This is a genomic window from Bradyrhizobium sp. USDA 4502, assembly GCF_054063355.1.
Genome location: NZ_JBSSGF010000001.1, coordinates 6,683,238 through 6,739,331, shown reverse-complemented (window position 1 = coordinate 6,739,331; position 56,094 = coordinate 6,683,238). Strand labels below are relative to the sequence as shown.

Here is a 56,094-nt window from a genome sequence, read left to right as displayed (position 1 = left end):
CGGCTGGGTCGCCGCCGGCAAGACGCCGCGCCGCGCCAGTTTCGACGGCCTGATGCCGGTGCCCGGCGACGGCCGTTACGAGTGGCAGGGCTTTCTGTCGCTCGACGAGCTGCCGAAGCTGTACCAGCCGAAGCAGGGCTTTATCGCCACCGCCAACCAGATGAACCTGCCGGCGGATTATCCGGTGGGTGAGCGCAGGGTCGGTTTCGAATGGGCCGACAGCGCGCGCTGGCAGCGCATCACCGAGGTGCTGCAGGCCAACAGCAAGGTGACGCTGGCGGACGCGATGGCGCTGCAGAACGACGACACCGGCATGCTCGCGCGGCGCCTCGTCGCGCTGCTGAAGCCGCTCACGTCGGATGATGCGAACGTCAGGAAGGGCCTCGATCTGCTCAAGGCGTGGGATGCACGCGACGCGGCCGATAGCGCGGCCGCCGCGGTTTATGAGGTGTGGATCGCAAACCATCTCGGCCCGGTGCTGCTCAAGACCACCGCGCCGAAGGCAGCCGAACTGATTGCGCCGGAGGCCTCCAGCATCTCCGCCATTGTCGGCTATCTCGAAAAGCCGGACGCGGCGCTCGGTAGCGATCCCTCAGCCGAGCGCGACCGCGTGCTGCGCGACAGCCTCGGCGAGGCGGTCGCCGATGTTGCCGACAAGCTCGGCCCCGATGCGTCGACCTGGCGCTGGGGCCGGCTGCATGTCGCGCAATTCAATCACGCGCTAATGCCGCTCGCCGACAAGGCGACCGCGGCGCAGATGCAGGTCGGCCCGCTCGCCTTCGGCGGCGCCGCCAACGTGCCGCGCGCCGCCACCTATCGCCGCTCCGACTATCATCTGATCTCCGGCGCTTCATTCCGCATGGTGCTCGATGTCGGCAATTGGGATGCGAGCCGCGCCGTCAACACGCCGGGCCAATCCGGCGATCCCTTCAGCGGCCACTACCGCGACCTCGCGCCGCTATGGGCGACGGGCCAGTATGTGCCGCTGCTCTACAGCCGCGGCGCCGTGGAAGCTGCAACCGCTGACGCGATCACGCTGACGCCGAGGTGAGGGGCGAGTACGTCTCACCGGCTGCGCCACAAACTCCAACGTCGTCCCGGCGAAAGCCGGGACCCATAACCACCAATGCCGATTGCTTTGCGGTGCTGGGGCCACAGCGTGCCTTAACAACCCAACTCTGTGGTAATGGGTCCCGGCCTTCGCCGGGACGACACCGAGTGTTCGGCACACTGTAGCCGCAACCGCGGACGCGATCACGCTGACGCCGAGGTGAGGGAGCGAGTGCGTCTCATCGGCTGCGCCACAAACTCCGCCGTCGTCCCGGCGAAGGCCGGGACCCATAACCACGAATGCCAATTGTCCTGCGATGTTGGGGCCGCAGCGTCGTTCAACAACGTAGTCCTGTGGTAATGGGTCCCGGCCTTCGCCGGGACGACGTCAAACGTGTGGCGAGCACCGCGCTCACTTTTCCTGCTTCTCCTGAAAGCGGAAGCGCGACCCGGGACTCATCGGTGCGAATGCCGACGCGGACTGCGGCGGTCAGCCACTATTCACTTTGTGCCATCAACGCGGCGGCGCATCTGGATCACTACAAGTTGACGTTTGCGATTTGCGCACGGACTTCCCGCGACGCTGTGCGCGGGGGTCCAAGAAGCGTCGGCTTCTGCCTGCTAGTCTGACCGATCGTGATCGCCGCCGGCCTGTGACGGTTCTCACATCCGGCGCGAGCACGCATTTTCTGGAAGCGATTGAAAGCTCAGCTGGTTACTTCACAGGAGCTGACCATGACGAAAATCATTCTTGTTTCGCTCGCAGTTGTTTCTCTGTCCACGGCGGCATTCGCGGATGCACGCACGGCACAACACCGGACCCACCAGCGTCTCGTGATGGGTACAGCACTAAGTCCTGCCGTGCTCAATGCCAACGCCAGTCTCAATGGCGATGTCAGCGACCGCGCGATGCGCATGCGGAGTCTTCGCGAGTCCGGCTACAACCCGAAGAACGATTTCGACGCCAACGGCAACGTGTGGGTCGGCAACTAACCGAGTACGGGAGGGCCTGGGGAGCCCTCCCTCAAAGCGCGCTCAAACTGGTTTATCCCGCTCGTTGGACCTGGCCGCTCGAATGAGCAGCGGCGGCTGCGGAGGATTACCTCGTCTGCTTCTCCTGACCAGGCATTGCCCGCAGCGTTGCATTGCATCCGCGGCGACGTGCGGTTATGTCCCGCCGACAGCCTGCAAACAGAGGTCGCGATGCTGCTGCCCGACGGTTACTCCGACATCCCCCACGGCAAGATCGCTGCCGTCGTCACCCATCTGGAAATGACCGCGCGTCCGCCGCTGCGCGACGACCCGCCCGGCGCGTGGCGCCTGCGCAAGGTCGATCCGCCAGCGCTCGACTGGTATCGCGATATCTATCGCCGGGTCGGCGAGGAGTGGCTGTGGTTCACCCGCACCGGGCTCGAAGACGCCGATCTCGCTTCGAGGATTCACGACCCCGGCAACGAGCTCTACGGGCTGGCCGTCGACGGCCAGGATGAAGGCCTGCTCGAACTCGATTTCAGCGTGCCCGGCGAATGCCAGCTGCTCTATTTCGGCGTCACCGCAAAATTCATCGGCACCGGCGCCGCGCGCTTCCTGATGAACCGCGCGCTCGAGATCGCCTGGTCACGCGACGTCAGCCGCGTCTGGGTGCACACCTGCACCTTCGACCATCCCTCGGCCGTCGCGTTCTACCAGCGCTCCGGCTTCCGTCCGTTCCTGCGGCAGATCGAGGTGGCCGATGATCCGAGGCTCGATGGCAAATTGCCGCGCGATGCGGCGCGGCACGTGCCGGTGATTGCATAGCTCGCCTAACGGACCGGATCAGGATCCGGTTGCAATGTGGCGCGGCCCATCTACGATGGTGCAAAGCGCAACCTTTGACCCGGCGTGGCCGCACACTTCGAAAGCTCTGCTTTCGAGGCACGGCCTCCTGCGGCATGATCGACGAGATGACAGATGTTTTTGATCGGCCAGTACGACTCGCCCTTCGTCCGCCGCACCGCGATCGCGCTGCGGCTCTATGGATTGCCGTTCGAGCACAAGCCGTGGTCGACCTTCGGCGATGCGGAGAAGGTTGCGGCCTACAATCCGGTGCGGCGGGTGCCGACGCTGGTGCTCGATGACGGCGAGGCGCTGATCGAGAGTAGTGCGATCCTGGATTATCTCGACGAGCTGGTCGGGCCGGGCAAGGCGATGATCGCGCGCTCGGGGCCGGAGCGGCGCAAGCATCTGCGCATCACGGCGCTGGCGACCGGGCTTGCCGACAAGGCGGTGAGCCTTGTCTATGAGCGCGTGCTGCGCAAGGAGCAGTTGAAGCTCTGGGTCGAGCGCTGCGAGGCGCAGATCGCGGGCGTGCTCGCGGTGCTGGAGCAGGAGCGCGCGGCGGTGCCGACGCCGTACTGGCTGGGCGATCGCATTGGTCATGCCGACGTCGCGGTGGCCTGCGCGCTGCGCTTCACCGGCGAGGCGCATCCGCATCTGTTCGACGCGCGCTATCCGGCGCTCAAGGCCCACGCCGCGCGCTGCGAGGCGCTGCCGCCGTTCCAGGAGATCGTGCAGCCGCTGGCGCCGCCGAGCGGCTAGTGGATGGCGCGACCCAGGCTGATTGGCGTGTACCCCTCGCGCGCGGATGTCGCGAGACCGTGTGATTATGACTCACAAGCGGCACCACACATTTGCTGTCGTCCCTGCGAAAGACGCGGGGACGACACCGGTAGATGCGGGCGATCCAGTACGCCGCGGCCCATCGGCTCAAGCAACGACAGCCCCTGGAATACTGGATCACCCGCATGCGCGAGGGCTTTGCAGAAGTCGCCCGGGATGATTCTCTTTTGGTGAAGGATTCGCCGGAGGGTCGGATGGCGGAGCGCCAGATTGGTCAATTGAGCTTTACAGATGGGCTGATGAATGACGCGGCCAGGGCCAATGCGCCATTGCAGCGAGTGTCGGAACTGGTCGACTGGAACGCGATTGAAGCGCTGCTGAGCGGCTTGCGCAGCGGGTCGATGGGGGCGCCAGCTTACCCGTCGCTGGCGCTGTTTAAGGCGCTGTTGCTGCAGCAATGGTATGGTCTGTCGGATCCGGGACTTGAGGAAGCACTGGTGGACCGCCTGTCGTTCCGGCGCTTTCTGGGCCTGTCGCTGAGTGAGCCGGTGCCGGATCATTCCACGCTGTGGCGTTTCCGCGAACAACTGGCCAAGAGCGGGCTGGCGGAGCGCGCTTTCGCCCTGATTACGGCGCAGATCGAGAAGTCCGGCTTCGTCTTGAAGCGCGGCACATTGATCGACGCTTCGCTGATCCGCTCGGCGGTAAATCCACCCGAACCACCGGATCCCGATTTGCCCCCGGATGCGGACGGGCGGCCGGCCAGCAAACTGGTCAAAAGCGCGCACGATCCTGACGCTGCCTGGACCAAGAAGGACGGCAAATATGCCTTCGGCTACAAGATGCACGTGGCGATGGACCAAGGCAGTCGCATCATCCGGCGCCTCGCCTTTACGCCAGCCAATGTCAACGACACCGTGCCCGCCGACGGGCTGATCTGCGGCGACGAGGCAACGGTCTACGCTGACAAAGCCTACGATACCATCGCGCGACGCGTGCGGTTGAAGGAGATGGATATTCGCGACGGCATCATGCGCAGACACAACCGCTGGCTTCGCTTGGGACCTTGGGCGGTGCGTCGTAATGCGGTCATCTCGCATCGACGCGCGCCGATCGAGCCGTTGTTCGCATTGCTCAAGCGCGTCTACGGTCTGGCGCGTGCCCGCTATCGGGGCCTGATGCGCAATGCCGCAGCTTTCCAGCTCGCCGCGACTGCGATCAATCTCCAGCGATGGGCCAGGACGCCACCCCAGATCGCCTAACCAAACCAGCCATCCAGCCATCATGGCTGACCCATCCAAGCCACTAACAGGCCCAAACAACCAGCGCCCGCCCCTGTCGATTGCTCGACTTTCGCAAAGCCCTCGCATGCGCGCATGATGACACCGCGGTGTTTGACGTCTTGAATCACGAACCATCCTCATCGTCGTCCTGGCGAAAGCCAGGACCCATTACCCCAAATGAGAACTGTTGTGCGATGCTGGGGCCACGATCCCGTTCATCATCAAGTGCGGTGGCTATGGGTCCTGGCTTTCGTCAGGACGACATTGGTGAATGCGGCGCAGCTGGCGGTCGGTCGCGAGCGATACCCCTTGTCACTCGCCCCGCGACCCCGAGGCGCGCGCTTCGGGCTACCCATTGCCGGGCCGATCTTCTATGGTGAACCGTTCGGGTCGCATGGAGCGAACTCGATAATTCCATGATATCAAAGGCTTAAGGCTCGGATCGAAGCCTTTGGAGGGCGGTTTGACGCGGTATATTTCGACCAGGGGTGAGGCCCCGGTGCTTGGCTTCTGCGATGTGATGCTGACCGGGCTTGCCCGTGACGGCGGGCTCTACGTGCCCGAGACCTGGCCGCAACTGTCGCCCGAGACCATCGCTACCTTCTTCGGCCGTCCCTATTGGGAGGTCGCGGTCGAGATCATCCGTCCGTTTGTCGCCGGCGAGATTTCCGACGCCGAGCTCGGCCGCATGGCCAACGAGGCCTATGCCACCTTCCGCCATCCCGCGGTGGTGCCGCTCGACCAGGCCGGGCCGAACCAGTTCCTGCTCGAGCTGTTCCACGGGCCGACGCTGGCGTTCAAGGACGTCGCGATGCAGCTGATCTCGCGGCTGATGGATCACGTGCTGGCCAAGCGCGCGCAGCGCACCACCATCGTGGTCGCGACCTCGGGCGATACCGGTGGCGCCGCGGTCGAGGCTTTTGCCAATCTCGACAATGTCGACCTCGTCGTGCTGTTCCCGAACGGCCGCATCTCCGAGGTGCAGCGCCGCATGATGACGACGACCGGCGCCGCCAACGTCCACGCGCTCGCGATCGAAGGCACCTTCGACGATTGCCAGGCGCTGGTGAAGGCGATGTTCAACAACCATCGCTTCCGCGACCAGGTGGCGCTGTCGGGCGTCAACTCGATCAACTGGGCGCGCATCGTCGCGCAGGTGGTCTATTACTTCACCTCGGCGGTCGCGCTCGGCTCGCCGCAGCGCACCGTCGACTTCACGGTGCCGACCGGCAATTTCGGCGACATCTTCGCGGGCTATGTCGCCAAGCGGATGGGGCTGCCGATCCGGAACTTGCGCATCGCCGCCAACGTCAACGACATCCTGGCGCGCACGCTGAAGACCGGCATCTACGAGGTGCGCGAGGTACACGCCACGACGTCGCCGTCGATGGACATCCAGGTGTCGTCGAACTTCGAGCGGCTGCTGTTCGAGGCGAGCGGCCGCGACGCCGATCAGGTCCGCCGCCTGATGGCCTCGCTGAAGCAGTCCGGCCGTTTCGTGCTGCCGGATGCGACGCTGGCCGCCGTGCGCCGTGAGTTCGACGCCGGCCGCGCCGACGAGACCGAGACGGCGGCCGCGATCCGCGCCGCCTGGCGCGAGGCGGGCGATCTGGTCGATCCCCACACCGCGGTGGCGCTCGCGGTCGCCGACCGCGACACCTCGGATTCCAGGATCCCGAACATCGTGCTGTCGACCGCGCACGCGGCCAAATTCCCCGACGCGGTGGAAGCCGCCTGCGGGGTGCGTCCGCAGCTGCCGGTCTGGCTCGGAGGCCTGATGAGCAAATCCGAACACATCACGGTCATGAAGAATGATTCCGCCGAGGTCGAGCGCTTCGTGCTGTCGGTCAGCCGTGCTGCCAAGCAGGGAGTTGCCTGATGGGCGTTGAAATCACCAAGCTGCCGAGCGGACTGACAATCGTCACCGACACCATGCCGCATCTGGAAACCGCGGCGCTCGGGGTCTGGGCCGGCGTCGGCGGGCGCGACGAGAAGCCGAACGAGCACGGCATCTCGCATCTGCTCGAACACATGGCGTTCAAGGGCACGGCGCGGCGCTCCTCGCGCGAGATCGTCGAGGAGATCGAGGCGGTCGGCGGCGACCTCAATGCCGGGACCTCGACCGAGACCACGGCCTATTATGCGCGGGTGATGAAGGCCGACGTGCCGCTGGCGCTCGACGTGCTGTCCGACATCCTCGCCAACCCGTCCTTCGTGCCGGACGAGCTGGAGCGCGAGAAGAGCGTCATCGTGCAGGAGATCGGCGCGGCGCAGGATACGCCCGACGACGTCGTGTTCGAGCATCTCAACGAGCTCTGCTATCCGGAGCAGCCGATGGGGCGCTCGCTGCTCGGCACCGCCAAGACGCTGAAGGTCTTCGATCGCGACATGCTGCGCGGCTATCTCTCGACGCATTACCGCGCCCCCGACATGGTGGTCGCGGCCGCCGGCGCGGTCGATCACGTGCGGATCGTCGAGGACGTCACGCAGAAGTTTGCGAGCTTCGACGCCACCCCGGCGCCGAAGCCGCAGGTCGCGATGTTCGGCAAAGGCGGCTCGCGGGTGGTGCATCGCGACCTCGAGCAGGCGCATCTGACGCTAGCGCTCGAAGGCGTGCCGCAGACCGACCCGTCGCTGTTCTCGCTGCAGGTCTTCACCAACACGCTCGGCGGCGGGATGTCGTCGCGGCTGTTCCAGGAGGTGCGCGAGAAGCGCGGGCTGTGCTACTCGATCTACACCTTCCACGCGCCCTACACCGACACCGGCTTCTTCGGCCTCTACACCGGGACCGATCCGGCGGATGCGCCGGAAATGATGGAAGTCATCGTCGACGTCATCAACGACGCGGTGGAAACCCTGACCGAGGCCGAGGTCGCCCGCGCCAAGGCGCAGATGAAGGCCGGCCTGTTGATGGCGCTGGAAAGCTGTTCATCGCGGGCCGAACAATTGGCACGCCATGTGCTAGCCTATGGCCGGCCGCAGACGGTGGAAGAACTGGTGGCCCGGATCGACGCGGTCAGCGTCGAATCGAGCCGCAACGCCGCCCGTGCCCTGCTGGCGCGCAGCCGGCCCGCCGTTGTCGCGCTCGGCAGCGGCAGGGGTCTGGACACGGCGGTGGCTTTTGCGGAAGGATTGACGACGTCGAAGGCAAAGACGCTGCTGCATTAAGAATTTTGCTTACCTCGCCCCGCGCTTGCGGGGAGAGCATAGGCCGCCTACCGGCGGCCGTTGAAGGACATACGCCGAGGCGGAGCCTCGGCTATGGCCGAAGGCTTCGGGTGAGGGTAGAGCCGCAAGACCGAATCTGCGGTAAGACCCCTCACCCCGACCCTCTTCCCGCAAGGGCGGGGCGAGGGAGAAGTGGCGGGGAGTGTTGGGCCATGGCCCTGTTTCGTTTGCCGTCCAATGGACCCGCTGCACTGATGCCGCGCGGTCACGGGCTGTTGCTGCGCGCGCCGCAGATGTCGGATTTCCCGCAATGGGCGCAATTGCGCGAATTCAGCCGCGCCTATCTCACGCCGTGGGAACCGATCTGGCCCTCCGACGACCTGACCCGCGCCGGCTTCCGCCGCAGGCTTCGCCGCTACACCGAGGATATCGCCGCCGACCGCTCCTATCCGTTCATCATCTTCCGCGAATCGGACGGGGTGATGATCGGCGGCATCACGCTCGCCAATGTCCGCCGCGGCATCGTGCAGGCCGGCACGATCGGCTACTGGGTCGGGCTGCCGCATGCCCATCGCGGCTACATGACGACGGCGCTGCGGGTGCTGCTGCCCTCGCTGTTCGGCGAGCTCAATCTGCACCGCATCGAGGCGGCCTGCATTCCCTCCAATGCCTCGTCGATCCGCGTGCTGGAGAAGTGCGGCTTCACCCGCGAGGGCCTGGCGCGGCGCTATCTCTGCATCAACGGGATCTGGCAAGACCATCTGCTGTTCGGCCTGCTGCACGAGGATTTCCGCGGCTGATCCGTAAGCCTTTTTGTGGATGGCGGTGCCACCCTCGATGCCTTGGGTTCGCCGCCATTGCCTTGCTATAACGGCCGCAAAACAGGGAACCCCGGTTGGGAAATTTGAGGATATTGATGGGTGAAAGGGTGATCAGGTTCGCGCTCGCAGCGGCGGTATCGATCGGTCTCGGTGCCACTTTGTTGCCTTCGGCAGCTCCTGCGCAGTCGCTGAGCGACCGCTTCAAGAGCCTGTTCGGCGGAGGCTCGTCCGACCAGGACAAGCCGGCGACGCCCGCTGCGCCGCAGCAGCTCAACGATGCCGACGCCGAACTGACCTGCCCGCCGGTGCAGATCCGCTCCGGAGCCTCGACCTATTCGGTGGCCGCGAACGGCAAGGAAGCGGTCGGCAACGACGTCAAGTTCCTCGCCTCGATCACGCGCACGGCGCGGCAATGCAATCTGAACAGCGGCCAGATCACGGCCAAGATCGGTATTCAGGGGCGGATCATTGTCGGTCCCCAGGGCGCGCCACCGAGCATTCAGGTGCCGCTGCGCGTTGCCGTGGTGCAGGGCGGCGTCGGCGAGAAGACGATCATGACCAAGGCCTACACCACCACGGTGCAGATGGACGAAAGCGGCAGCGTGCCGTTCAGCCTGGTCGCCGAGGACGTCGTCTATCCGGCGCCGTCGCCGGCCGACAACGACAATTACATCTTCTATATCGGCTTCGACCCGCAGGCGCTGAAGCCGGAGCCCAAGGCCCGCGCGCCGCACAAGAAGAAGTAACAGAGCGTTTTCGAGCGAAGTGGACGCCGGTTCGCGTGACGAAAACGCGTCAAACGGACGAATTTGGCCAAAACAAAAGGCCGGCGCGATGAGCTCGCGCCGGCCTTTTTTAAGGAGTTCAGATCGCGTCAGTTCAGCTTGGAGCGGACTTCGGCGATGCCCTTGCCGACGAGGTTGTCGGCAACCGAGCCCTTGACCGACTGCGACAGGATGGTCGAGGCGGCGGTCACGGCGGCGTTGGCCGCGGCGGCGCGGACATCGGCCACGGCCTGGGCCTCGGCCTGGGCGATCTTGCTCTCGGCGGTCTTGGTCCGCCGCGCGACAAAATCTTCCATCTTGGTCTTGGCTTCGGCCGCGATCCGCTCGGCTTCGGCCTTGGCGTTGGAGATGATCTCCTCGGCCTCGCGCTCCGCGCTGGCGCGGCGCGCCTTGTACTCGCCGAGCAGCTTATTGGCCTCGTCCTTCAGACGGCGGGCGTCTTCCAGCTCGGCCTTGATGCGCTCGGCGCGGTGGTCGAGCGCCGTCAGCAGGGTGCGATGAACGCCGAGATAGCCGAACACGACCAGCAGAAGGACGAAGGCGATCGCAACCCAGGTTTCCGGTTCGTAAAACATCGTCTATCCCTTCAGCGACGCGTCGACGGCGCTGTTGACCGCATTGGCGTCCGGCGTGACGCCGGCAAGTTGCTGGACGATGGCGCCGGCCGCATCGGCCGCGATGCCGCGGACGTTGCTCATGGCGTTGGTCCTCGTCGTTGCGATCTGCTTCTCGGCGTCGGCGAGCTTTGCCGCCAGCTTCTCTTCCAGCGCCTTGCGCTCGGCTTCCGACGCCGCGTTCAGCTTCTCGCGGGTCTCGTTGCCGATCGCCTGCGCGTTGGCGCGCGCATTCGCCAGCTCGGTCTCGTAGGCCTTCAGCGCCGCGTCGGACTCGTCCTTCAGCTTCTGCGCCTCGGCCAGATCGCCCTCGATCTTGTTTTGACGTGCATCGATCGTCCCGCCGACGCGCGGCAGGGCGATACGCGACACGATCAGGTAGAGCGCGACAAATGCAATCGCCAGCGACACCAGCTGCGAGGCGAAGTTGGACGAATCGAACGGCGGAAAGGCTCCGCCGTGATGTCCGCCGTCGGTCTCGGTGTGGGCGCCGGCTTTCTGGCCTTTTGCCTCGCCATGACTCTCAGCCATGGTGTTCTCCTGTTGCTGTCATGCGCGCCGCCCTTGGAACGAACCTTGGGCGGCGCGAAGGGGTTACCGCAAAGCGGAACCGGGTTACCGCAGAGCGGAACCGGGGTGCCGCTCAGAGCGGAACGAACAGCAGGAGCAGCGCGATCAGCAGCGAGAAGATGCCGAGCGCTTCGGTCACGGCGAAGCCGAAGATCAGGTTGCCGAACTGGCCCTGAGCGGCCGACGGGTTACGCACCGCAGCGGCGAGGTAGTTGCCGAAGATGATGCCCACGCCGACGCCCGCGCCGCCCATGCCGATGCACGCGATGCCCGCGCCGATAAGTTTTGCTGCTGCCGGTTCCATATGTAGCTCCTTGAGAAAGATAGACAGATTGGTGGGTGGAGATTCCCCGGACCGCTTAGTGTCCCGGATGAATGGCGTCGTTGAGGTAGATGCAGGTCAGGATCGCGAACACGTAGGCCTGCAGGAACGCGACCAGCAGTTCGAGGGCATACAGCGCAATCGTGAGCGCCAGCGGCAGCACGCCGCCGACCCAGCCGAGCGCGCCCAGCGAGAAGCCGAGCATCGCGACGAAGCCCGCGAACACCTTCAATGCGATGTGGCCGGCCAGCATGTTGGCGAACAGACGAACGCTGTGCGAGACCGGCCGCAGGAAGAACGACAGGATCTCGATGAACATGACCAGCGGCAGGATGTAGATCGGAACGCCGTGGGGGACGAAGATGCTGAAGAATTTCAGGCCGTTCTTGTAGACGCCGTAGATCAGGACGGTGAAGAACACCAAAAGCGCGAGCGCCGCGGTGACGATCAGGTGGCTCGCGATCGTGAAGGTGTAGGGGATGACGCCGACCAGGTTCGAGACGCAGAGGAACATGAACAGCGAGAAGATCAGCGGGAAGAACTTCATGCCTTCCGCGCCGGCCGTGCTGCGAATCGTGGTGGCGACGAACTCGTAGGAGATCTCGGCGACCGACTGCAGCCGTCCCGGAACCAGTTCCCGGCCGCTCGCCAGCATCAGCAGCGCAATCAGCAGCACCGCGATGAGCATGAAGAGCGAGGAATTGGTGAAGGCGATCGTGTGATTGCCGATGTGGCCGAGCGTGAAGAGGGGCTCGATATTGAACTGGTGGATCGGGTCGATTTTCATCCGCGCGGCTCTTGGTCCACCGGCTATCGTGCCGGTAATCGAATTTCAAATGTCGTGACTTCCCGCCAGCGCTCAGCGCTTGCCCGAGGCCACGCCCGCGGACCTCACCACGTTGACCACCCCGGCGACGAAGCCGAGCAGCGTTAACACGATGAAGCCGAATGGCGACGTCGACAGCAAACGGTCGAACCCCCAGCCAATCGCCGCTCCGACGGCAACGCCCGCGATCAGCTCCGAGGAAAGACGAAAACCGAGCGCCATAGCCGAAGCTCTGGCCGCACTGTCCCCGCTTTCATTACCGGATTGATCAGTCTTGCTCCTGCGGCTGTCGCGAATTTCTGACAACCGATGATCGAGACTTCCGAGCCTTGCGGAAAGCGCAGCTTCGTCAGGAGGCGATTGATCGCGACTTCCATTTGCGCCGTCGTTGGTGTTCTCAGCCATGCTGCAAACACTAACCGATGCCGCGGATGATGGAAATTGCGCCCGTCCCCGTCAAAAGCCGCGCGGACCATACTTACCGCGTCTAATCAAGTCAAGATTGCGTCGTAACCAGTTATTGCTTTGATTCTGCTGGTTTTATTTGGAGATATTCAAGGTCAGAGTGACGCAGTGATCGCAGTGCAACAGCTTGCGTGGCATTGAGCGATATTGCGTGGCTATTCCCGCTCTGCTGGGATCGCCGAAAGTCCCGTCCTCTCACGCAGTCAGGTTCCGCATGTCGCGCCAGATCGATTACTACTTCTCGCTGCAATCCCCCTGGGCCTATATCGGCCACAAGCCCTTCGTTCGACTCGTAAGCACTTACGATCTCAAGGTAAATTACCGGCCTGTGCTGCTGGTCGATCTGTTCTCCGAGACCGGCGGACTGCCGCTCGCCAAGCGCCATCCGGTGCGGCAGCGCTATCGGATGATCGAGTTGCAGCGCTGGCGCGACAAGCGCGGGCTGAATTTTCATCTGCAGCCGGCCAACTGGCCGTTCAACGGGCGCCTTGCCGATGGCGTGGTGATCGCGATGCTCGAGTCCGGCCTCGACCCCGAGCCGTTCCTGCAACGGGCCTATCCCGCGGTGTGGGAGCAGCAGCTTAATCTTGCTGATCCTGAGACGCTGGTGAAGCTCGCCGACGATGCCGGTTTGCCCGGCCGGCAGCTGGTCGAGCGCTCCGGCACTGAAGCGATCAGCGCGGCCTATGAGCAGAATCGCCAGAATGCACTGGACGCCGACGTGTTCGGCTCGCCCGGATACGTGCTCGATGGCGAGGTGTTCTGGGGCCAGGACCGGATCGAATTGCTTGAAGACGCGTTGAAGTCGGGCCGCAAGCCCTATAGCTCTGTGGTCTAGGGCAGGAATCAGGTTGAGGCGGAGCAAGCCATGCCCATCGCGATGTCGCCGTCGAAATTGTCCATCGCAATTGCTGCCATCCTGATCGCAAGCGGCGGCGCGGCGATCGCGCAAACCGCGCCGGACACCGAAAATGGCCGCTACGCATTGTCTCCGGCCGGCGACGGTTTCCTGCGGCTCGACACGCACACCGGCGCCGTGTCGACCTGCACCAATTCCAGCGCCGGCTGGGCCTGTTACATGGTGCCGGATGAGCGGGCGGCGCTGGATGCCGAGATCGGTCGCCTGCAAGCCGACAACGACAAGCTCAAGGGCGAGCTCGCTGCGCGCGCACCGTCGGCCAAGACCGACGAGGCGTTGCCGAAATCGGATCAGCTGAAGAAGGCGGAGCCCAAGACCGAGCCGAAGGTCGCCGAGGGCGAGCGCAAGATCGAGATCCCGCTGCCGAGCGACCGCGACATGGATCGCATGATGTCGTTCCTGGAACGGGCCTGGCGGCGGCTGATCGAGATGGCCAACCGCGTGCAGCGCGACGTCAATGGCGGCAAGATTTGATGTTGTGCTGGCGCCGTCTATCCAGCGTCGTCCCGGCCTAGTGCGCAATTGCGCACGGGAGCCGGGACCCATAACCACCGCTGGGAGTTGGGTGGCTAAGCTGGCAACTCCAAATCTTCGTAACTGAGGGGCCGCGGAGTATGGGTCCCGGCCTTCGCCGGGACGACATAGTGAGAGTTACAGATGAACTCATCGAGGACCATCACGCACTCGGCGCCATCCTCCGTCGCGGCAACCAGCATCGTGTCGTCGCGCCTGGCGGTCGAAACGTCGGGCGCCGGCTTTACCGACATCACGCGCGAGGTCGCCAAATTCCTGCGCGAGGCGCGTGCCGGCGAGGGTGCGGTCACGCTGTTCATCCGCCACACCTCGGCCTCGCTGACAATCCAGGAGAATGCCGATCCGACCGTGCTGGTCGATCTGAAGAATGCGCTCGACCGCGCAGCGCCCGAAGACGGCGGCTGGCGTCACGACACCGAAGGCCCTGACGACATGCCGGCGCACATCAAGACCATGCTGACGGCGACCTCGCTGCAGGTCCCCGTGCTCGACGGTCAGATGGCGCTCGGCACCTGGCAGGGCATCTATCTGATCGAGCATCGCGCCCGTCCGCACCGGCGCGAGATCGTGCTGCAATTCGTCGGCGCCACGCGCTGACACGCGCGACCTATCTTTCAAGACCTCGCCTCCAAATGACATCGGCCGCGGATCGCTCCGCGGCCGATGCATTTTGATCGCGATGTCGACGGTCAGGTCTTGGTGATGTCGACGTCCTTGGTTTCCGGAATGAACAGCGCGCCGACCACGACGGTGATTGCGGCGAAGATGACCGGATACCAGAGACCGGAGTAGATGTCGCCGGTCGAGGCGGTGATCGCGAACGCGGTCGCCGGGAGCAGGCCGCCGAACCAGCCGTTGCCGATATGATAGGGCAGCGACATCGAGGTGTAGCGGATGCGGGTCGGGAACAGTTCGACCAGCATGGCGGCGATCGGGCCGTAGACCATGGTGACGTAGAGCACCAGGATGAACAGCAGGCCGATGACCGCGGCCACCTGCGGACGGAAGACATCGAACGGGTGCGACATCTTCACGATGCCGGCGTCACCCGGCTTCGGATAGCCCGCCGCCTGCACCGCCGCGAGGATTGCGGGGTTCGACGTCTTGGCGTCCGTATACGGCACTTCCTTGTCGTTGATCAGGATCTTCACCGGCGAGCCGGCCGGGCCCGGCACCGTCGAATATTTCACCGACGATTGGGCAAGGAAGGCGCGGGCGGTGTCGCAAGGCGCGCTGAAGACGCGGGTGCCGACCGGGTTGAACAGATCGCCGCAGCCGGCCGGATCCGCAACCACCTGCACCTTGACCGTCTCATAGGCCTTCTCCAGCGCCGGATTGGCGTTGGTCGTGATCATCTTGAAGATCGGGAACAGCGTGAGTGCGCCGATCAGGCAGCCGGCCAGGATGATCGGCTTGCGGCCGATCTTGTCCGACAGCGCGCCGAACACCAGGAAGAAGCCGGTGCCGAGCAACAGAGACCAGGCGATCAAGAGGTTGGCGGTGTAGCCGTCGACCTTCAGGATCGATTGCAGGAAGAACAGCGCGTAGAACTGGCCCGTGTACCAGATCACCGCCTGGCCCATGGTCAGGCCGAGCAGCGCGAGGATCACGATCTTGGCGTTGCTCCAGGTCGCGAAGGCCTCGGTCAGCGGCGCTTTGGAGGTCTTGCCCTCCTCCTTCATCCGCTGGAACACCGGCGATTCGTTCAGCCGCAGCCGGATCCAGACCGAGATGCCGAGCAGCAGCACCGACACCAGGAATGGAATGCGCCAGCCCCAGTCGGCGAAGTCCTTTTCGCCGGTGAGGGTTCGCGTGAACAGGATCACCAGCAGCGACAGGAACAGTCCAAGCGTTGCCGTGGTCTGGATGAACGAGGTGTAGTAGCCGCGCTTGCCGGGCGGGGCATGCTCAGCGACATAGGTCGCGGCACCGCCATATTCGCCGCCGAGCGCGAGGCCCTGCAGCAGGCGCAGCGAGATCAGGATGATCGGCGCCGCGATGCCGATGGTCTTGGCGTTGGGCAACAGGCCGACGATGAAGGTCGACAGACCCATGATCAGGATGGTGACGAGGAAGGTGTATTTGCGGCCGACGATGTCGCCGACCCGGCCGAACACGATCGCGCCGAACGGGCGCACCAGGAAGCCCGCGGCGAAGGCCAGCAACGCGAAGATGTCGCGGGTCGCCGGCGGATAGTCCGAGAAGAACTGCGCGCCGATGATGCCGGCCAGCGAACCGTAGAGATAGAAGTCGTACCACTCGAACACGGTACCGAGCGACGACGCGAGGATGACGAAACGCTCATCCTTTGTCATGCCGGCGGGCCGCGCCGAAGTTGCAGTCATAGTGGACATCTGGATTGCTCCCCCCGAAATATTGCTGCCATGCTCGCCCCCGGCTGGCGGGTGAGGCCCGAATAGGCCCTCGGCTTGAGATGAAGGTAACATCGCAGTGAAACCCGCCCCAATAAGACTTTTGGCCTTTTCAGGATCGAACCTATCTTCTGAAGGAAGAGCAGGATGGAGCGCCTCCGCAGGCGTCTATTGCGGCGCACAAGCTGCGCGGGTTAACCGCGTTGGCATCTGGTATTATCAAGCGCTTGCGTGATACTGCCGCGCGGGCGAAAACCGAGCGACGCGGGTTTGCCTAAGGCCCGCTTGTGGGACTGAGATGACTGCTGCTGCCAATACTCATCTTGTCATCGCCGACGACCATCCGCTGTTCCGCGATGCGTTGCGTCAGGCGGTGTCGAGCGTCGTGAGTTCGGCCACGATCAGCGAGGCCGGATCGTTCGAGGATCTGACCGCGCTGCTGGAACGGGACTCCGAGGTCGACCTGATCCTGCTGGACCTGAGCATGCCGGGGATCAGCGGTTTCTCCGGCCTGATCTATCTGCGGGCGCAGTATCCGGCGATCCCGGTGGTGATCGTATCCGCCAGTGACGATGCCGGGACCATCCGCCGCTCGCTCGACTTTGGCGCTTCCGGTTTCATCCCCAAGCGCTTCGGCGTCGAGACGCTGCGGGATGCCATCATGAAGGTGATGGAGGGCGACGTCTGGGTGCCGCCGGACACCGATCTGTCGGCGGCCGGCGATCCCGACATGACGCGGCTGCGCGACCGGCTGGTGACGCTGACCCCGCAGCAGGTGCGGGTGCTGATGATGCTGTCCGAGGGGCTGCTCAACAAGCAGATCGCCTATGAGCTCGGCGTCTCCGAAGCCACCATCAAGGCCCATGTCTCGGCGATCCTGCAGAAGCTCGGCGTCGAAAGCCGCACCCAAGCCGTGATCGCCGCCGCCAAGATCGCCGGCGGCCAGTGGCGCCAGGGCACGCCGCCGACGTAGTCCCGAGCAACTCCAGCTGTGATCGCCGGCCTCGGGCCACGGCATTGAAAAAAGGGGCGCGAAAGCGCCCGATGGCACGCTTTCGCGAAGCCATCCAGATTCCATTCAAACTGCGCATCGGTCGAAAACCGAGTATCCTGTCCGGCATCGGCCCGTGAGAGGCCGCGTGCTTTTGGGGAGAACGCCATGATTTCCGTCACTCGCGTCGCCGGACTATCTCTGGCTGCGGCAATCCTTCTCGGTACCAGCTCTTTCAATTGCGCTCAGGCCAAGCCCTTGATGATCGTCGGCCTGGACGAGAAGCTGTTGTGGGACGACGACGGCAAGCCGGTGCTGTCAGCGCCCGGCAAGGATCAAGTGCTGATCATCGATCTCGCCGATCCCGAGAACCCGAAGATTGCGGCTTCTCTCCCATTGAAGAACTCGGTAGTCGGCCCCCCGGTCAACGTCGCTATCGATCCGACCGGAACGGTGGCGCTGGTCGCGGATTCGGTCGACGTGGTGAAGGAAGGCGACGCTCTGAAGCAGGTGCCGGATAACAAGATCTATGTGATCGATCTCAAGGCGACCCCGCCCAAGCTGGCAGCGACCATTGCCGGCGGAAAGCAGCCATCAGGGTTGAGCTTCAGTCCCGATGGCAAGACGGCGTTGGTTGCCAACCGCGGGGACAATTCGATCAGCGTGCTTTCGGTCAACGGCACTGACGTCAAGATCACCGACACGATATCGATGCCAGACAGTGTCGCACATGTCGCGTTCGCGCCAGACGGCAAGCACGCGCTGGTCGCGCGTTTTCCCGGGCACAAGATATCGGTGCTCGATATCGCCGGCGACAAAGTCACCTACGCCAAGATAGACCTGCCGGCCGGCCAATGGCCTTACAACGTCGCAGTGACCCCGAACAGCAAGATCGCGTTGACGTCGGACAATGGCAACTCAGGCGCGTCGGACGGCAGCGTCGACACGGCCAGCGTCATCGATCTCGAAGCGAAGCCGCCGCGCATCATCGATCGCGTGGTGGTCGGCGATGGACCGGAGGGGCTTGGCGTCAGTCCGAAGGGGGATCTCGCAGTCTCGGTGATCCTGCGCGGCTCGAACATGAAGAATGCGTTCTTCCATGAGAAGAACGGCAGCGTCTCGGTCCTGAAGATCGACGGCAAGAAAGTGACCAAGACCGGAGATATCGAAGTCGGCGGACTGCCTGAGGCCGCGGTCTTCACGCCTGACGGAAAATACATCCTGGTCGGGAACTACCTCAGCCAGGATTTCTCGATCCTCAAGGTCGACGGAACCAACGTCACCGACACAGGCAAGCGCTTTCAGGTGCCAGGGCACCCGGCGTCGGCCGGAATGGGGCCGAACTGAACCGACGCTTGGCGATCTTGCTGGAGCATGTGATTTTCGGTTGAGCCGGCCACTGCGCAGGCTCGCTTCACCTCTCGCGCTTGCGGGAGGGAGCGCCGTGTCTTTGCCGTGCCTTCATGATGCGATTCGATCCAGTCGCATCATGATCCAATGCGAGATGCGCGCCCGGATTGCGCCGCCGCGCGCTACTCCGCCGCCACCATCTGCTGGGTGCGCCATTGTCCGAGTAGGGCGCGGAGCGAGGCGGGTTTCACCGGCTTGTTCAGCACCGCGATGTTTTCCTCGCGCGCGGCGGCGCGCACCGCAGGGCTGCGGTCGGCGGTGATCAGGATCGCCGGAATGCCGTCGCCGAAGCGGCGGCGGATCTCGCGGATCGCGGCGACGCCGTTGCCGCGGTCGAGATGGTAGTCGACCAGGACGCCGGTGACGCGGCCACCGGCGGCCTCGATCGCGCTGATCGCGCCGTCGGCGTCGAGCACCGCGATCACCTCGGCGTCCCACGCCGTCAGCAGCGTCTTCATGCCGTCGAGGATGGCGGGATCGTTCTCGATGCAGACAATCAGCGAGCCGCTCATCGGCGTCTTCGACAGGGGCGTGGCGGTGGTGACGGCCGCAGTATGGTTGACCGCGGTCGCGACCGGCACGGTGACCGAGAACGCCGAGCCGCCGCTGACATTGGCCGAGATCGCGATGCGGTGGTTGAGCACCCGCGCCAGCCGCTCGACGATCGACAGGCCGAGGCCGAGGCCGCGGGCGATCCGGGCGCCCTGCTCGAGGCGGTGGAACTCCTTGAAGATCTCGCCGCGCTTCTGCACGGGAATGCCGACGCCGGTGTCGAAGATGCTGATCTGGAGCGTGGTGCCGCGGCGGCGGCAGCCGATCAAGACGCGGCCGCGCGGGGTATATTTGATCGCGTTGGAGATGAAGTTCTGCAGCAGCCGGCGCAGCAGCGAGCGGTCGGATTCGACCGGCAGCGAGCACGGCACGAAGCGCAGGTCGAGGCCCTTGTCGCGGGCGATCGGCATGAACTCGATCTCCAGCGAGCGCATCAGGTCGGCCATCCGGAAGCTCGTGATCGCCGGCGTCATGGCGCCGGCATCGAGCCTGGAAATGTCGAGCAGCGCGCCCAGGATGTCCTCGATCGCCTCGAGCGAGTCGTCGATGTTCTCGACGAGGCGCGAATCCTCGCCGCCGTTCTGGCGCTCGACCAGGCTCGTGACGTAGAGGCGCGCCGCATTGAGCGGCTGCAGGATGTCGTGGCTGGCGGCCGCAAGGAAGCGTGTCTTCGAGGCGTTGGCGTCTTCCGCGATGCCCTTGGCGAGCGCGAGCTCCGAATTCAGCCGCGTCAGCTCCTCGGTGCGGTCGCGCACCCGCTTTTCCAGCGTCGCGTTGGCGCGCTCCAGCGCCTCCGCCGCCTCGAAGCTCGGCGTGACGTCGGAGAAGGTGATGACGAGCCCGCCGCCCGGCATGCGGTTGGCACGCACCTCGATCACCAGATGGCGGTCGGTGAAGCGTTCCAGATAAGGCTCGCCCTCAGTGGTGTAGGCGCGCAGGCGGGCCTGCAGCAGGCTGTCGCCGTCGCCGGACGCAGGCGGACTGATCGCGCCCATGAATTCGAGGATTTCGGACAGCGGGATGCCGAGCTGCACCAGATGCTGCGGCAGCCCCAGCAATTCGGAGAACTGGCGGTTGGAACAGATCAGCTGCAGATCGGCGTCGAACACCGCGATGCCCTGGCGCACGTGATTGAGCGCGGTCTGCAGGATCTCGCGGTTGAAGTGCAGGGCGGCGTGGGAGTCGTCGAGCAGTTTCAGCGCGGCCTTGGCCGACACCGTGCGCCGTTGCAGCAGCAGCGACATCACAAGGCGCGAGGACGCGGCCCCGATCGAGGAGGCGATCAACCGCTCGGCATGCTGCAGCAACTCGAAATCGGCCGGAGCCGACGCCAGCAGCACGATGTTGCGGTCGACGGCGAAGGAGGCGAAGGCCTCGCGGGTGCGGTCGGGGCCGAGATATTGCGTCACCGTGCTCTGGATATCCTCCACCGTCACCGTGGTGCGCCAGCGCCGGAAGCTGGGCGCGATCGGGGCCAGCGCGTTGGGCACGAACACGTCGGCCTGCAACAACTCGATCGAGGACGGCGCGCGCGCCAGCGAGAACAGCACATAGGTGAGGATGTTGAGCGCGAGGCTCCACAGCACGCCGTGCAGCAGCGGCGGCAGGTCGGCGCCGAACAGCGCCTGCGGCCGCAGCGCCTCGATCCCGAACGGCCCGTGCTGCAGCAGCATCAGGCCGGCGGTCGAGGTTTCCAGGAAGCTCGGGATGAACAGCGTGTAGAGCCACGTCGCGAAGCCGACCAGCATGCCCGCCATGGCGCCGCGTGCGGTGGCTCTGCGCCAGAACAGGCCGCCGAAGAACGCCGGCGCCAGCTGGGTGATCGCGGCAAACGACAACAGGCCGATCGCGACCAGCTGGGTGTTGCCGAGCGCGCGATAGTAGAAATACGCCAGCACCATGATGGCGAAGATCGAGAAGCGGCGCGCCTTCAGCAGGAAATCGCCAAAGTCCTTCTGGCCGGCGCTGGCGTCGTCGCTGCGCGGCAAGACCAGCGGCAGCACGATGTCGTTGGAGACCATGATCGACAGCGCGACGCATTCGACGATCACCATCGCGGTCGCCGCCGACAGCCCGCCGACGAACACGGCGAGGCTGAGCAATTGCGAATTGCCCTCGATCGGCAGCGCCAGCACGAACATGTCGGCATCGACCGCGCCGAACGGGAAGATGACGAGGCCTGCGATCGCGATCGGAATCACGAACAGGTTGATGGCGATGAGGTAGAGCGGGAACAGCCAGCGCGCCCGGGTGACTTCGGCGGGCGTCGAATTCTCCACCACGCTGACATGGAACTGGCGCGGCAGCAGCATGACCGCGCAGAACGACAGCAGCGTCATGATCAGGAAATTGCCGATCGACGGGACATATTCGATCGCGCGCACCGCCTCCGGCGTCTTCAGGGCGCGCTCGTAGAGCTCGACCGGCGAGAACATCCAGAAGGTGACGAAAGCGCCGGCGGCGATGAAGGCGACCAGCTTGACGATGGACTCAGCCGCGATCGCGAGGATCAGGCCGTGCTGGTGCTCGGTCGCGTCGGTGTGGCGGGTGCCGAACAGCACCGCGAACACCGCCATCGCCAGCGTCACCATCAGCGCGATGTCGCCGATCACAGGGATTTTCGAGAACGCCTGGTCCTCGCTCAGGATGGTCTCAAGTGACGAGGCTACTGCTTTCAGCTGCAGCGCGATGTAGGGCACCGAGCCGATGATCGCGATCAGTGCCACGGTCGCCGCCACCGCCTGGCTCTTGCCGTAGCGCGCGGCGATGAAATCGGCGATCGAGGTGATGTTCTGCGACTTGGCGAGCGCGATCACCCGGCGCAGCAGCGGCGTGCACAGTCCGACCATCACGATCGGGCCGACATAGATCGCCAGGAAGTCGATGCTGGTGCGGGTGGCAAAGCCGACCGAGCCGAAGAAGGTCCAGGAGGTGCAGTAGATCGCCAGCGACAGCGGGTAGATCCACTGGCTGGCGCGGCCGCGCTCGCCCGGCGAGCTGCGGTCGCCGCGGCTGGCAATGAAGAACAACAATCCGATGTAGGCGAACGCCGTGGCGATTACGCCCCAGTCGTGCAGCATCGCTGCTCATCTCCTGTCCCGGCCGCTGGGGAAGGGCCGGTTGTCAGGATTATAACGCAAAGGACCGGCCGCGCGATGCACGGCCGGCCCAAATTCGGGGTCGGAAACGGATAGGGTTACTCGGCGGCCAGCGACTTCTGGTGCAGGGGCAGGCCGAGCCGGTCCCAGACCTGGAGCAGCGCCTCGGCCAGCGCGTCGATCAGGCCGTCGTCATGGTAGGGCGAGGGCGTGATGCGCAGCCGCTCGGTGCCCTTGGCGACCGTCGGATAGTTGATCGGCTGGATGTAGATGCCGTGGTCCTCGAGCAGCAGGTCGGAGGCCCGCTTGCACTTCTCGGGATCGCCGACGAACAGCGGCACGATATGGGTGTCGCTCGACATGACAGGCAGGCCGGCGGCGGTCAGGATCGCCTTGGTGCGGGCGGCCCGGTCCTGGTGGCGCTCGCGCTCCCAGTTCGAGGTCTTCAGGTGCCGGATCGCAGCCGTCGCGGCCGAGCAGATTGCCGGCGGCAGCGCGGTCGTGAAGATGAAGCCCGGCGCATAGGAGCGCACCGCGTCGATGACCTCGGCGCGGCCTGCGATGTAGCCGCCGAGGCAGCCGAAGGCTTTTGCCAGCGTGCCCTCGACGATATCGATCCGGTGCATCACGCCGTCGCGCTCGGCGATGCCGCCGCCACGCGGGCCGTACATGCCGACCGCATGCACTTCGTCGAGATAGGTCATGGCGCCGTATTGCTCGGCGAGATCGCAGATCTTGCCGAGCGGTGCGACGTCGCCGTCCATCGAATAAAGGCTCTCACAGACGATCAGCTTCGGCCGGTCGGGACCGGCGGCGATCAAGAGCTCCTCGAGATGCGCGACGTCGTTGTGGCGGAATATCTGGCGTTCGCAGCCGGCCTGGCGCACGCCTTCGATCATCGAATTGTGGTTCAGCGCGTCCGACAGGATCAGGCAGTTCGGGATCAGCTTGGCGAGCGTCGAGATGCCGGTCTGGTTCGAGACATAGCCCGAGGTAAACAGCAGCGAGGCTTCCTTGCCGTGGAGGTCGGCGAGTTCCGCCTCGAGCTGCACCAGCGGATGATGGGTGCCCGCGATGTTGCGGGTGCCGCCGGCGCCGGTGCCGACCCGGGTCGCGGTCTCGACCATGGCACCGACCACCTTGGGGTGCTGGCCCATGCCGAGATAGTCGTTGGAGCACCAGATCACGACGTTGCGGCTGCCCTTCGGCGAATGCCAGGTGGCGTGCGGGAAGCGTCCCGCGATTCGTTCGAGGTCGGCGAACACCCGGTATCGCCGCTCGTCGTGCAGGCGGTTGAGGGCGGCATTGAAGAACTGGCTGTAATCCATCGGCAAACCCAGAAAGCGGAACCTGACCGGAATGACTGCTTCTTCTTAGAGCTTTTCCAGCTCTAATGTCCATGCATTGACCCACATCTGGGCATGCGCCGCAGTTGGGCAAATTGCCCTAGCTCGGGACCGTTCGGCTCGATTTCGGTCAAATCGCCGGGCGACGCTTGCCGCCCGGCGGGGCTCAGGTGGTCCTGAAGCGCAGCATGCCGTCGGCGTGCATCTCGGCCGTCAGGCGGCCCTCGACCAGCATGTAGTTGACATGGGCGACCAGCTCGCCCGCGGCAAAGCCCATCTGGTGCTCGTCGAGCACGTGCTTGTGGAACACCACCGGCACCAGCTCCTTGGAGGTCTGCGGCACCTCGCGGCAAGCCTCGGCGATCAGCCGGCAGCGCTCCTCATGGTGATCGGCGAGCTGCTTGATCCGGGTCTTCAGCCCATAGAACGGCACGCCATGGCCGGGCAGCACCATCACGTCGTAGGGCAGGGTGGTGGTCAGGCTTGCCAGCGACGCCAGATATTCGCCGAGCGAGTTCTGCTCGGGCTCGACCGCCCAGACGCTGACATTGGGCGAGATCTTGCTGAGCACCTGGTCGGCGGACAGGAACAGCTTGTCGGCCGCGCAATACAGCATCACCTGGTCGAGCGCGTGGCCGCCGCCGGTGATCACCTTGAAGCGCCGCATGCCGATCACGACCTCGTCGCCATGGGTGAGGCGGTGATAGGACGGCGGCAGCACCGACACGCGCTTCAGATAGTCCTGGCCGCGGCCGAGCAGCTTCTCCGTGAGGTCCTCGTCCATGCCGTGGCGGCGGAAGAACAGCCGCTGCGCGTTGCGCCGCTCCTCGGTGCCGCGGTTCTGGTGATAGACCGACTGCAGATATTCCACCTGCGACATGAACAGCGGACAGCCGAAGCGCTCGGTGATCCAGCCGGCGAGACCGACATGGTCGGGATGCGAATGCGTCACGATCAGGCGGGTGACCTTGACGTGCTTCAGCGGCCCCTCGAACAGCGTGGTCCAGGCCGCGATCGATTCCTCGTTGCCGAAGCCGGCGTCCACCATGGTCCAGCCGTCGCCGTCGGCGAGCAGATAGATGTTCACATGGTTAAGGCGGAACGGCAGCTTCAGCCGCGCCCACAGCACGCCGGGAGCTACCTCCACGACCTGGTCGTGGCCGGGATGGTTCTCCCAGGGGTATCGCAGTGCCTCCGCCGAGGAGTGCACGGGGTCGGTCTTCGTATGCATGCTACCGGCTTAGCGGCACACGGGCCGCCGCGCCAGCCGAAAAATCAGATAGTCGTCCGGAGAATGGGACGGGTAGTCCGAGAATTCCGTAACCCGGATGATATGAACGGGCGCGCGAACAAACTTCCGTCATTCCGGGGCGCCTCGAAGAGGCGAACCCGGAATCTCGAGATTCCGGGTTCGGTCCTGCGGACCGCCCCGGAATGACGATGGCACCTCAGGCCGCGCGGATGTTCGACAGGAAGCCGTCGATCTCCGAGCGCAGCACGTCGGCCTCGCGGCGCAGCGCGTCGGAGGCGCTCAGCACCTCGCCGGCGGCGGTGCCCGCCTCGGCCGAGGCGGTCGAGACGCCGACGATGTTGCTCGACACCTCGCTGGTGCCGCCCGCCGCATGCTGGATGTTGCGGGCGATCTCGCGGGTCGCCGCGCCCTGCTGCTCGACCGCGGCGGCGATCGCGGTGGTGACGTCGTTGATCTCGCCGATCGTGCTCGAGATGTTGCGGATCGCGGAGACGGCCGTCGTCGTCACCTCCTGCATGCTGACGATCTGCTGGCGGATTTCCTCGGTCGCCTTCGCGGTCTGGCTCGCGAGGTTCTTCACCTCGGAGGCGACCACGGCAAAGCCGCGGCCGGCCTCGCCGGCGCGCGCCGCCTCGATGGTGGCGTTGAGCGCGAGCAGATTGGTTTGCGAGGCGATGGTCTGGATCAGGTCGACCACGACGCTGATGCGTGCGGCATTGTCGGCGAGCCCCTGCATCGTGCTGTCGGTGGCGCTGGCTTCCTCCACCGCCTTGCGGGCGATCTCCGCCGAGGTGACGACCTGGCGGCCGATCTCCTGGATCGAGGACGAGAGCTCCTCGGTGCCGGCCGATACCGTCTGCACGTTGACCGAGGTTTCCTCGGCGGCCGACGCGACGGCGTTGACCAATGCGCTCGACTGGTCCGCGGTCGCCGACATGCTCTGCGCGGTCGACTGCATCGAGTTCGCCGCGGTCTGCAGGCTGCCGAGCGCGCTGCGGACGTTGGATTCGAACGTGACGATCTGCGCTTCCATGCGCGAGGCGCGCTCCGCCTTGGCGCTGCGGTCCTTGTTCTGGTTTTCGGTGAGCTCGCGGCTCTCGACCATGCTCTCGCGGAACACCTGCAGCGCATCGGCCATGACGGCGATCTCGTCGCGCTGGCGGCTCTGCGGGATCTCGGTGTCGAGGTCGCCGTCGGACAGCAGCTGCATCGAGCGCTGCAGGCCGCGGATGCGGCGCAGGATGTTGCGTCCGACATAGAGCCAGACGAACAGGAACGAGCCGACCAGCGTCAGGGCGCCGAGGCCGATCATCACCATGGTCGCGAGCGAGATCTGCTGCCGTGCCTGGAAGGTCGAGCTGTCGGTCTCCTTCTGCACCGCGTCGACCAGCTGCTGCACGCTGATGCCGAGCCCGACATTGAGCTTGCGCGTCTCTTCCAGGATGGTCTGGCCGTAGTCGATCGCGTCGAGCTCCTTCTGGCGGATCTTGAACACGCCGGTCTTGCCTTCGCCGAGCACGAGCAGCCTGGAAGCGGTGTCGCGCACTGCCACGATCGCGGGATTGTTCGGCAGGTCCTCGAGGTTGGACTTGACGCGTTCGCGCCCGGCCTTGAACTCGGCCTCGATCGCATCGAGGGTTTCGCTGGAATTGGCCGACAGCGCCGCGGTCATGTCGGCGGCCATCAGATTGCCGGCGGCGAGCACGTTGCTGATCTGGCCGACGGTGCGGGCCGCTTCAGTGGCGTCGTCCGCGGAGACTTCGGCCGCGGCGAGGATGGCGTTGAGCCGGGTCTGCGCGTCGAGCATCGCGGGACTTGCGGCGGAGACGAACGCCGCCTGCGCCTTGCGCAGTGCGTTGTACTGCTTGTCGCGCAGCGCGCCGACCTCGAGCCGCTCGCGCGCCGCCGAGATCAGGCTCTTGGTCGCCTCGTCGGTGTTCTTGACGTTCTCCTGCAGCGCGCTGACCACGGATTTGTCGGCGCCGAGCTCGATGATCTCGCCAAGCTTGGCGTTGGTGAGCCGCGCGACGTCCTGCACCTTCTTGGTGCGATCGTTCAGCGCGTCGTCGCTCTGCACGGCGAGCAGGCCGGGGCCTTGCGCCGCCAGCGAAGCGCTTTGCGCGGCAAGTTGCAGGCTCGCGGCAAGCCGCGGAATGTCGCGGCCGCTGAGGTCGGTCATGGTGCCGCCGAGCTGATGCAGCACGATGCCGGCGCCTGCGCTGATCACCAGCGCCATGCCTGCGATCACCGCGAATGCCGCGAACAGGCTGCCCCTGACGCCCATCTGCGGCAGATGGATACGCTTGAGATTTGGTTTGCCGAGCTTGAACCGAAACGCCATTGCCCCTGTGCCCCCTGGCCCACTACGCTTGGCCACTATCCTTGGCCACTACTCTTGGATGTTTCCCCGGCGCGGGAGTATCGGTGCGGCCGGTTAACAAAATCGGGAAAATTGCGACGATCTGCAGGATTTTTCAGGGCTGCCGCGCAGTGGCGACGTCTCGGTTCGCCGTGCGGAATCGATGCACGCGATCGGATGCAAAAAGGCCGGCTTGCGCCGGCCTTTTCTACTTCTGATTGTAAGGGCGATCTCAGTAGCGGCCGTAAGCGGGGCCGCCAAGGTTGCCGAGATTGAAGCGATAGTTGAGGCCCGCCTTCACCGTGTGCTCGTCATTGTGGAAGCTGCCGACCGGCACCAGCGCGCCCGGCGCGGTGAAGCGGCTGTCGCCGAAGTCGTAGTACTGGTACTCGACCTTGGCCGACCAGTTCGGCGCGAACATGTATTCGGCGCCGCCGCCGATGGTCCAGCCGTTGCTGTGGTTGTCGCTGAGCCTGAAGCCAACCGGCGCGCCGCCGAGCGTCACCGTTTCGTTGTTGTCGGAATAGGCATAACCGCCCTTCACATAGATCAGGCCCGGGCCCCAGGTGTAGCCGACGCGGCCGGTGATCGAGCCGATGCCGCGCTGGTTGTTGTTGTAGACGTAGCCGCCCGGGAAGATCGCGTTGAGCTGATGGCCGCCGACCCAGGAATACTGGCCTTCGAGGCCGATCACCCACATCGGCGACAGCTGCCAGTCGTAACCGGCCTGCACGCCGCCCATGAAGCGGGCGTCGGAGTCGGACAGCGCGAGGCCGTTGAAATTGTTGTTCTGGGAGAAAACGCCGCCGAGATGGCCGCCGAGATAGAAGCCGGTCCAGTTGTAGAGCGGAGCGGCGTAAACAGGCGCGGGCGCCTTCTGATAGTAGCCACGGTTGAAATCGGCGGCGTTGGCGGTCGCGCCAAAGGCAGCGACGGCCGCCGCGACGGCGGCGGTTGCGAGCAGGAACTTCTTCATGGGGGCAGTCTCCGGACAAGTCATGAGGCGCAGCGTGAATGGCGCCATCCACGGCGATGGGTTAGACCGCATTTGAATAAAATGCAGTCACCGGAACGCTGCGCGGAGCGTTAAGTCGCAGCCTTTGCGGCGAAACGTTTTGTTGTGCCTAACGAACGCTTAAGCCGGAATGAAGCAAGGCTTAATGCGGTGCGCATGAGCCGCGTTTCCTATTAACCAAGCCGTCCGCTAGAGCATGATCCAGAAAAGTGGAAACCGGTTTTCCCTCGCGACAAACGCGGAACGCGTTTGCGCGGAGATCATGCTCAAACAAAGAGATTGGATCGTGATGCGATTCTGTGGAATCGCATCACGATCCAGCCAGTCGCCTGCGCACGTCGTCGCGCATCTGTTCGCGGAACGCCTGGCGGCGGGCGGCGCGATCCCTGACCGGAACGTCGTGGCGATCGAACACGTCGAACTTCTCTAGGATCGGATAGTGCTCGCTCGCCATCGCCAGCACGCGCAGCACGGCGGCAACCTTCGGGGTCGGGCCGCTGACTTCCCATCTGCGCAGCTTCTCGGCGCCGCCGGCGGCCGATAGCCCGCACAGCTTCGCCATGTCGGCCGCCGTCAGCTCGCGGCCCAGCGCCTCGCCGAGATGTTCGCGCAATTTCTTCAGTTCTGGGCCGGTCACGCTTGGTCAGCTCCGCGATGGCAAAATGTGAAGTGAGTCACATGACGTGCTCGAGGCGCGGGTTATACGCCACGCAGGTGAGTTCTAAAGGAAACCATCATGCACGGCATCATCGAAAGCCTCAGCCCCGAACACGATCAGATCGATTGGAAATGGGTCGGCAGTGTGTTCGCCTTCTACGTCGTGCTGACGATCGGCGGGATGGGCGCGCTGCTGGCGCATTGATTCCAGCGCACGCGGGCGCACCGCGTGCCTGCGACTGCCATCGTTTTGCGAAGATCCTGGTGCTGCCAGACAGGATTGAACTGTCGACCTCTCCATTACCAATGGAGTGCTCTACCACTGAGCTACGGCAGCATGCCCGGGAAAAATTGAATCGGCCCCAAGGGCCTGTCCAAGCGGGCGGTTCTTGCCACAGGCCTCCCTTTGGCGCAAGCGAAACAGCGCCCCTGTCGCCCTTGAAATCGGCAGAAATCGACGGCCTCGCCGTTGATTCCGGCCAATCTGGCCGATTTCGGCCGGATTGGGTTCCCGATCGCGCCGAAACTATCCCGATCTGCGCTTGCCGCCGAATCATATCTCCGCAACTGGCCGACCGGGCAGGGTGCGCGAGCACCCGCCATTGGCTATGCTCACCTCGCGCAGGGCGGCGGCGGTTCGAGAGTTTTGCAATGACAGGCGACCAGGACAGAGGCGGCGGGCAGGCCGGAGCCCGCGTGAAGGATTCACGACAGGATCGTCTCAAGCTGGCGCTGCGCGAAAACCTGAAGCGGCGGAAATCGCAGGCGCGCGGTCGTGACGATGCGGCCTCTTCCGAAGCCGCCCATGGTTCGCTAGATGGCGGCTCGCCAGATGACGCCGGCGGAAGCGAGCCGCGCCGTTAACCCGGTTCGTGCGCATTGTTATAAGGAAGCGGGTCGCCGAGATGGCTGTAGATGAGACGACGATCGATCGGCTGAGCGCAACCGCCTACGCCTTCCCGCGCCATGAGCAGACCTTTCCGACCCTGACCGCGCACGAGATCGAGCGGATGCGCCGCTTCGGCGAGCCGCGCGCATACCAGGACGGCGAGGCGCTGTTCGAGACCGGCAAGCCCGGACCGGGCATGTTCGTGGTGCTGTCGGGCAATGTCTCGATCACCCAGCGCGACGGCCTCGGCCATGTCGCGCCGATCATCGACCAGGGACCGGGCCAGTTTCTCGCCGAGATCGGCCAGCTCTCCGGCCGCCCGGCGCTGGTCGACGGCCATGCCGATGGGGTGGTCGAGACGCTGCTGCTGCCGCCCGACCGGCTGCGCGCGCTCTTGGTTGCGGAGGCCGATCTCGGCGAGCGCATCATGCGCGCGCTGATCCTGCGCCGCGTCAGCCTGATCCAGGGCGGCGCCGGCGGGCCGGTGCTGATCGGCCCCGCCTCGGTCGGCAACATGGCGTCGCTGCAGAATTTTTTGGCGCGCAACGGCCAGCCGCACCACCTCCTCGACCCCGCGACCGACAAGGATGCCGCCGACCTCGTCGCGCGCTATTCGCCGACGCGCGCCGAGCTGCCGCTGGTGGTCTGTCCCAACGGCACGGTGCTGCGCAATCCGTCCGAGACCGCGCTTGCGATGGCGCTCGGCATGATCGGCAACAGCGCGCATGAAAAACTCTACGATGTTGCCGTGGTCGGCAGCGGCCCGGCCGGGCTTGCCACCGCGGTCTATGCGGCGTCGGAAGGCCTGTCGGTTGCGGTGTTCGATTCCCGCGCCTTCGGCGGCCAGGCCGGCGCCAGCATGCGCATCGAAAACTATCTGGGCTTTCCGACCGGCATCTCCGGCCAGGCGCTGGCCGGGCGCGCCTTCAACCAGGCGCAGAAATTCGGCGCCGAGATGCTGATCCCGGTCTCGATCAAATCGCTCGACTGCACGAAAGCGTCCGGCGCATTCGTGCTCGACACCGCCTGCGGGCATACGCTGCGCGCGAAATCCGTGGTGGTCGCCAGCGGGGCGCGCTATCGCCGGCCCGAGATCGACAATCTCGATGCCTTTGAAGGCCGCGGCGTCTGGTACTGGGCCTCGCCGATCGAGGCGCGGCTCTGCGCCAACCAGGACGTCGTGCTGGTCGGCGGCGGCAACTCCGCGGGACAGGCGGCGGTGTTCCTGTCGGCGCATGCCCGCAAGGTCAACATGATGATCCGCGGCGGCGGGCTCGGAGCCAGCATGTCGCGCTATTTGATCGAGCGCATCGAGGCGACGCCGAACATCGAATTGATGTTCAACACCGAGGTGATCGGGCTCGACGGCGCGGAGACGCTGCAGCGGGTGCGCTGGCGCAGCCGGCTCGCGCCCGACGAGTTCACCATGGATATCCGTAATCTCTTTTTGTTTGTCGGCGCCGATCCCGCGACCGGCTGGCTCGAGGGCTGCGGCGTGCAGGTCGACCGCGGCGGCTTCGTGATGACCGGCGTGCAGACCGGCGAAGGCGCGCGCGCCGTGCCGCTGCTCGAGACCACGGTGCCCGGCGTGTTCGCGGTCGGCGACGTCCGCTCCGGATCAGTCAAGCGCGTCGGCGGCGCGATCGGCGAGGGCGCGCAGGTCGTCGCCGCGCTGCACGGCTATCTCGCTGACGCGGGTGATCACACGCTGTAGCAACGTCGATGCGACTCACGCAAACGTTTTCCCGTCATCTTGAGGAGCCGCGAAGCGGCGTCTCGAAGGATGAATCGGCCACAGTGTGGCCGTGCATCCTTCGAGGCTCGCAAGAGCTCGCACCTCAGGATGACGGATCAGATAGCTGCGACAGGTAAGGGCCGAAAAATGACGAAAGGCTGCACCCATATCGCCGGCATCCAGGATGTCACGCCGAGCGCGCTCGGCTGCGAGGAATGCCTGAAGAGCGGCAGCCGCTGGCTGCATTTGCGCATCTGCCGCACTTGCGGCCATGTCGGCTGCTGCGACGATTCGCCGAACCGGCATGCGACGGCGCATTTCCACGCCACCGGCCATCCCGTGATCGAGGGCTACGATCCGCCGGAAGGCTGGGGCTGGTGCTATGTCGACGAGGTGCTGTTCGACCTGTCGAAGCGCAAGACACCGCATAACGGACCGATCCCGCGCTATTATTGATTCAGCTTCTTACACGGCGCACGTGCCGCATCGTGTGACATGCGTGCGAAAATTTTCAGCAGTCGCCGGCGCCGGCAATTTTTGATGAGATGTCGGCCGTCCTGCCATCGAAGCATGTAGCAATTTTCCTTCACGCATCGTAACCTCGCACGCGGGTCTCAACGGGGAGTGCGCCACATGACGACATTGGTGCTTGTGCACGTCATTATCAGCCTGATTGCAATCGTCGCCGGCGTGCTCGTGATGTTCGGGCTGCTCAGCTCGCGCGCGATGCCGGGGCTGACCGCGACCTTCCTCGCGCTCACGATCCTGACCAGCGCCACCGGCTTCGTGATCCCGCCTTTGGTGACCGAGAAGCTGTTGCCGTCGCACATCATCGGCGGGCTTTCGCTGGTGCTGCTCGCGATCGCCTGCATTGCGTTCTATGCGATGCAGCTCAAGGGTGTCTGGCGTCCGATCTATATCGTGACCGCGATGGTCTCGCTCTATCTCAACGTCTTCGTGCTGGTCATCCAGAGCTTCCTCAAGGTGCCGGCGTTGCAGGCGCTGGCGCCAGCCGTGCCGCCGAACCCGCCATCCGGGCCGGTCTTTGCCGTGGTGCAGGGCATCGTGCTGGTGTTCTTCGTCCTGGTGACCATCGGTGCCTGGCGCCGGTTCAGGCCGGTCACGTTCGCCTGATCTGACAACACCTCGTCATTCCGGGGCGACGCGCAGCGTCGAACCCGGAATCTCGCAATCTAATCTCTAGATTCCGGGTTCACGCTTCGCGTGCCCCGGAATGACGCATTGGCAACAAGAGGAGCAATCAAATGCCCACCATCACCACCAAAGACGGCGTCGAGATTTTCTACAAGGATTGGGGCTCGGGCCAGCCGATCGTGTTCAGCCATGGCTGGCCGCTGTCGTCGGACGACTGGGACGCGCAGATGCTGTTCTTCGTGGGGCACGGCTTTCGCGTCGTCGCCCATGACCGCCGCGGCCACGGCCGCTCCGCCCAGGTCGCCGATGGTCATGACATGGATCACTATGCCGACGACCTCGCTTCCGTCACCGCGCATCTCGATCTGAAGAACGCCGTCCATGTCGGCCATTCCACCGGCGGCGGCGAGGTGGTGCACTACATCGCCCGCCACGGCGAGAGCCGGGTGGCGAAGGCGGCGATCCTGAGCGCGGTGCCGCCGTTGATGGTGCAGACGGCGAATAATCCCGGCGGCTTGCCGAAGTCGGTATTCGACGGCTTGCAGGCCCAACTCGCCGCCAACCGCTCGCAATTCTACCGCGATCTGCCGGCCGGGCCGTTCTACGGCTACAACCGGCCCGGCGCAAAACCGTCGGAGGCCGTGATCCAGAACTGGTGGCGGCAGGGCATGATGGGCGGCGCCAAGGCGCATTACGACGGCATCGTCGCGTTCTCGCAGACCGACTTCACGGAGGATCTGAAGAAGATCAACGTGCCGGTGCTGGTGATGCATGGCGACGACGACCAGATCGTGCCCTACGCCGACTCCGCCCCGCTCTCGGCCAAGCTTCTGAAGAACGGCACGCTGAAGACCTATAAGGGTTTTCCGCACGGCATGCCGACCACCGAAGCCGAGACGATCAACGCCGACCTGCTGGCGTTCATCAAGGGCTGAAGGTGAGAGAGGCTGTGCTCTGCGCCGCGCGTCTCAACATTGCGCAGCCTCAATCCACCTCGCCGGTGGCTTACTCCTCTCCCTACAAGGGGGAGGAATCCGAAGCATGTGCTCGCCTTACGAGGACTATGTTTCGGAAGCGCCGTGATCGGCTGGCTCACTCGAAAATTGCGCGGATCGCGGCGAACAGGCGCTTGGCGACCAGGTCCGGCTTCTCGCGGGCGCCATCGTCGGCCCAGAGCTCGCTGCCGACGCGCATCGCGCCGGTCGTGATCATCGCGACCAGCCGGGCTTTCATCCGGTCGTTCTTGTGGTTGGCGCGCTTGAGCAACGCGTTGGCGAGTTCGCGCTCAAGCCTTTCATATTTGGCCTGATCGCGCGCCTGCAGCGCTGGATTGTCGCGCTTCAGCCGCGCCAGCGCGACCGCCTCGCGCGGGTCGATCTGCTTGACCATGTCGGCGATGGCGTTCTCGGCGGCCTGCAGCATGGATTCAGTGGCCGGGCGCGCCGCAACGGCTGCGATCAGTGCCGCGGTACCGTCCTCCTGCCAGGCCAGCACCACGTCTTCCTTCGAGGCGAAATAGTGAAAGAAGGTGCGGCGCGAGACGTCGGCGGCGGCGACGATGTCGTCGAGCGTGGTCGCCTCGAAGCCGCGCTCGAGAAACAGCATCATCGCCGCCTTGGTCAGCCGCTCCCGGGTCTCCTGCCGCTTGCGCGCGCGCAGGCCCGCCGTCGGCGGCGCCGGATTCGCTTTGGATTGCATCGACTTGACCGGTTTCTTGGCCGATTTCTTGGCCGGTTTGCGCGCGGACGCCGGACGCTGCAATTTTTCACCCCTTGCAAAAATGCACTTAGTGCACATTTCGTCGGATGCGGCTGGACCCGCAAGAACCCGACGAGAAACCCGAATCGTGTCGCAAGGAGATATAAGCATGACCGGCTGGAGCACTGCAGACATTCCGCGGCAGGGCGGCAGGACCGCCGTGATCACGGGCGCAACCGGTGGACTCGGCTACGAGACCGCGCTGGAACTGGCGCGCGCCGGCGCCAATGTCGTGCTCACCGGCCGCAACGGCGCCAAGGGGCAGGACGCGCTGGCGCGGATCCGCGCGCAGCTTCCCGATGCCGCGGTGACCTATGAAACGCTCGACCTCGCGAACCTCGCATCGGTTGCCGATTTCGCCGGGCGCTTCGCCGCCACGCATACCGCGCTCGATCTCCTGATCAACAATGCCGCGGTGATGTCGCTGCCGAAGCGGCAGGTCACCGCTGACGAGTTCGAGATGCAGTTCGGCACCAACTATCTCGGCCACTATGCGTTGACCGCGCTGCTGTTGCCGCAGCTCCGCCGCGGCCACAACACCCGCGTCGTCAATCTTTCCAGCCTTGCGCATCGCTCCGGCGTCATCAATTTCGACGATCTGCAGGCCCGCCGTTCTTACGCGCCGTGGCGCGCCTACTGCCAGTCGAAGCTTGCAATGCTGATGTTCGCGCTCGAATTGCAGCGTCGCAGTGCGATCAACGGCTGGGGACTGATGAGCAATGCCGCGCATCCCGGCTACGCGCGCACCGAGCTGATCCCGAACGGTCCCGGCACCGACAGCCTGTCGTGGCGGTTCGGTCGATATTTGCAGCCGATCATGAGCCACTCCGCGGCGGCGGGCGCATTGCCGACGCTGTTCGCGGCGACCTCAGCCGCGGCCCAGCCGGGCGGCTATTACGGGCCCAACGGGTTCTACGAGTTGAAGGGCCCACCTGCGCCGGCGCGCATCATGCCGCACGCCAGGGACGCCGCGGTAGCGGAGCGGCTATGGGATATCTCGGCCGCGCTGACCGGTGTATCGTTTGACCAGGTCGCAACCGCCGCCTGAATGGATCGGGCGGCAGCGGGGCAATCGAGATGAAGGTCATCCTGTTCGGCGCGACCGGCATGGTCGGGCAGGGCGTGCTGCGCGAATGCCTGCTCGATCCCGGTGTCGAGCGCGTGCTCGCGGTTGGGCGCAGCCCGACCGGGCAGCGCGACGCCAAGCTTGTCGAGTTGATCCACGACAATTTCATCGATTACAGCGCGATCGAGCCGCAGCTTGCCGGCTACGACGCCTGCTTCTTCTGCCTCGGCGTCTCCTCGATCGGCATGGACGAGACACGCTACCGCCATCTCACCTACGACATCACGCTGGCCGCGGCGACGGTGCTGGCGCGGCTCAATCCCGGCATGGTGTTTACCTATGTCACGGGGCGCAGCACCGATTCCACCGAGCGCGGGCCGTTGATGTGGGCGCGGGTGAAGGGCAAGACCGAGAACGATTTGCTCAAGCTGCCGTTCAAGGCCGCCTACATGTTCCGGCCCGCCGGGATCCAGCCGCTGCATGGCGTCCGCTCCAAGACCGGCTGGGTGCAGGCGATCTATCTCGCGACCTCGCCGCTGCTTTCCTTTCTGGTGCGGGTCGCCCCGAGCTACATGACGACGTCGGAACAACTGGGCCGCGCCATGCTGAAGGTCGCCCGCGACGGCTACCCCAGGCCGGTGCTGGAGAGCGAGGACATCAATCGCCTCTGAAGCGCGGTGGCCGGTTCCCTCGATCGGCGATTTCGCCAGGTCTCTTGGTACCTCCCGGGCCGCGAGGCGTTATAACCACCGTCATGTCCCCACCCGCGCCGCTGAAGCTGATCGCCCTCGATGCCGATGACCTCGCGGTCATCTCGGCCCATGTGCAGGACGCCCACGTCCAGCCCTCCGACATCGTCTGGCGCCAGGATGAGAAGCGGCTCGTGGTCGGCCTGAACCGGCTGGACTGGGAGCAGACCCTGTCGGGCGGCACCTGCTCGCGCCGGCTGATCGCCGCGCTCAGGTTCGACCGGGTGCTGGCATGCAAGTCGCGCAATATCGACCTGGAGGCCCCGGAAGCCACCCTGGAACTGCTCGGGATCGAGTTCTATGCCTCCGACCCGCCGGGCGGCAGCGCGCTCCTGATGTTCGGCCATGGCGGGGCGCTGCGGCTGGATGTCGAGTGCCTGGAGTGCGAATTGACCGATCTGGGCATCGACGATCTCGGCGTGGCGCCGGGGTGATTGGGCACGTCATTCCGGGGCGGTCCCAACGGGTCAGCGCAAAGCGCGGCCCGATGACAGGCTCCGGACCGAACCCGGAATCTCGAGATTCCGGGTCTGGTCCTTGGGACCATCCCGGAATGACATCCCCCAAGGGTTGACGGCCATTATCCGTCGCGCCATTGAGCAGGGACCCGAATTCCTCCTAAGAAAGCCGTCATGCCCGTTCGCCTGGACCGACAGAGCGCCGATTTCGAGCAGCGATTCCGCGATTTCCTGGCGGCCAAGCGCGAGGTGTCGGCCGACGTCGAGCGCGCCACCCGCACGATCGTCGACGACGTGGCGGCCCGCGGCGACGCGGCGCTGCTCGAGGCGACCAAAAAGTTCGACCGCCTCGATATCGACGCGGCCGGCCTGCGCATTACCGCAGCCGAGATCGACGCCGCGGTGGCGGCCTGCGACCCCAAGACCGTCGAGGCCCTGAGATTCGCGCGCGACCGGATCGAGACCTTCCACCGCCGCCAGTTGCCGAAGGACGAGCGCTTCACCGATGCCGCCGGCGTCGAGCTCGGCTGGCGCTGGAGCGCGGTCGATGCGGTCGGGCTCTATGTGCCCGGCGGCACCGCGGCCTATCCGTCCTCGGTGCTGATGAACGCGGTGCCGGCCAAGGTTGCCGGCGTGCCGCGGGTGGTGATGGTGGTTCCGGCGCCGGACGGCAAGCTCAACCCGCTGGTGCTCGCCGCCGCCCATCTCGGCGGCGTCTCGGAAATCTACCGGGTCGGCGGCGCCCAGGCGGTGGCGGCGCTGGCCTACGGCACCGCGACGATCGCGCCGGTCGCCAAGATCGTCGGCCCCGGCAACGCCTATGTCGCCGCGGCAAAGCGGCTGGTGTTCGGCAAGGTCGGCATCGACATGATCGCCGGCCCCTCCGAGGTGCTGGTCATCGCCGACGACACCGGTAATGCCGACTGGATCGCGGCCGATCTCCTGGCGCAGGCCGAGCATGACGTCAGCGCGCAGTCGATCCTGATCACCGACAGTGCACGGCTTGCCGCCGACGTCGAGCGCGCAGTCGAGGCGCAGCTTGCGACGCTGCCGCGCGCCGAGATCGCCCGCACCTCGTGGAACGACTTCGGTGCCGTGATCAAGGTGGCAAAACTCGACGACGCCGTCGAGCTCGCCAATGCGATCGCGGCCGAGCATCTCGAGATCATGACCGCGGATGCCGAGGGCCTGTCGAACAAGGTCCGCAACGCCGGGGCGATCTTCCTCGGGGCCCATACCCCGGAGGCGATCGGCGACTATGTCGGCGGCTCCAACCATGTGCTGCCGACCGCGCGCTCGGCGCGGTTCTCCTCGGGCCTCGGGGTGCTTGACTTCATGAAGCGAACCTCGATCCTGCGGTGCGGGCCGGATCAGCTGCGTGCGCTCGGGCCCGCCGCGATGACGCTCGGCCAGGCCGAGGGTCTCGATGCCCATTCACGTTCCGTCGGATTGCGCCTCAACCTCTCATGAACAAGCCACCAGACGACGAGGATTCCAACAATCGCATCGTCGCGGTGACGCTCGACGAGGAATCGATCGGCCGTTCCGGGCCCGATATCGAGCATGAGCGGGCGATCGCGATCTACGATTTGATCGAGCAGAACCTGTTCGCGCCCGAGGGCGCCGCCGGGCCGGGGCCTTACACCCTGCATATCGCGATCACCGGCAACCGGCTGATGTTCGATATCCGCAAGGAGGACGGCGCGCCGGTGGTCGCACATCTGTTGTCGCTGACCCCGTTCCGCCGCGTCGTGAAGGACTACTTCATGATTTGCGACAGCTACTATCAGGCGATCCGGACCGCGACGCCGGACAAGATCGAGGCGATCGACATGGGCCGCCGCGGCATCCATGACGAGGGCTCGCGCACGCTGCAGGAGCGGCTCAAGGGCAAGGTGCGCGTCGATTTCGAGACCGCGCGGCGGCTGTTCACGCTGATCACTGTGCTGCACTGGAAGGGTGAAGGCGCATGATCCCGAGAAGTGGATACCGGTTTTCGGATCAGATTATGCGCCAATCGAAGTGGCGCATGATCGGTGAAGCGGTGATTGACGGGGGCGTACCCCGATCGAAAAAAGCCTGATCGCATGGAAGCGCCGCGCGCGCGCAATCCCCAGGCCGTGCTGTTCGCATGCGGCCTGAACAGCGTGCGGTCGCCGATGGCCGAAAGCCTGCTGCAGCAGATGTTTCCGCAAGGCCTCTATGTCCGCTCGGCCGGCGTCAAGAAGGGTGAGCTCGACCCGTTCGCCGTCTCGGTGATGGCCGAACTCGGCCAGGACATTTCCAGCCACAAGCCGCAAACCTTCGAGGAGCTCGAGGACTGGGAGGGGCTGAACTTCGATCTCATCATCACGCTGTCGCCGGAGGCGCACCACAGGGCGCTGGATCTCACCCGCACGCTCGCCGCCGATGTCGAATACTGGCCGACGCAGGATCCGACCGGCACCAGCGGCAACCGCGAGCAGAAGCTCGCCGCCTACCGCGAGGTCTGCGACGGCCTGTTGCTTCGCATCCGCCGCCGCTTTGCCAGGGCCGGCGCGGCAAACCTGTGAGGCTCGGCGAGGCGAGCGGACCAGCGTGTTCCGATTCGCAGAACCGCCGCCTGTCGCCAGACTGACAAACAGCTGTGCTTATGGGGCCTGGTCTCCAGGCGGGGCGCGATTCGCGGCCGGTTCCAAGGTTGTGCATCCATGCCCCATCCGATAGGTTCCGCCCGCGTCTGTCCCCCCGATTCAGCCCAAAAGCCCGCATGCTAGGCCGTCCCAAATTCGTTCTTGCTTCCGGTTCGCCGCGACGGCTGGCCCTGCTCAACCAGGCCGGCATCGAGCCCGATGCGCTGCGCCCGGCCGATGTCGACGAGACCCCGCGGCGGGGCGAGTTGCCGCGCGCCTGCGCCAACCGCCTGGCGCGTGCCAAGGCCGACGCGGCGCTGAAATCGGTGCATCTTGACGACGACCTGCGCGGCTCCTTCATCATTGCCGCCGACACCGTGGTCGCGGTCGGCCGCCGCATCCTGCCCAAGGCCAATCTGGTCGACGAGGCCGCGCAGTGCCTGCGGCTGCTGTCGGGCCGCAATCACCGCGTCTACACCGCGATCTGCGTGGTGACGCCGCGCGAGGCATTCCGTCAGCGCCTCGTCGAAACGCGCGTACGCTTCAAACGGCTCAGCGAGGACGACATCCAAGCCTATATCGGCTCCGGCGAATGGCGCGGCAAGGCCGGCGGCTACGCGGTGCAGGGCATTGCCGGATCGTTCGTGGTCAAGATGGTCGGCTCCTACACCAATGTGGTCGGCCTGCCGCTCTACGAGACGGTGACCTTGCTCGGCGGCGAGGGCTTTCCGATCCGCCACGGCTGGCTCAACTCCGTCGCGGTGTGAGATATCCACTGAGGTCGTATCGCATCGAAGATGCGATACGGGTGGGCTCTTTCCTCCTGAACGACTCGCGGTGAGACCCCCCACCCCAACTGCTCCACATCGTCATGGCCGGGCTATGGAACGAGGCCGATAGCCGGACGCGATAGCTTGCCGCAGGGGCGCGCTGCCAAAATATCGAAAACAACCCCATGCAAAGTAGCCGGCGGCTGCCGGCGTTCGACACGACAACTTGACTCGTCGGGCAAATCAGCGGCATTCTTCCATTATCCAGAAATCGCGGAGACGCCCCTCGCTCCGAGGCTATCGCCCTGCGCTTGCGGGCGAGGTCGCCGTCTCGAGCCACGAGGCCAAGCACCTGCGCGGCCGGCGAAGACGCATATGCGATTGCCCTACCCGCAAGCAGAGGGGGAGCGCAGCGGAACATGCGGCAGATGATGTAAACTCCGGCCCAGCCATGACCGACCAAGCCCGAACGCCCAAGGCCATACCCTCTGCCACCCCGCGCGCCTGCCCGATCTGCGGCAAGCCCGTCGAGCAGGCCTTCCGCCCGTTCTGCTCGGCGCGCTGCCGCGACGTCGACCTCAACCGCTGGCTGACCGGCCGCTATGTCGTCCCGGGCCGCGAGGACGACGCTGAGGACCCGGAATAGCCAAGATTTCCCAACAAGTTGGGGAAAGAGTGCCGGTCGGGCTCGCCGCGCCGAAGCCTTTGGCGAAGGCGGGTGGACACGGCGCTCCGACCTCTCTATAAACCGCCCGCTCGCTCCGGCCTTTCGGCCCCGCGGGTATGCCCAGGTAGCTCAGTTGGTAGAGCATGCGACTGAAAATCGCAGTGTCGGTGGTTCGATCCCGCCCCTGGGCACCACTCCTGAACAGATTTATGAAACCAGGTTTGGGTTGACCCTTTCGGCCGAAAACGGACCGGATGTTGTCATTTGAGCCGACGGTCCTCCGACGCGATGATCGCGTCGACCACGCTTGCGAGATAGGCCTTCCGAGCAGCGACGTCGCCCGACACGAGTTGCTGACGCATCAGGCGGGTGAACCGATCGATAGCGAGCCACAACGGCCCTACCCCGGCTTGCCATCAACGCGGCGATCCGGTTTTTGAGGGATCCGGATCCATCGGTACCATCGATAGCGCCTGTCTCAATGGCCGCATAAAGGCGCTCCAGCCGTTCCTCGGCCTCGGAAGCTTGGCGTGCCAGCTAGAGCCTATCGCGCGAAAGGATCTTCATAAAGAGTCCGTCCAGCTGTCTCCGGCATGAAGCGCAGCGCGATCAGCCCAACAACGCATGTAGCCATCATGTAATAGGCCGGCATCAGCTCGTTCCCGGTAACAGAGATAAGGCCGCTGTTGATTGCCGGCGCCGTGCCGCCAAAAATGGATGTCGAAATGTTGTAAGCGCCGGCGAAGCCGGCGAAGCGCACATGGGTGGGAAACATGGCCGGGAAAGTCGCCGAAATGGTCGCGAGTTGCGGTACGTAGAGCAGCCCGAGCAGAATGAAGCCGACACAGGCGCCGACGAGGCCCGTGCCCATGAGCATGTAGAGAGGGGCCACCAGCAGAAACAACCCGATCAGGGAGAAGCTCCACATCGGACGGCGCCCGATTCGGTCCGAGAGCCGGCCAGCAAATGGCAGGAACAGCATCATGAACAGCATGCCGAGGAGCGGCACCGCAAGCGCCTCATCCGGCGACAGGCCGATGCGGCTCTGAAGATAGGTTGGCATGTAGCTGAGCAGCGTATAATTGACGACATTGAGCGCAACCACCAGGCCGCCGACGACGAGCATAGGACGCCGGTGACGTGCCAGAAGGGCGATCAGGCCTGGTGAGGATCGTGCCTGGCTTGCGGTTTCGTGGGCACGGAAGACCGGCGTATCTTCCATTCTCGCGCGCAGATACGCGCCGACGAGGCCCATTGGCGCGGCGACCAGAAACGGAACGCGCCATCCCCAGTCGTGCATCGCCTGATCACCCAGAAAGAGCGAGAAGGATAACATCAGGAATGCGCCCAGCGAGAAGCCGGCCAGCGTTCCGAACTCCAGGAAACTCCCATAAAAGCCGCGTCGGTCATCGGGAGCGTACTCGGCCATGAACGTCGCGGCGCCGCCGTATTCGCCACCGGTCGAAAAGCCCTGTACGATGCGGAGAAGAACGAGCGACAGTGGCGCCCAGAAGCCGACGCTGTTGTAGGGGGGAATAAGCCCGACGCACAGCGTCGCGCCCGACATCAGCAGTATCGTTAGCGCCAACACGGATTTTCGGCCCACCCGGTCTCCCAGCGATCCCCAGAATATCCCGCCTAGCGGCCGTATGAGGAAGGAGATCGCGAACGTGGCCAACGCAAAAAGCACCGCTTCCCCGACGTCGCCGGGAAACAGTGCCGCGGAAATGTACGTCACGCCATACGCATAAATGCCGTAGTCGAACCATTCCGTCGCATTGCCGACGGCAGAGGCGGCAATCGCACGGCGCAACGTGGCGCGATCAGCAGTTGGATCAGGTGCGGAAACGGGGGCATTCACGATTGCTGTTCTCCGATCACCGCTGCGTCGGGCGTATTGGGGTCAAGCAGCGATGCAATCGGCGTCGTGCGTGGAAGAATCTGAAAGTCCTGCTGCTCGGGTGCAGGAACAGGTGGGGTTGCCGTCTGCCGCCACATGCCGAACGCGGCCGCGCCGCCGGCGCAAAGGGCGATGAAAAGGAAAAGCCCGCCGCTGCTCCAGCCTGTCATGAATATCGCTCCACCGATCGGCCCGAGCGCGGCGCCGACGGAATACAGCAGCACCAGCCGTCCACTTGCGGCGATACGTTGTGCGGCGTGCAGACGGTCGTTGCAATGGGCCACGCAGAGTGGATAGAGCGCAAAGCTGAGGCCACCAAACATTGTTCCGAGAATCAGCAGCCACGGGCCGACCGACGAGAGAAAGGAGATGACCAAGCTGATACACAGGGTTGCTGCGAAACTGAGCACGATGACCTGGCGACGATCATAGCGGTCGGAAATGCGTCCGAGCGGCCATTGCAGGATCACGCCGCCAAGAATCACGATCATCATGAAGTGGGCTGTCTGCGATAAATCGAACCCTAGGCGTCGAACCTGCACTGCGGCCAATCCGTAAAATGCCCCTAACATCAAGCCGGTCGTCATTACTCCGACAGCACCGAGGGGAGATGCGGCAAAGAGTGTTCGGGTTCCGAACGCCGCGGCTTCGGCAGGCGGCGGCGCCGAGTTGCGTGTGAGACAAAGTGGAATGATCGCGAGCGAGATTAGCATTGAGGCTAGTTGAAACGGAACAGCAGGCAAATCACCGCTGGCTCCTAGCAGCAACTGTCCCACCGCCTGTCCGCAATATAGTGCAACCATGTAGGCCGCTAGAATGCTGCCGCGCGAGGCCGCGTCAGCGCGTTCGTTTAGCCAGCTCTCGAGACAGACGAAGACGCCGGCGACGCAGAAGCCGTCGGTCAGCCGCAGTCCCGACCAGAGCAGAGGATGGATGATTTGCGCGTAGCCGAGCGTGCTCGCGGAGAGAAGCGCAACGAACGCCGCAAAGGCGCGGATATGTCCCACGCGCCGGACGATACGCCCCGAGCGCAGGGCTCCGACGACCAGCCCGGCAAAATAGGCGGTCGCCACCGCGCCGATCACGATCGTGCCCTGTCCCGCCCGCTCGAGCCGCAAACTCAGGAGCGTCGCCATAAACCCGCTTCCCGCCATGAGCATAAAGATGGCGAGCAGCAGGCTACGAACCGGGGAGATTGCCGCAAGCATGACGATTGCGACGCGCGCCGTCAGGCCGCGCGCCGGCCTTCCGCTTCCCCGTCGGCCTCCACCGGGACACGATCCAGAACCCTAGCGCTAGCATCGAAGTGGCAAACGGTCACGACGAACTGAACGTCAGCGTTGCGAATCTGATGCCGCGTCGCAATCACGTCGATTCGTGCGTTATCGAGGGCTCGCAGCGCATCGAACACCAAGCCTGGCCAAGCGATGTCGCTGTCGGCCATCGCTTGACGCCATCCGTCCGCGCCGTCATCGGCAACAAGGCATGCATGGATACCGGGCTCGCAGGTCTTCTTGTGCTCCAGCAGCAGGTCAGTCATCCCGGCATAGGCGGAGACGACAAAGGCGCGATTGTAAAGGTCCTCGCCCTTGCGCTCCGCGATCGGAACGTCGTCGAATAGCGTGCCAGTCGCGGCCATCGATGTGCCGCCGATCTTCTCGACACTATGAAAACCGCTCATGCGAGAGCATCCTCCATCAACGGGCCGTGCTGAGGCACGAGAGCTTTCGGGTCGTTGCGCGCGGCAACGAAGCTCGGCCGCGGTTTTTTGACGCCGAATGGCGCCTGCAGCCGGTTGCTCACGGCGTTATAGACGAAGAACGCGTTAGCGCGTGGAAATGGCGTGATGTTGCCGTTCGATCCGTGCATCGTGTTGCAATCGAAGATCACCACCGTGCCCGCCTTACCGGTCGGCGCCACGATGCCGTGGCGGTGCGCCAACTCGGTCAGACTTTGCCGGTCGGGCACGCCATACTCCTGCTTCTTCAGTGACGTGCGATAGTGGTCTTCCGGCGTCGCGCCAATACAGGTCAGGAAGACGCGGTGCGATCCGGGCATCAGCATCAGGGGGCCATTGTCCGGCGTATTTTCCGCCAGCAGGACTGACATGGAGAGTGCTCGCATGCGCGGCATGCCGTCTTCCACGTGCCAAGTCTCGAAGTCGGAGTGCCAGTAGAACTCCTTGCCTTCGAAGCCGGGCTTGTAGTTCAGGCGTGACTGATGGATGTAGACCTTGTCGTTCAGCAGGAACTGAGCGATGCCTGCCAAGCGTGCGTCGGCGGCGAGGCGCCCGATCACTCTACTCTGAGAGTGGATCTCGAAGACCGAACGGATTTCTTGGCTGTCCGGCTCGGCGATGATCGTTTCCGGATTGAGGCCGTTAGGGCTCGATAGCAGTTTCTTTGCCTGCGTCTGCAGGTGGTCGACTTCCTCGGGAGAGAGGACATCCTTGAGCACGAGGAAGCCATCGCGATCGAACTGCTCGGCCTGCTGCCGCGTTAGCGGTGCGCTCTCGCTCCAGTCGCTATGAATAACGGGATCGAGACGCGGAAGCATCTGGGCCTCCGAGGTGAGACGGGATGGGTAAATGTCTGTCAATGCCTTTCCCTCTTTCAGTTGTTTCAGGAGTTAACGGCCGCCTCGCGCGGCGCTTCGACATCAGTCGGATAGGCACCAGTCTCGTCGTGCACTTCCTGGCCGGTGACCGGCGGGTTGAACACGCAGGCCGTCAGGAGGTCGGTGTCCGGGCGAACGATATGCTGGTCGTTCTTGTTGAGTGCGTACATGATGCCCGGTGCGAGCTTGTGCGTTTCGCCGGTCCCGAGGTCTTCGATGGTCCCGGTTCCCTTCAGTATGAAAACCGCCTCGAGATGGTTCTGGTAGTGCATCTTGAGTTCTTCGCCCGCGTACATCGTCGTAATGTGGAAAGAGAAGCCCATGCCGTCGCTCTTGAGCAGAAGGCGGGCACTGTCCCAGCCCTTCGATTTGACGAGACGATCGGTCTTTCGAATGTCGCGGAGTTGACGAACGATCATTGTTCTTTCCTTTCGTTATTCGGCTGCAATGCCGTAACTGCCGGTCCGCACCGCGCGGACCGACTCCTCGATGATGTCGAGGCCGGCCGAGAGAGCGGCGTCGTCGATAATGAGAGGTGCAAGCACCTTGACGATTTCGTCGTGTGCGCCGCTCGTTTCGATGATGAGTCCGGCGGCAAAACAGGCGCTGGTGATGGCATCGGCAGTTTCACCGGACCCGACGTCGATGCCACGCATCATGCCGCGGCCGCGTGTCGAAAGGCCGAATCCAGAAGCGATGGCATCTAGGCGTCGTGCGAGCAATCGTCCCTTGCGCTGGACGTCCTGCTCGAACTCATCATCCTTCCAGAAGTTCCGCAGAGACGCGGTTGCCGTGATGAAGGCGTGATTGTTGCCCCGGAACGTGCCGTTGTGTTCGCCGGGCAACCATTGATCCAACTCGGGTCGGAACAGTGTCAGCGCGAAGGGAAGCCCCATGCCGGACAGCGATTTTGCCATGGTGACGATGTCGGGCGTAAAACCCATGCCTTCAAAGCTGAAAAACGGACCGGTGCGCCCGCATCCTGCTTGAATATCGTCGACGATAAGGAGTGCGCCGTGGCGTTTTGCGATATCGGCGATTGCACGCAGCCAATCCGGCGATGCGGTGTTGAGACCGCCTTCGCCCTGAACCGTCTCGACTAGAATCGCGGCCGGCGCATCGAGCCCGCTGGAAGGGTCGGACAGCCGCCGTTCCAGTAGCGCGGCGGTGTCGAGATCCGGGCCGTGATAGCCATCGTAAGGCTCGTGGCTGACATGGCTGAGTGGTACGCCCGCGCCGGTGCGCTTGGCGGCATTGCCGGTGCAGGCCAGCGCACCGAGGGTCATGCCGTGGAAACCGTTCGTGAAAGCGATCACCAGTCCACGGCCGGTCACCTTGCGAGCCAGTTTGATGGCGGCCTCGACCGCATTAGTGCCGGTCGGTCCGGTGAACATGACGCGGTAGTCCAGCCCGCGTGACTTCAGAATCAGCGACTCGAATGTTTCGAGGAACTCCGCCTTGGCGTCGGTATGCAGGTCAAGCCCGTGCGTGATGCCGTCAGTCGAGATGTAGTCGATCAGCGCTTGCTTCAGCGCGGGATGATTGTGTCCGTAATTAAGCGTCGAGCATCCCGACAGGAAGTCCAGATAGCGTCCGCCCTGATTATCATACATCCAGACATTGTCGGCTCGGCTGAACTGGCGCGGCATGGTGCGCGCATAGCTCCGCACGACCGACTCCCGGCGTTCGTAAATTGATCGGTCCGGGATATGGCTGGTCGGCTTGGGTCGTGTATGGCGACCAAGTGTGGTTGTTGTGGTCATGTCGTCAGTTCTCCTGATCTCTGGCTCCGGGCTGTCGGTTTGGCAGGGGGCCAATGCGGGCCAGCCACTCTGTGGCGTGCTTACCGGCGAAATGCGCGTCGCACTCGAACATCACACTGCGGATCAGCGGAGCGCCCCACGCGCGGGCCAGTCCGTTGAACAATGCCCAGGATGGAGCGTTGTCGTCGGTCACTGTGGTGAGGAGATACTTGGCACTTTCGGCGGAAGGGCGATCCAGCAGCGCGTTGATCATGCGCTGAGCAAGGCCTTTGCCGCGCGCCGCCTTCGCGACCGCGACCTGCCAGACGAAGAAGCTGTTCGGTTCCGAAGGCGGGCGATAACCTGAAACCCATCCTAGAATTTGCGCGTGACGTTCCGCAACGAGGCAGGAGTCCGTGAAGTGCGTGCACTGGAGGAGGTTGCAATAGGCGGAATTGGAGTCCAGTGGCGCGCAGGCTGCGACCAGGCGGGTAACCGCGGGGCCGTCAGCGGGCGACGGCTTTCTCAACTGGAACGCTTCGCTGACATCCGGAGCGGCGTCGAAAGCCACTGGCGAGAATCCACCGAAAGCGTCGACCCGACGGCCGGCTATTGCTTCAGATTTCGAATTAATCGCTTCATTCTCCGAAATATATAGCGCTTTACCTTATAGGAAAATAAGTGGCGAAATCTTGAAAATTGGCTTGAGATCTCACATCAAAAGCTTCGTAGATATTTCGTTATACGAATAAAATTTGAAGGACTGACTTGGAACCGGTTACGATTCGCCTCGGCGCGGCCGTAGCTATAAGAAAAGCCACATGAAATCAGAGATCGCCTCACTGACGCTGCGCGCCCTGCGAAGAGTGCTGCGGGCAACTGAGATCGGCAGTCGCCAGCTGGCCATTGCGACCGGCCTTACGACATCGCAATGGCTCGTGTTGCGAGAGATCGACGCGCGCGAGAAAACCACGCCGGGTGTCATTGCGCAGGCGCTTCAGTTCGGTCAGGCAACGATCACGACGATCGTCGATCGGCTTGTGGCGCTCGATCTAGTGCAGCGCCAGCGTAACGCAAACGACAAGCGCCAGTTCCTTCTGACGGCGACGCCGGCAGGCAGGGACATCGTGGCCAACGCACCCGACTTGCTTCACCTGACGTTTACAGATCGCTTCGTCCAGTTGCCGCAATGGGAGCAGGCCATGATCCTTGCTGCAGTAGAGCGGCTGGCCATGCTGATGGACGCGCACAACATCGATGCCGCGCCATTGCTGGACAGCGGGGCCATCGATCGATCCCAACCCAGATAGGTCGATTGCCTCGACTGCGTGGACGGCTCGACAGAGCCGGATCTTCCCGCGCAGGTCACTTCCCCGGCTGAAGCAATTGCCGGGTGCGGGCGTGAATCTCCGTGGCACCTTCCTCGCTTGTCGAGCTTCTTGCCGCGCGGCAGCGGAGGCGCCATCGTCAATATCGGCTCGTTGGCAGGGCTGGGTGGCATTCCGGTTCCAACGGGTACGGCGCTTCTAGGGCAGCGATCGCGCATCTGACGCGAAATCTTGCCTGCGAGTGGGCCGCGAAAGGCATTCGGGTCAGTTGCGTTGCACCTGGTTATATCGAGGCGCCGATGTCGGCGGAGATGTTCGCCGATTCACGCGTCGAACCGCGGCCGGATCGAGCAGCGATTGCCAATGCGGCGGCTTGGCGCCGCGGATGAAATCGCGGCTGCCGTCGCTTTTCTCGTGTCCGATGATGCGTCCCACGTGGGTCGGGCGTCGTGCTCCCGGTTGACGGGGGGTACTTATGGCGGGCCGTAGGAGTTGCCGGCTGGTAGTGGCTACAGGCATCTTTTGACGGCGAGTCAAGCGCCAGGCGTGGCGGCCTTGGAAACTACATGGATATTTCAATGACATACGAGTTCGCAGGTTTGTTCTGAATGGCGCACCATTTCCGTTTGACAAGCGCCCGGTGCTCCCCGCTGCGCATCAACTCGCGTACAGATAGTTCGGCAGCCACAGCGTCATGCCCGGCCAGAGATACATGATCACCATGCACAGGATCACGATCAGCATGTAGGGCATCATGCCGGCGAAGATCTGGTTCAGCGTAACGTGCTTCGGGGCGACGCCCTTGAGATAGAACGCCGACATCGCGACCGGCGGCGACAGGAACGCGGCCTGCAAGTTCACGAACACCAGCGTGCCCCAAAGGATCGGATCGATGTTGAAGTGCTTCAGCATCGGCAGGAAGATCGGCACGAAGATGATGATAATCTCGGTCCATTCGAGCGGCCAGCCCAGCACGAAGATGATCGCCTGCGACAAGATCATGAACTGCACGGGCGTCATGTTGAGCGACAGCACCCAGCTTTCCAGCAGCGCCTGACCGCCGAGAATGGCGAACACCGCCGAGAACAGCGCCGAGCCGACGAACAGCCAGCACACCATCGCGGTCGTCTTTGCGGTCAGGAACACCGCTTCCTTGGTGCGCTTCCAGTCGAGCGTGCGGGCGTGGAAAGCGAGGATGAAGGCGCCGGCGGCGCCGACGCCGGCGGACTCGGTCGCGGTCGTGATGCCGAACAGGATCACCCCTAGTACCACGACGGTGAGGATGCCGAGCGGCATCACCGACGACGTCAAGAGCTTCAACACTTCGAAGCGTTCGCCGTCCATGCGCAAGTAAGAGCGCGCCGTCCACGCAGCCAGCACGGCGGCTGATATCGCGAACCAGACGTAGAACTGGGTGTCCGGTCCCTTTTCAGCGGGCGACAGCTCCTTCGGCTCGACCGGGCTGCCGAGCTGCTGCAGGCCTTCGACGGCTCCGCTCGCGGCGCCGGGCTGCTGGTGGATCACGACGTACCACCAGACCGTGCCGAGCGCGGCTGCGGTCGTCAGGAACGGCACCAGCGAAATGAGGAAGTTCTGCACGATCGCGCCATAGCCCATCGGCTTGCCGTCGATCCGGAGCGTCTTCGCCTTTGCGGGCGAGAGCAGTGCCTTGACCAGGCCGACGAACAGGTTCGGCGAATACAGCGCCGCGAAATTCCTGATCCATTCGGGCACGTTGACGCGGGTCTGTTCCTCCGGCAGCGGCGGGGCGATCTTCGGGTTGATCATCGCCCAGCCCACGACATAGACGAGGTAGAGGAACGCCAGGAAGAAGCCGGGAAGCATCGCCGCCGCATAGAGCTTGACCACGGACTGGCCGGCGACCGCGGCATAGACGATAATCATCACCGAAGGCGGGATCAGGATGCCGAGCGTGCCGCCCGCGGTGATGACGCCGGAGGCGAGCTTCACGTCATAGCCGGCGCGCAGCATCGGGTTGAAGGCGATCACGCCCATCAGCACCACCACCGCGCCGACGAGCCCGGAGGCGATGCCCCAGAACGTGCACACGATCAGGGTCGCAACCGCGAGCGAGGCAGGCAGGCGGCGGAAGGCAAGCTGGATCGAATGGAACATCTTGTCGACGAGGGCGCCGCGCTCCATCACATAGCCCATCAGCACGAACAACGGGATGGAGATCAGCACGTCGTTGGTCATCGCGCCGTAGGTACGCTGGACCATCAGCTCGAAAACCTTGTTGTGCGTCCAGTTCTGCGACGGATCGTAGAACGCGATGAAGCCGAAGAACATGCCGAGGCCCATCAGCGTAAACGCCGTGGCAAAGCCCATCATGATGACGACGACGATGAGCGCCAGCATCAACAGGCCGAGCGCGGGATCGCTCATGTGTTCAGGTCCCCGCCCATGCCGCGCTGCCGCGCCATTTCATCGATGCGCGCCGCGCCCTCGATGGCGAGCTTGCGCGATTCCTCGTCCACGAATTCAGAGTGCGCGAGCTGTTCCCCGATGACGTCGGTCTCGGCGACGTCGGCAAGCCTGCTCGGCCATTCGCCGGTCTTCAGGCAAACGATGCAGCGGATGATCTCGCCGATCCCCTGCAGCATGATCAGCGCGCCCGCGATCGGGATGACGGTCTTGAAGTGGTAGACCGGCGGGCCGTCCGCCGTAACGTTGGAATGCTCGTTGATGTGCCAGGAATCCGCAGCGTAGAAATAGCCTGCATAGATCAGCGCGGCGATGCCCGGGATGAAGAAGACGAAGTAGAGAACGAGATCGAGCGTGGCCTGCGTGCGCGGCCGCATCGAGGAGTACAGGAAGTCGCCGCGGACATGGGCGTTCTGCGCCAGCGTATAGGCGCCGCACAGCATGAATAGCGACCCGTACAGCATGTTCTCGGCGTCGAAGATCCATGCCGTCGGCATGTTGACGGCATAGCGCTTGAACACTTCGATGCAGACAACGCTCATCAGGAGGATCATCAGCCAGGCGGTCGCCTTGCCGACCCAGGTCGAGATGCCGTCGATCTTGTACAGTAAACTCTGGACGCTCATATGATATGGTTCGGCATAAAAACGATCCCAACGTAACACAAGGCACCGTCCGGAGGGTGGTCCGGACGGCGCCCGTGCCGGATTTATTTCGGCATCAGAGTTTCTTGGCCGCGGCGTTGGGCCCGAAATAGTGGTCGTAGGCCATGCGGCGGTTCACCACCGTGTCCTGCTCCCATTGTGTCGCACGCTTGGCGAACGCGATCTGCGACTGCACGATCTCCTTGAACAGCGGGTTCTCGGCCGCCTTCTTCTGCACCACGCCGTCATAGATCTCGAGCTGCTGCTTCAGGATGGTATCGGGGGTCTTGTAGAACTTGACGTTGTCCTTGGTCTGCAGCTCCACATAGTCCTTGGAATACCGGTCGATCGCCTTCCAGGACATATCTGCCGAGGCTGCGTCCACCGCGTTGGCGATGATCGCCTTCATCTTGTCCGGCAGCGCGTTGTACTTGTCCTTGTTGAAGGTGATCTCGAACTGCTCGGCGTTCTGATGATAGCTCTGCAGCATGCAGACCTTGGAGACGTCGGGGAAGCCGAGCACGCGGTCGGAGGTGGCATTGTTGAACTCCGCCGCGTCCAGAAGACCGCGGTCCATGGCAGCTACGATTTCGCCGCCGGGCAGCGCGTTCACGGCAGCGCCCATCCCCGAATACACATCGATCGAGATGCCGACGGTGCGGAATTTCAGACCCTTGATATCCTCGGGCTTGGTGATCGGCTTCTTGAACCAGCCGAATGGCTGGGTCGGCATCGGACCGTAGGGGAACGAGACGACATTGGCGCCGATCGATTCATAAAGTTTTGCGAGCAACTCCTTGCCGCCGCCATAGCGGTGCCAGGCCAGCAGCATGTTGGCGTCCATCGCAAAGCCCGGTCCCGAGCCCCACAGCGCCAGCGCGGTCTGCTTGCCGTAGTGATAGACCAGCACGCCATGGCCGCCGTCGAGCACGCCCTTGGAGACGGCGTCGAGCAGGCCGAAGGCGGGCACGACAGCGCCTGCCGGCAGCACTTCGATCTTGAGCTCGCCGCCGGTCATGTCGTTGACCTTCTTGGCGTAGTCGAGGGCGTATTCGTGGAAAATGTCCTTTGACGGCCAGGTGCTTTGCCAGCGCATGCTGATCGGCCCCTGGGCGCTGACGACGCTCGGCGCGGCTACCGTCGCGGCGGCCCCCGCAGCAGCGACCTTGAGAAAGCCGCGGCGGCTCGAAGTTCTGCCCCTGTTTGATTTGGTCATGGCTGCCTCCTCCCCCCTGGAATAGCGATCCTTTGCGGATCGGCCTTTTTTATTGGGACAAGTCAAAGTCTTGCGCCGGGGTTTGGCAAGAATGTTCCGAATGATGCGACGCTACGACGCGGACTGCAGTGATGACGCGCCGCAAGACGACCAGACCACGGAAGCGTAGCCGCCTTTCGGAAGAGCAGATCATCGGAATTTTGAAAGAGCATGAGGCCGACGTTTCGGCCCGCCGATCTGCCGCAAGCATGGCGTCAGCGACGCCAGCATCTACAAATGAAGAGCGAAGTTCGGCGGGATGGAGGTGTCGGAGGCCAAGCGGCTGAAGACGCTGGAGGACGAGAACACGGCTGAAGCGGTTGTTGGTCGACGCCATGGTCTGGTCGGCATGTGTGGTCCACCCCGTCCATGCATGGTGTCGTGACGTCGTCGGTGACGCGACCTGCAGCCGCGCCGGTGACGACGCTGCCGCTAGCGACAGGGCAGGAAGCAGGCGGCCCCTGCGGGCCGCCTGGGTAGATTAGCCTGAGAGCAGAAGAGCCCTATTGGCAGGGGTGCTGGAGTCCGTCGGATCCCTTGAAAAAGGTGCCGGGCCTGCAGACGATGCCGTTGTGCGACGCGTACGAGTTCCAGTCGCCGTTCCACGCATAGTAGTCGCCATATGCGGCGGGCCGATCGTAGGTGCCGTATGCGGCGTAGGAATTGCGCCAGCCGCCGAAGGGAGCGGTCGCGATCGCCGCGGCGGTTCCGACGGCAGCGCCGGCCACGCCGGCAGCGGCCCCCACCGGCCCCACGGGTTCGCGATAGGCGGTTCGCCGCTGATAATAGCCCCGCCTGCTGTCGTACGGGCTCCCGGCTCCTCTGTTGAGGCAGTTGGCACTGGCGAATTGAGATGAACAGGCGGCCGGGTTGGAGAAGACCGCTTGCGCCGATGCGGGGCTCGAAACTGCGGACGCCACTATCACGGCCGCGCCAAGAACTCTTAGACTCATCATGGCTTGCTCCCTGGATTTGGTTTGCTTGCGAGCCTTGCGAAGCTTGGCATGACTGAATGCCAGGTCCGCAGGTTCCCGTTTTCTCGCACCTAACCAAATGCAACCTCCGGAAGTGGTTCCTGTGCATCTCGTGCGCGGCATCAAATCGACGTGACTTGCCGATCGATTTGGAATGCCGACTTCAGCAGAGGCGGCATGGGTGCGGCAGGGAGTCGCGGCGAGCAAGGATGCCGCGATCAATGCCAAACGATGGGACGGCAATTCCATTGGTCCGACGACTCCGGACGGAGGCGAGAATGCAAATTGATGAAAGGTTGCATCATCGCGCAACTGCACGACGGTCACACCAAGTTGCGCCGGACGTGCGCGAGAGAGCGCGACGTTTGGCGCGAACTGCATAAGTTGTGTGATGCGAAAGCATCAACTGCCAACAAACGGCAGCGCGCGTTTCGGATCGCCACATTCGAGTTGATCTTCGTCCTGATAGTCGGATGATGATTTGCGACCTTGAATTGTAGCCGCTCCTGCTTTTTGCACCGCGACCAAGCAACCCGTTCTTTTCAATTTGACGTTGTTGAGAACGACAGGTTTGGAAGGCGGCGCAAATGAAGTGCTTTACCGGCTCGACTCTCCTTGGATTTTGCGCGCGCAATCGCATGGAACAGGCGTCGACGCGCGCTGCCCTGCAATCATTGGTCCAATTCTTCGGGAATAAGCCGGGACCATGTGTCGCGACCTGTCTGAGCCGGTTCCGGCTCGCCGCGCTTGCCTTGATGGCGTCGGGCGCGCTGATTGATGCGGCCTCGGCTCAGTCCTGCACGGTCGCACCGGATTCGACTGTCTCAGCAACGAGTGGAAGCTGCTCGATCGACGCGAATACGACGTTGACCGGAACGCCTGCCGTTCACGCAAGTACGAGCGCTCAGATCACGACCAACAACGTCAACATCAACCCATTCAATGGCGGCAGTATCGGCGGTTTGGCGGACGCTGCAGGTACGATCATCTTCAGTTCCGGGGCGAGCATCAACGGCAACTGGAGCACTGCCGCGTCGGCACAAAGCGGCGGCCAGATCATCTTTCAGTCGGGTTCGATCATCAATCCGGCCTTCGGCGGCGGAGGAACTGTGCTGAGCGCTGATGGAACGGGCAGTCAGATCAGCGCGACAGGACTCACCGTCAGTCTCAACGGCGCCGGCAACAACGTCGCTGCGAAGGCGACCAACGCGGCGACGGTCAGTCTGCTCAACAGCTCAATCGCCTATGCGGTCGGCGGTGGCGGCAACACCGGCCTGTGGGCAACGGGCACCGGCAGCCAGATTAGCTCGACGGGTACAACCATTTCGATGCCCGGCGGCGGCGGCAACGACGTTGGCGCGCGCGCGGACACCGGTGGGGCGGTCACGCTGACCGGCGGCACCGTCAACGTTGAGGGGAACGGCGGCGGCGAAACCGGCCTCTTGGCGCAATCGTCCGGAAGCACTGTCACGGCAAACGGCGTTGCGGTCACGGTTTCCGGCGGCGGTGGAGATGTCGGCGCCAAGGCACTCGACGGCGGCGCGATCATCTTGAGGGGAGGCAGCGTCGCCGCGACGGGCAGCGGCGGGGGCGAGATCGGCCTGCAGGCGAGCGGTGCCGGAAGCACGCTCACGGCGAGCGGCGTGACGGTAACGGTTCCGAACAGCAGCGGGGGCCGCGGAGTGCAGGCCGACAATTCGGGCAGCGTCACGCTCGACGGCAGCTCGACGGTCACCACCTCCGGCGCGAGCACCCATGCGGCCGGCGTGACAAGCGGCGGTACGCTGAGCATGACCGGTGGCTCACTGACGGCCAATGGAGCCGATGCCAACGCGCTCAACATAAGTGGCGGTGCTGCGACGCTCTCCGGAGTCACCATGACCAGTCCGAACGGTGCGTCGATCGCCGCCCCGGGCGGCACCAGCAGCGTAGACCTGACCGGCGTGACTGCGGTCGTGAACAACAATCAATGGCTGAACGTCAGCGGCGGCTCCACACTCAACCTTGTCGCGGACAGTTCGACCCTGCAGGGCGTTGCGCTCACCGACTCCGGCAGCACCTCCAGCGTTGCGCTGAGAAACAACTCTCTCTGGACCATGACCGGCAACTCGAACGTCACCAATTTGATCAACGCTTCGAGCATGATCCAGTTCGCGTCCCCTGTCGGCGATCCGACGCAGCTGTCGAGCTACAAGACGCTGACGGCAGTGAACTATGTCGGCCAGGGCGGCACCATCGGGCTCAATACATATCTTGGCACGGACGGTTCGCCGTCGGACAAGCTCGTCATCAACGGCGGCACGGCAGCCGGCAATACGTCTCTG

The 56,094-nt window shown here is 64.2% G+C and carries 55 protein-coding genes, 2 tRNA genes and 1 pseudogene (2 of these 58 running past the window's edge); 33 read left to right on the top strand and 25 right to left on the bottom strand.

Annotation, left to right across the window (positions count from 1 at the left end; translation table 11 throughout):
• The 9 genes from ACVW1B_RS31510 to ACVW1B_RS31470 form a co-directional block, all read left to right on the top strand.
• A protein-coding gene (locus ACVW1B_RS31510; protein WP_253606432.1) for a penicillin acylase family protein crosses the window boundary here: on the top strand, positions 1-1,051 show its end. It extends 1,394 nt beyond the left edge of the window; only the last 1,051 of its 2,445 coding nucleotides appear in the window; the start codon falls outside the window, past its left edge; the stop codon is at positions 1,049-1,051.
• Positions 1,052-1,785: 734 nt separating this feature from the next.
• Entirely contained in the window at positions 1,786-2,043 is a 258-nt protein-coding gene (locus tag ACVW1B_RS31505) for a hypothetical protein (RefSeq protein WP_253606433.1), read from the top strand.
• Positions 2,044-2,253: 210 nt separating this feature from the next.
• Positions 2,254-2,847, top strand: coding sequence for a GNAT family N-acetyltransferase (locus tag ACVW1B_RS31500; protein WP_253606434.1), 594 nt, complete (start codon positions 2,254-2,256; stop codon positions 2,845-2,847).
• Positions 2,848-3,000: 153 nt separating this feature from the next.
• Entirely contained in the window at positions 3,001-3,627 is a 627-nt protein-coding gene (locus ACVW1B_RS31495) for a glutathione S-transferase family protein (protein WP_253606435.1), read from the top strand.
• A gap of 134 nt (positions 3,628-3,761) precedes the next feature.
• The gene (locus ACVW1B_RS31490; RefSeq protein ID WP_253606436.1) at positions 3,762-4,910 is read left to right on the top strand and encodes an IS5 family transposase; all 1,149 of its coding nucleotides are present in this window, start codon (positions 3,762-3,764) and stop codon (positions 4,908-4,910) included.
• A 484-nt stretch (positions 4,911-5,394) separates the two neighbouring features.
• Positions 5,395-6,810, top strand: coding sequence for a threonine synthase (gene thrC / locus ACVW1B_RS31485; RefSeq protein ID WP_253606437.1), 1,416 nt, complete (start codon positions 5,395-5,397; stop codon positions 6,808-6,810).
• The gene (locus ACVW1B_RS31480; protein ID WP_253606438.1) at positions 6,810-8,099 is read left to right on the top strand and encodes a M16 family metallopeptidase; all 1,290 of its coding nucleotides are present in this window, start codon (positions 6,810-6,812) and stop codon (positions 8,097-8,099) included. The genes thrC and ACVW1B_RS31480 overlap by 1 nt, the downstream gene beginning before the upstream one ends.
• A gap of 212 nt (positions 8,100-8,311) precedes the next feature.
• Positions 8,312-8,899: a GNAT family N-acetyltransferase gene (locus tag ACVW1B_RS31475; RefSeq protein WP_026191927.1), complete on the top strand. Its 588-nt coding sequence runs from the start codon at positions 8,312-8,314 to the stop codon at positions 8,897-8,899.
• 116 nt (positions 8,900-9,015) lie between these two features.
• The gene (locus tag ACVW1B_RS31470) at positions 9,016-9,666 is read left to right on the top strand and encodes a hypothetical protein (protein ID WP_057019442.1); all 651 of its coding nucleotides are present in this window, start codon (positions 9,016-9,018) and stop codon (positions 9,664-9,666) included.
• Positions 9,667-9,794: 128 nt separating this feature from the next.
• On the opposite strand, the gene ACVW1B_RS31465 is transcribed toward ACVW1B_RS31470, so the two are convergent.
• The 5 genes from ACVW1B_RS31465 to ACVW1B_RS31445 form a co-directional block, all read right to left on the bottom strand.
• Positions 9,795-10,280 (bottom strand): F0F1 ATP synthase subunit B family protein, encoded by a 486-nt coding sequence (locus tag ACVW1B_RS31465; RefSeq protein WP_253606439.1) that lies wholly within the window; start codon positions 10,278-10,280, stop codon positions 9,795-9,797.
• Between the two features lie 3 nt (positions 10,281-10,283).
• Positions 10,284-10,850: a F0F1 ATP synthase subunit B gene (locus tag ACVW1B_RS31460; RefSeq protein WP_076830944.1), complete on the bottom strand. Its 567-nt coding sequence runs from the start codon at positions 10,848-10,850 to the stop codon at positions 10,284-10,286.
• Positions 10,851-10,962: 112 nt separating this feature from the next.
• A complete protein-coding gene (locus ACVW1B_RS31455; RefSeq protein WP_016847054.1) occupies positions 10,963-11,193 on the bottom strand; it encodes a F0F1 ATP synthase subunit C in 231 nt (76 codons plus the stop codon).
• A 55-nt stretch (positions 11,194-11,248) separates the two neighbouring features.
• Positions 11,249-11,998 carry a F0F1 ATP synthase subunit A gene (locus tag ACVW1B_RS31450; protein WP_016847053.1) on the bottom strand — a complete coding sequence of 250 codons (750 nt, stop codon included), beginning with the start codon at positions 11,996-11,998 and terminating at the stop codon, positions 11,249-11,251.
• 72 nt (positions 11,999-12,070) lie between these two features.
• On the bottom strand, positions 12,071-12,442 hold the full coding sequence (locus ACVW1B_RS31445) for an AtpZ/AtpI family protein (RefSeq protein WP_028338953.1): 372 nt from the start codon (positions 12,440-12,442) through the stop codon (positions 12,071-12,073).
• A gap of 274 nt (positions 12,443-12,716) precedes the next feature.
• Between ACVW1B_RS31445 and ACVW1B_RS31440 the strand changes: the two genes are divergently transcribed.
• From ACVW1B_RS31440 to ACVW1B_RS31430, 3 genes are all read left to right on the top strand, one after another.
• A complete protein-coding gene (locus ACVW1B_RS31440) occupies positions 12,717-13,340 on the top strand; it encodes a 2-hydroxychromene-2-carboxylate isomerase (protein WP_225160800.1) in 624 nt (207 codons plus the stop codon).
• A 30-nt stretch (positions 13,341-13,370) separates the two neighbouring features.
• On the top strand, positions 13,371-13,895 hold the full coding sequence (locus ACVW1B_RS31435) for a hypothetical protein (RefSeq protein WP_253606441.1): 525 nt from the start codon (positions 13,371-13,373) through the stop codon (positions 13,893-13,895).
• A 183-nt stretch (positions 13,896-14,078) separates the two neighbouring features.
• Positions 14,079-14,552 carry a secondary thiamine-phosphate synthase enzyme YjbQ gene (locus tag ACVW1B_RS31430; protein ID WP_253606443.1) on the top strand — a complete coding sequence of 158 codons (474 nt, stop codon included), beginning with the start codon at positions 14,079-14,081 and terminating at the stop codon, positions 14,550-14,552.
• Positions 14,553-14,644: 92 nt separating this feature from the next.
• Here the strand turns inward: ACVW1B_RS31430 and ACVW1B_RS31425 are convergent, their stop codons facing one another.
• The gene (locus tag ACVW1B_RS31425; protein WP_035631004.1) at positions 14,645-16,309 is read right to left on the bottom strand and encodes an MFS transporter; all 1,665 of its coding nucleotides are present in this window, start codon (positions 16,307-16,309) and stop codon (positions 14,645-14,647) included.
• Between the two features lie 316 nt (positions 16,310-16,625).
• On the opposite strand from ACVW1B_RS31425, the gene ACVW1B_RS31420 reads away from it, so the two are divergent.
• Positions 16,626-17,300 carry a response regulator gene (locus ACVW1B_RS31420; protein ID WP_057019436.1) on the top strand — a complete coding sequence of 225 codons (675 nt, stop codon included), beginning with the start codon at positions 16,626-16,628 and terminating at the stop codon, positions 17,298-17,300.
• Between the two features lie 186 nt (positions 17,301-17,486).
• Positions 17,487-18,665 carry a YncE family protein gene (locus ACVW1B_RS31415; protein ID WP_253606445.1) on the top strand — a complete coding sequence of 393 codons (1,179 nt, stop codon included), beginning with the start codon at positions 17,487-17,489 and terminating at the stop codon, positions 18,663-18,665.
• A 185-nt stretch (positions 18,666-18,850) separates the two neighbouring features.
• Here the strand turns inward: ACVW1B_RS31415 and ACVW1B_RS31410 are convergent, their stop codons facing one another.
• From ACVW1B_RS31410 to ACVW1B_RS31385, 6 genes are all read right to left on the bottom strand, one after another.
• Positions 18,851-22,360, bottom strand: a complete 3,510-nt coding sequence (locus ACVW1B_RS31410) for a PAS domain-containing hybrid sensor histidine kinase/response regulator (protein ID WP_253606447.1) — start codon at positions 22,358-22,360, stop codon at positions 18,851-18,853.
• A 116-nt stretch (positions 22,361-22,476) separates the two neighbouring features.
• The gene (hemA, locus tag ACVW1B_RS31405; protein ID WP_253606449.1) at positions 22,477-23,706 is read right to left on the bottom strand and encodes a 5-aminolevulinate synthase; all 1,230 of its coding nucleotides are present in this window, start codon (positions 23,704-23,706) and stop codon (positions 22,477-22,479) included.
• A 184-nt stretch (positions 23,707-23,890) separates the two neighbouring features.
• The gene (locus ACVW1B_RS31400) at positions 23,891-24,955 is read right to left on the bottom strand and encodes an MBL fold metallo-hydrolase (RefSeq protein ID WP_253606450.1); all 1,065 of its coding nucleotides are present in this window, start codon (positions 24,953-24,955) and stop codon (positions 23,891-23,893) included.
• A 217-nt stretch (positions 24,956-25,172) separates the two neighbouring features.
• Complete coding sequence (locus tag ACVW1B_RS31395; RefSeq protein WP_253606452.1) at positions 25,173-27,317, bottom strand: methyl-accepting chemotaxis protein; 2,145 nt, start codon at positions 27,315-27,317, stop codon at positions 25,173-25,175.
• Between the two features lie 250 nt (positions 27,318-27,567).
• The gene (locus ACVW1B_RS31390) at positions 27,568-28,311 is read right to left on the bottom strand and encodes an outer membrane protein (RefSeq protein WP_028333722.1); all 744 of its coding nucleotides are present in this window, start codon (positions 28,309-28,311) and stop codon (positions 27,568-27,570) included.
• A 349-nt stretch (positions 28,312-28,660) separates the two neighbouring features.
• Positions 28,661-28,987, bottom strand: a complete 327-nt coding sequence (locus ACVW1B_RS31385) for a hypothetical protein (protein WP_456822713.1) — start codon at positions 28,985-28,987, stop codon at positions 28,661-28,663.
• Positions 28,988-29,086: 99 nt separating this feature from the next.
• Between ACVW1B_RS31385 and ACVW1B_RS31380 the strand changes: the two genes are divergently transcribed.
• Positions 29,087-29,212 (top strand): hypothetical protein, encoded by a 126-nt coding sequence (locus ACVW1B_RS31380; RefSeq protein ID WP_256521266.1) that lies wholly within the window; start codon positions 29,087-29,089, stop codon positions 29,210-29,212.
• Positions 29,213-29,269: 57 nt separating this feature from the next.
• On the opposite strand, the gene ACVW1B_RS31375 is transcribed toward ACVW1B_RS31380, so the two are convergent.
• A tRNA-Thr gene (locus tag ACVW1B_RS31375) sits at positions 29,270-29,344 on the bottom strand.
• Between the two features lie 314 nt (positions 29,345-29,658).
• Between ACVW1B_RS31375 and ACVW1B_RS31370 the strand changes: the two genes are divergently transcribed.
• The 5 genes from ACVW1B_RS31370 to ACVW1B_RS31350 all read left to right on the top strand — a co-directional run bounded on the left by ACVW1B_RS31370 (position 29,659) and on the right by ACVW1B_RS31350 (position 33,721).
• Positions 29,659-29,871 carry a hypothetical protein gene (locus ACVW1B_RS31370; protein WP_253606477.1) on the top strand — a complete coding sequence of 71 codons (213 nt, stop codon included), beginning with the start codon at positions 29,659-29,661 and terminating at the stop codon, positions 29,869-29,871.
• Between the two features lie 41 nt (positions 29,872-29,912).
• The gene (locus ACVW1B_RS31365) at positions 29,913-31,610 is read left to right on the top strand and encodes an FAD-dependent oxidoreductase (RefSeq protein ID WP_456822712.1); all 1,698 of its coding nucleotides are present in this window, start codon (positions 29,913-29,915) and stop codon (positions 31,608-31,610) included.
• Positions 31,611-31,778: 168 nt separating this feature from the next.
• Positions 31,779-32,087 (top strand): UBP-type zinc finger domain-containing protein, encoded by a 309-nt coding sequence (locus ACVW1B_RS31360; protein WP_057018148.1) that lies wholly within the window; start codon positions 31,779-31,781, stop codon positions 32,085-32,087.
• 177 nt (positions 32,088-32,264) lie between these two features.
• Positions 32,265-32,765, top strand: a complete 501-nt coding sequence (locus ACVW1B_RS31355) for a hypothetical protein (protein WP_253606481.1) — start codon at positions 32,265-32,267, stop codon at positions 32,763-32,765.
• Positions 32,766-32,896: 131 nt separating this feature from the next.
• Positions 32,897-33,721, top strand: a complete 825-nt coding sequence (locus ACVW1B_RS31350) for an alpha/beta fold hydrolase (RefSeq protein WP_050382324.1) — start codon at positions 32,897-32,899, stop codon at positions 33,719-33,721.
• A 157-nt stretch (positions 33,722-33,878) separates the two neighbouring features.
• Here ACVW1B_RS31350 and ACVW1B_RS31345 read toward each other — a convergent pair whose 3' ends face one another.
• Positions 33,879-34,484, bottom strand: coding sequence for a TetR family transcriptional regulator (locus ACVW1B_RS31345; protein WP_253606483.1), 606 nt, complete (start codon positions 34,482-34,484; stop codon positions 33,879-33,881).
• Positions 34,485-34,653: 169 nt separating this feature from the next.
• Between ACVW1B_RS31345 and ACVW1B_RS31340 the strand changes: the two genes are divergently transcribed.
• The 9 genes from ACVW1B_RS31340 (at position 34,654) to ACVW1B_RS31300 (ending at position 41,060) form a co-directional block, all read left to right on the top strand.
• Entirely contained in the window at positions 34,654-35,592 is a 939-nt protein-coding gene (locus ACVW1B_RS31340) for an SDR family oxidoreductase (RefSeq protein WP_225160832.1), read from the top strand.
• A gap of 29 nt (positions 35,593-35,621) precedes the next feature.
• A complete protein-coding gene (locus ACVW1B_RS31335; protein ID WP_253606484.1) occupies positions 35,622-36,281 on the top strand; it encodes a Rossmann-fold NAD(P)-binding domain-containing protein in 660 nt (219 codons plus the stop codon).
• A gap of 83 nt (positions 36,282-36,364) precedes the next feature.
• Positions 36,365-36,793 (top strand): DUF2948 family protein, encoded by a 429-nt coding sequence (locus ACVW1B_RS31330; protein ID WP_253606486.1) that lies wholly within the window; start codon positions 36,365-36,367, stop codon positions 36,791-36,793.
• A gap of 198 nt (positions 36,794-36,991) precedes the next feature.
• Positions 36,992-38,287 carry a histidinol dehydrogenase gene (gene hisD, locus ACVW1B_RS31325; RefSeq protein ID WP_253606488.1) on the top strand — a complete coding sequence of 432 codons (1,296 nt, stop codon included), beginning with the start codon at positions 36,992-36,994 and terminating at the stop codon, positions 38,285-38,287.
• On the top strand, positions 38,284-38,790 hold the full coding sequence (locus tag ACVW1B_RS31320; RefSeq protein ID WP_016841326.1) for a UPF0262 family protein: 507 nt from the start codon (positions 38,284-38,286) through the stop codon (positions 38,788-38,790). The genes hisD and ACVW1B_RS31320 overlap by 4 nt, the downstream gene beginning before the upstream one ends.
• Before the next feature lie 114 nt (positions 38,791-38,904).
• Positions 38,905-39,369, top strand: coding sequence for an arsenate-mycothiol transferase ArsC (locus tag ACVW1B_RS31315; protein ID WP_076828053.1), 465 nt, complete (start codon positions 38,905-38,907; stop codon positions 39,367-39,369).
• A gap of 197 nt (positions 39,370-39,566) precedes the next feature.
• Entirely contained in the window at positions 39,567-40,196 is a 630-nt protein-coding gene (locus tag ACVW1B_RS31310; protein WP_018269043.1) for a Maf-like protein, read from the top strand.
• 454 nt (positions 40,197-40,650) lie between these two features.
• A complete protein-coding gene (gene yacG / locus ACVW1B_RS31305; RefSeq protein WP_057018155.1) occupies positions 40,651-40,845 on the top strand; it encodes a DNA gyrase inhibitor YacG in 195 nt (64 codons plus the stop codon).
• 139 nt (positions 40,846-40,984) lie between these two features.
• Positions 40,985-41,060, top strand: a tRNA-Phe gene (locus tag ACVW1B_RS31300).
• Positions 41,061-41,410: 350 nt separating this feature from the next.
• Here the strand turns inward: ACVW1B_RS31300 and ACVW1B_RS31295 are convergent.
• The 7 genes from ACVW1B_RS31295 to ectA form a co-directional block, all read right to left on the bottom strand.
• Positions 41,411-42,727, bottom strand: coding sequence for an MFS transporter (locus ACVW1B_RS31295; RefSeq protein WP_199805256.1), 1,317 nt, complete (start codon positions 42,725-42,727; stop codon positions 41,411-41,413).
• Positions 42,724-43,974: an MFS transporter gene (locus ACVW1B_RS31290; RefSeq protein ID WP_253606490.1), complete on the bottom strand. Its 1,251-nt coding sequence runs from the start codon at positions 43,972-43,974 to the stop codon at positions 42,724-42,726. Before ACVW1B_RS31290 ends, ACVW1B_RS31295 begins: the two co-directional genes overlap by 4 nt.
• Before the next feature lie 20 nt (positions 43,975-43,994).
• A complete protein-coding gene (locus tag ACVW1B_RS31285) occupies positions 43,995-44,447 on the bottom strand; it encodes a hypothetical protein (protein ID WP_456822711.1) in 453 nt (150 codons plus the stop codon).
• A complete protein-coding gene (gene thpD / locus ACVW1B_RS31280; protein WP_305884492.1) occupies positions 44,444-45,322 on the bottom strand; it encodes an ectoine hydroxylase in 879 nt (292 codons plus the stop codon). Before thpD ends, ACVW1B_RS31285 begins: the two co-directional genes overlap by 4 nt.
• A 65-nt stretch (positions 45,323-45,387) precedes the next feature.
• Positions 45,388-45,801: an ectoine synthase gene (locus ACVW1B_RS31275; protein WP_253606495.1), complete on the bottom strand. Its 414-nt coding sequence runs from the start codon at positions 45,799-45,801 to the stop codon at positions 45,388-45,390.
• 15 nt (positions 45,802-45,816) lie between these two features.
• Complete coding sequence (gene ectB, locus ACVW1B_RS31270; protein ID WP_253606497.1) at positions 45,817-47,145, bottom strand: diaminobutyrate--2-oxoglutarate transaminase; 1,329 nt, start codon at positions 47,143-47,145, stop codon at positions 45,817-45,819.
• A 4-nt stretch (positions 47,146-47,149) separates the two neighbouring features.
• Complete coding sequence (gene ectA, locus ACVW1B_RS31265) at positions 47,150-47,695, bottom strand: diaminobutyrate acetyltransferase (protein WP_225648356.1); 546 nt, start codon at positions 47,693-47,695, stop codon at positions 47,150-47,152.
• Between the two features lie 250 nt (positions 47,696-47,945).
• Between ectA and ACVW1B_RS31260 the strand changes: the two genes are divergently transcribed.
• Positions 47,946-48,434 carry a MarR family winged helix-turn-helix transcriptional regulator gene (locus ACVW1B_RS31260; RefSeq protein ID WP_057017678.1) on the top strand — a complete coding sequence of 163 codons (489 nt, stop codon included), beginning with the start codon at positions 47,946-47,948 and terminating at the stop codon, positions 48,432-48,434.
• 101 nt (positions 48,435-48,535) lie between these two features.
• Positions 48,536-48,841 carry an SDR family oxidoreductase gene (locus ACVW1B_RS31255; RefSeq protein WP_253606499.1) on the top strand — a complete coding sequence of 102 codons (306 nt, stop codon included), beginning with the start codon at positions 48,536-48,538 and terminating at the stop codon, positions 48,839-48,841.
• A 268-nt stretch (positions 48,842-49,109) separates the two neighbouring features.
• On the opposite strand, the gene ACVW1B_RS31250 is transcribed toward ACVW1B_RS31255, so the two are convergent.
• The 3 genes from ACVW1B_RS31250 to ACVW1B_RS31240 all read right to left on the bottom strand — a co-directional run bounded on the left by ACVW1B_RS31250 (position 49,110) and on the right by ACVW1B_RS31240 (position 52,757).
• Positions 49,110-50,858 carry a TRAP transporter large permease gene (locus tag ACVW1B_RS31250; protein ID WP_253606501.1) on the bottom strand — a complete coding sequence of 583 codons (1,749 nt, stop codon included), beginning with the start codon at positions 50,856-50,858 and terminating at the stop codon, positions 49,110-49,112.
• Complete coding sequence (locus tag ACVW1B_RS31245; protein WP_092080286.1) at positions 50,855-51,523, bottom strand: TRAP transporter small permease subunit; 669 nt, start codon at positions 51,521-51,523, stop codon at positions 50,855-50,857. The genes ACVW1B_RS31250 and ACVW1B_RS31245 overlap by 4 nt, the downstream gene beginning before the upstream one ends.
• Positions 51,524-51,617: 94 nt before the next feature.
• Positions 51,618-52,757: a TRAP transporter substrate-binding protein gene (locus ACVW1B_RS31240; RefSeq protein WP_092080289.1), complete on the bottom strand. Its 1,140-nt coding sequence runs from the start codon at positions 52,755-52,757 to the stop codon at positions 51,618-51,620.
• A 131-nt stretch (positions 52,758-52,888) separates the two neighbouring features.
• Between ACVW1B_RS31240 and ACVW1B_RS31235 the strand changes: the two are divergent.
• Positions 52,889-53,146, top strand: a pseudogene (locus ACVW1B_RS31235) (transposase); the annotation flags it as partial.
• A 153-nt stretch (positions 53,147-53,299) separates the two neighbouring features.
• Here the strand turns inward: ACVW1B_RS31235 and ACVW1B_RS31230 are convergent.
• Positions 53,300-54,151 carry a hypothetical protein gene (locus ACVW1B_RS31230; protein ID WP_309145008.1) on the bottom strand — a complete coding sequence of 284 codons (852 nt, stop codon included), beginning with the start codon at positions 54,149-54,151 and terminating at the stop codon, positions 53,300-53,302.
• A 485-nt stretch (positions 54,152-54,636) separates the two neighbouring features.
• On the opposite strand from ACVW1B_RS31230, the gene ACVW1B_RS31225 reads away from it, so the two are divergent.
• Positions 54,637-56,094: the 5' portion of an autotransporter family protein gene (locus ACVW1B_RS31225; RefSeq protein WP_456822710.1), read on the top strand. 1,377 nt of this gene lie beyond the right edge of the window; only the first 1,458 of its 2,835 coding nucleotides appear in the window; it begins with the start codon at positions 54,637-54,639; its stop codon lies off the right edge, out of view.

Coding starts and splice junctions, on each gene's coding strand:
- ACVW1B_RS31440 (WP_225160800.1), top strand. CDS start 12,717: ATGTCGCGCCAGATCGATTACTACTTCTCGCTGCAATCCCCCTGGGCC.
- ACVW1B_RS31505 (WP_253606433.1), top strand. CDS start 1,786: ATGACGAAAATCATTCTTGTTTCGCTCGCAGTTGTTTCTCTGTCCACG.
- ACVW1B_RS31480 (WP_253606438.1), top strand. CDS start 6,810: ATGGGCGTTGAAATCACCAAGCTGCCGAGCGGACTGACAATCGTCACC.
- ACVW1B_RS31490 (WP_253606436.1), top strand. CDS start 3,762: ATGCGGGCGATCCAGTACGCCGCGGCCCATCGGCTCAAGCAACGACAG.
- ACVW1B_RS31340 (WP_225160832.1), top strand. CDS start 34,654: ATGACCGGCTGGAGCACTGCAGACATTCCGCGGCAGGGCGGCAGGACC.
- ACVW1B_RS31320 (WP_016841326.1), top strand. CDS start 38,284: ATGAACAAGCCACCAGACGACGAGGATTCCAACAATCGCATCGTCGCG.
- ACVW1B_RS31260 (WP_057017678.1), top strand. CDS start 47,946: ATGAAATCAGAGATCGCCTCACTGACGCTGCGCGCCCTGCGAAGAGTG.
- ACVW1B_RS31390 (WP_028333722.1), bottom strand. CDS start 28,311: ATGAAGAAGTTCCTGCTCGCAACCGCCGCCGTCGCGGCGGCCGTCGCT.
- ACVW1B_RS31275 (WP_253606495.1), bottom strand. CDS start 45,801: ATGATCGTTCGTCAACTCCGCGACATTCGAAAGACCGATCGTCTCGTC.
- hisD (WP_253606488.1), top strand. CDS start 36,992: ATGCCCGTTCGCCTGGACCGACAGAGCGCCGATTTCGAGCAGCGATTC.
- ACVW1B_RS31250 (WP_253606501.1), bottom strand. CDS start 50,858: ATGAGCGATCCCGCGCTCGGCCTGTTGATGCTGGCGCTCATCGTCGTC.
- hemA (WP_253606449.1), bottom strand. CDS start 23,706: ATGGATTACAGCCAGTTCTTCAATGCCGCCCTCAACCGCCTGCACGAC.
- ACVW1B_RS31345 (WP_253606483.1), bottom strand. CDS start 34,484: ATGCAATCCAAAGCGAATCCGGCGCCGCCGACGGCGGGCCTGCGCGCG.
- ACVW1B_RS31360 (WP_057018148.1), top strand. CDS start 31,779: ATGACGAAAGGCTGCACCCATATCGCCGGCATCCAGGATGTCACGCCG.
- ACVW1B_RS31500 (WP_253606434.1), top strand. CDS start 2,254: ATGCTGCTGCCCGACGGTTACTCCGACATCCCCCACGGCAAGATCGCT.
- ACVW1B_RS31330 (WP_253606486.1), top strand. CDS start 36,365: ATGTCCCCACCCGCGCCGCTGAAGCTGATCGCCCTCGATGCCGATGAC.
- ACVW1B_RS31445 (WP_028338953.1), bottom strand. CDS start 12,442: ATGGCTGAGAACACCAACGACGGCGCAAATGGAAGTCGCGATCAATCG.
- ACVW1B_RS31415 (WP_253606445.1), top strand. CDS start 17,487: ATGATTTCCGTCACTCGCGTCGCCGGACTATCTCTGGCTGCGGCAATC.
- ACVW1B_RS31430 (WP_253606443.1), top strand. CDS start 14,079: ATGAACTCATCGAGGACCATCACGCACTCGGCGCCATCCTCCGTCGCG.
- ACVW1B_RS31425 (WP_035631004.1), bottom strand. CDS start 16,309: ATGTCCACTATGACTGCAACTTCGGCGCGGCCCGCCGGCATGACAAAG.
- ACVW1B_RS31475 (WP_026191927.1), top strand. CDS start 8,312: ATGGCCCTGTTTCGTTTGCCGTCCAATGGACCCGCTGCACTGATGCCG.
- ACVW1B_RS31365 (WP_456822712.1), top strand. CDS start 29,913: ATGGCTGTAGATGAGACGACGATCGATCGGCTGAGCGCAACCGCCTAC.
- ACVW1B_RS31400 (WP_253606450.1), bottom strand. CDS start 24,955: ATGCATACGAAGACCGACCCCGTGCACTCCTCGGCGGAGGCACTGCGA.
- ACVW1B_RS31470 (WP_057019442.1), top strand. CDS start 9,016: ATGGGTGAAAGGGTGATCAGGTTCGCGCTCGCAGCGGCGGTATCGATC.
- ACVW1B_RS31410 (WP_253606447.1), bottom strand. CDS start 22,360: ATGCTGCACGACTGGGGCGTAATCGCCACGGCGTTCGCCTACATCGGA.
- ACVW1B_RS31350 (WP_050382324.1), top strand. CDS start 32,897: ATGCCCACCATCACCACCAAAGACGGCGTCGAGATTTTCTACAAGGAT.
- ACVW1B_RS31335 (WP_253606484.1), top strand. CDS start 35,622: ATGAAGGTCATCCTGTTCGGCGCGACCGGCATGGTCGGGCAGGGCGTG.
- ACVW1B_RS31315 (WP_076828053.1), top strand. CDS start 38,905: ATGGAAGCGCCGCGCGCGCGCAATCCCCAGGCCGTGCTGTTCGCATGC.
- ACVW1B_RS31290 (WP_253606490.1), bottom strand. CDS start 43,974: ATGCTTGCGGCAATCTCCCCGGTTCGTAGCCTGCTGCTCGCCATCTTT.
- ACVW1B_RS31465 (WP_253606439.1), bottom strand. CDS start 10,280: ATGTTTTACGAACCGGAAACCTGGGTTGCGATCGCCTTCGTCCTTCTG.
- ACVW1B_RS31245 (WP_092080286.1), bottom strand. CDS start 51,523: ATGAGCGTCCAGAGTTTACTGTACAAGATCGACGGCATCTCGACCTGG.
- ACVW1B_RS31285 (WP_456822711.1), bottom strand. CDS start 44,447: ATGAGCGGTTTTCATAGTGTCGAGAAGATCGGCGGCACATCGATGGCC.
- yacG (WP_057018155.1), top strand. CDS start 40,651: ATGACCGACCAAGCCCGAACGCCCAAGGCCATACCCTCTGCCACCCCG.
- ACVW1B_RS31240 (WP_092080289.1), bottom strand. CDS start 52,757: ATGACCAAATCAAACAGGGGCAGAACTTCGAGCCGCCGCGGCTTTCTC.
- ACVW1B_RS31420 (WP_057019436.1), top strand. CDS start 16,626: ATGACTGCTGCTGCCAATACTCATCTTGTCATCGCCGACGACCATCCG.
- ACVW1B_RS31460 (WP_076830944.1), bottom strand. CDS start 10,850: ATGGCTGAGAGTCATGGCGAGGCAAAAGGCCAGAAAGCCGGCGCCCAC.
- ACVW1B_RS31380 (WP_256521266.1), top strand. CDS start 29,087: ATGCACGGCATCATCGAAAGCCTCAGCCCCGAACACGATCAGATCGAT.
- thpD (WP_305884492.1), bottom strand. CDS start 45,322: ATGCTTCCGCGTCTCGATCCCGTTATTCATAGCGACTGGAGCGAGAGC.
- ACVW1B_RS31370 (WP_253606477.1), top strand. CDS start 29,659: ATGACAGGCGACCAGGACAGAGGCGGCGGGCAGGCCGGAGCCCGCGTG.
- ACVW1B_RS31450 (WP_016847053.1), bottom strand. CDS start 11,998: ATGAAAATCGACCCGATCCACCAGTTCAATATCGAGCCCCTCTTCACG.
- ACVW1B_RS31230 (WP_309145008.1), bottom strand. CDS start 54,151: ATGCAGTTCGCGCCAAACGTCGCGCTCTCTCGCGCACGTCCGGCGCAA.
- ectB (WP_253606497.1), bottom strand. CDS start 47,145: ATGACCACAACAACCACACTTGGTCGCCATACACGACCCAAGCCGACC.
- ACVW1B_RS31495 (WP_253606435.1), top strand. CDS start 3,001: ATGTTTTTGATCGGCCAGTACGACTCGCCCTTCGTCCGCCGCACCGCG.
- ACVW1B_RS31455 (WP_016847054.1), bottom strand. CDS start 11,193: ATGGAACCGGCAGCAGCAAAACTTATCGGCGCGGGCATCGCGTGCATC.
- ACVW1B_RS31435 (WP_253606441.1), top strand. CDS start 13,371: ATGCCCATCGCGATGTCGCCGTCGAAATTGTCCATCGCAATTGCTGCC.
- ACVW1B_RS31395 (WP_253606452.1), bottom strand. CDS start 27,317: ATGGCGTTTCGGTTCAAGCTCGGCAAACCAAATCTCAAGCGTATCCAT.
- ACVW1B_RS31355 (WP_253606481.1), top strand. CDS start 32,265: ATGACGACATTGGTGCTTGTGCACGTCATTATCAGCCTGATTGCAATC.
- ACVW1B_RS31310 (WP_018269043.1), top strand. CDS start 39,567: ATGCTAGGCCGTCCCAAATTCGTTCTTGCTTCCGGTTCGCCGCGACGG.